A 57,444-nucleotide genomic window follows, 5' to 3' on the forward strand; every position below is an offset into this window, starting at 1 on the left:
TATTGGCTGGTTTGGGGTAATCATGATTCCGACCCTTTCAACGGCTGCGATCGCATTTATCATTGCTTTCATCGTCGCTCCTCCAGTCGATTGGGACGCAACGGGCGCGCCTGTGACTGGCGCTTTACTCGGCGGCAACAATCTGATTACGGCTGCGGTTATTCCTACCTCCTCAGCCATTGGTCTGCATTTTTATCCTATTTGGGCAGCAGCTTCAATCGATGAGTGGCTGTACAATGGCGGTCCTTACCAGCTCATCGTGCTGCATTTTTTGATCGGCATTATTTGCTATCAAGATCGGGAGTGGGAATTGAGCTATCGCCTCGGCATGCGTCCTTGGATTTCCCTCGCTTTCACCGCTCCCGTTGCTGCTTGCATATCGGTGTTTTTAGTCTACCCTGTCGGACAAGGAAGCTTTTCTGAGGGAATGCCGTTAGGAATCTCCGGCACGTTTAACTTTATGTTGCGATTTCAAGCCGATCACAATATCCTGATGAATCCTTTTCATCAGATAGGAGTCATTGGGGTATTGGGCGGTGCTTTTTTAGCTGCCATGCACGGTTCGTTGGTCACGTCAACGCTCATTCGTAAGACGGGCGAGTCTGAATCGATTAATACCGGATACAGGCTAGGTCAGAAGAACCCAACTTACAGCTTTGGCGCGGCACGAGGATACATGCAGCGATTCTGGCATTTTAGTTTTCCCAATTCTCGCGCTTTGCATTTTTTCCTTGCCGCTTGGCCCGTGGCAGGAATTTGGTCGGCTGCTTTGGGGATCGACATCGCTGCCTTTGGCTTTGACGGATTCAACGTCGATCGCTGGGTTCCGATCTATCAATCGCAAGGACAATTTCTTCCTAGCTGGGTAGACATTATCGATCGCGCCAATCTGGGTATAGAAGCCATGCAAGAGCGTCCTTTTGAAGACTTTCCCTTGAATTTAGATTCAAGCGAGGTGCTTCCACTCACGCTCGATATGGACGATCGCACTTAGGCGAACCTCACTCATCAGTCAGTCAATTTAGTTTTTCTGTGTAGTTGTCGCTGGTTTTGGCATCGATTGACAACTCAGCAGCGAGCGAGCGCGCCAACCAAGCAGCAATAAGGCCAAGCTGGTCGGAAAAATGGCTCCGACTGAGTGGGGGATGGGGATATCTTTAAAAATTCTTGGATTTTAGGACTTCAACCGTTCGTTTCTCACAAGGACTCAAGCATGGAAACACCGTTTAATTCTTCTACTGTCAAAATTGGGACAACCGTCCAAGACGCTCCCACCAGAGATGTTACCTTCGATCTTGCCCGCGAAGGTCGCGATGAAGCTTCCACCGGATATGCTTGGTGGGCGGGAAATGCCCGTTTTATTAACCTGTCCGGTAAATTCTTAGGGGCACACGTTGCCCATGCAGGGCTGATTGCTTTTTGGGCGGGAGCGATGCTGCTGTTTGAGGTCGCTCACTACGTTCCAGAAAAGCCCATGTACGAACAGGGTTGCATTCTCATGCCCCACCTTGCCACGCTGGGCTTCGGCGTCGGTTCCGGCGGTCAAGTAGTCGATACATTTCCCTATTTTGCGATCGCGGTAATCCATTTAATTGGTTCTGCCGTTCTCGGTATTGGCGGACTCTATCACTCGCTGCGCGGACCAGAGAAACTAGCAGGTTTCTTCGATTTCGATTGGTCGGACAAGGATAAGATGACTAGCATCATCGGCTATCATCTCATTGCCCTGGGAATTGGCGCGTTCCTGTTGGTAGGCAAAGCCATGTTCTGGGGGGGCTTGTACGACACTTGGCTGCCGGGAGGGGGTGGCGTGCGCCTGGTTACCAACCCTACCCTCGATCCGAGAGTTATCTTCGGTTACTTTTTCAAGTCGCCTCTAGGCGGTTCGGGTTGGATCGTGAGCGTGGATAACTTAGAAGATATCGTCGGCGGACATATTTGGATGGGGGGCATCCTGATTGCGGGAGGCATTTGGCACATTTTTACCAAACCCTGGAAGTGGACAGATAAGGTCTTCATCTGGTCTGGAGAAGCTTACCTTTCCCAAAGCTTGGGCAATATCGCCGGACAAGCGTTTATTGCCGCCATGTTTATCTGGTTTAACAACACCGCCTATCCGAGCGAATTCTACGGTCCGACCGTCCCTGAAGCCTCTCAGGCTCAAGCATTGGTGTTTTTGGCAAGAGACCAACGTCTGGGAGCGGATATAGGAACCGCTCAAAGTGTTACGGGATTGGGCAAGTATTTAATGCGATCGCCGACTGGAGAAATTATCTTTGGCGGGGAAACCATGCGTTTCTGGGATTTTCGCGGTCCTTGGCTAGAACCGTTACGCGGCACGAATGGTTTAGATCTCAAAAAACTCCAGAATGATATTCAACCCTGGCAAATTCGCCGCGCTTCCGAATACATGGTTCATGCGCCCCTGGGTTCGATTAACTCAGTAGCAGGTCTTGCTACTGATGTCAACTCCTTTAACTATGTGTCTCCGCGTACCTGGATGACTGCCTCTCACTTGATTTTCGCCCTCTTTTTCCTAGTCGGTCACTGGTGGCATGCCGGTCGGGCACGGGCGGCGGCTGCTGGTTTTGTCAGAGGGATTAACCGCGAAGACGAACCAGTTCGCTCGATGGGCGACATAGATTAGTTAATTCAATTCACAACTCACAATTAGCAATTGCCAATTGAAAAAATTGAGTTTTTAGATGATTAAAAACCATGACTATAGCAATTACTCGCAGACAACCAACCCAAGGATGGTTTAGAACGTTAGACGACTGGCTCAAGCGCGAACGCTTTGTCTTCATTGGCTGGTCGGGACTGCTGCTCTTTCCCTGTGCCTATCTAGCAATCGGAGGATGGTTTACTGGCACTACCTTCGTTACCGCTTGGTATACTCACGGGTTAGTCAGCTCTTACCTAGAAGGATGTAACGTCCTGACTGCCGCTGTCTCTACCCCTGCCGACAGCATGGGACATTCCCTGCTGCTGCTGTGGGGACCAGAAGCCAACTGGAACTTTACCCGTTGGTGTCAGATAGGAGGGTTATGGACGTTTACTGCCTTACATGGCGCTTTAGGATTGATGGGCTTCATGCTGCGACAGTTAGAAATTGCCCGTTTGGTAGGAGTGCGACCCTACAACGCGATCGCTTTTAGCGCTCCCATTGCCGTATATGTCAGCGTCTTTTTGGTCTATCCTTTATTCCAATCGAGCTGGTTTTTTGCCCCCAGCTTTGGCATCGCTGGCATTTTTCGTTTCGTTCTTTTCTTCCAAGGCTTCCACAACTATACCAATAACCCCTTCCACATGATGGGAGTAGCTGGCGTTCTCGGAGGCGCTTTATTATGTGCCATTCACGGTGCAACAGTACAAAACACGATCTTTGAAGACACGAAGAGTTTCAATACCTTTGGCGGATTCAGTCCCACTCAAGAAGAAGAAACCTATTCGATGGTGACTGCAAACCGCTTCTGGTCTCAGATCTTTGGCATTGCTTTCTCTAACAAGCGCTGGCTGCACTTCTTTATGTTATTCGTTCCGGTAACTGGCTTATGGATGAGTGCGATCGGCATGGTCGGTTTAGCGTTCAACCTGAGAGCTTATGACTTTGTTTCTCAAGAGTTGCGAGCAGCTGAAGACCCAGAGTTTGAAACTTTCTATACCAAGAACATTCTCTTGAATGAAGGTTTGCGAGCTTGGATGGCAACGATGGATCAACCTCACGAACGCTTCCAGTTCCCCGATGAAGTGCTGCCTCGCGGTAATGCGGCTAAGTAGGAGATCGACCAATGAAGAAGTTTCTGAACTATGTTATTGCCGCTCCAGTAGTTTCTACTATTTTGTTTGCTGGTTTTTCAGCCCTGGTCGCTGCGTTAGATCGCTGTTTCCCCGGTTCGCTGGACGGCACTTATCTTCGACTCTTTTTTCCACCGACAGATATGAATGTTTGATGCAATTTTAAATCTTCTTTCAGACAAGGAGAATCTTTCATGGGACTACCTTGGTATCGCGTCCATACAGTGGTTTTAAACGACCCAGGACGACTCATTGCCGTCCATCTGATGCACAATGCCCTCTGTGCGGGTTTTGCTGGTTCGATGCTTTTGTTTGAGCTAGCTTTGTACGATCCCAGCGATCCAGTTCTCAACCCCATGTGGCGGCAGGGATGTTTCTTAATGCCTTTTGTGGCACGACTGGGGGTAACGAACTCCTGGCAGGGCTGGAGCATTACGGGCGAAACCTTTGACGATCCGGGTTTCTGGACATTTGAAACCGTCGCGATCGCTCATATCGTCTTTTCCGGTCTCGAATTCCTGGCTGCTATCTGGCATTGGGTTAACTGGGATCTCGTCACCTTTTTTGACGAAAAAACTGGCGAGCCAACTTTGGATTTGCCCAGAATCTTTGGCATTCATCTATTTTTAGCAGGTTTACTCTGTTTTGGTTTCGGAGCTTTTCATTTGACCGGTATTTTTGGTCCGGGGATGTGGGTTTCAGACCCTTATGGTCTCACAGGTCACGTACAAGGCGTTGCCCCCGTCTGGGGACCGGAAGGCTTTAATCCTTACAACCCTGGCGGCGTGGTCGCTCACCACATTGCGGCGGGGATTGTCGGCATTATCGGCGGACTATTTCATATTGTCGTTCGACCCTCAGAAGGACTCTATCGACTCCTGCGGATGGGAAATATAGAAGGCGTACTTGCCAGTTCTCTTGCTGTCTTCTTTTTCGCGGGTTTTATCGCCAGTGCCAGCATGTGGTACGGGACTGCCACCACTCCTATCGAATTGTGGGGGCCGACACGCTATCAGTGGGATCGAGGTTACTTCCAGCAAGAGATTGACAGGCGGGTGCAAGCTGGCTTAGCTGAAGGAAAAAGCCTTAACCAAGCCTGGTCGGCGATTCCTCCCAAGCTGGCTTTCTACGACTATATCGGCAACAGTCCTGCTAAGGGGGGTCTGTTCCGAGTCGGTCGCATGGTCGATGGCGATGGACTTGCTACGGGTTGGTTAGGGCATCCCGTCTTTAAAGACGGCGAAGGTCGGGAATTGACCGTGAGGCGCATGCCTAATTTCTTCGAAACTTTCCCCGTAGTGATGACCGATAAAGATGGGGTCGTTCGGGCAGATATTCCTTTCCGGCGCACCGACGCTAAGTATAGCATCGACCAAACCGGAGTCACGGTGAGTTTTTACGGCGGTCTTCTCGACGGTCAAACCATTAGCGATCCCGCATTGGTGAAGCAATATGCTCGTAAGGCTCAACTCGGCGAACCGTTTGACTTCGACCGCCAAGCCTACAATTCCGATGGCGTATTCCGAACCAGTAACCGAGGCTGGTTTGCCTTTTTCCACGCATGTTTTGCGCTGGTCTGGTTTTTTGGGCACGTCTGGCACGGAGCGCGCACCCTCTTCCGAGATGTTTTTGCTGGCATCAATCCAGACCTTGATGAAGAGCAAGTAGAATTTGGCGTCTGGCAAAAAGTGGGAGATGTTACCTCGCGCAAACGGCAAGTTGCTTAGGAGTGCAAGTAGGAGTGCGGGCAGGATGCCCGCACTCCTACCAAAACCTTCAAAAATTTCATCGAGACTCACTAGAGGAATTCATGCAAGTACGAAAATTTGCTCCCAAAAAAGTTGCTCCCTTGCAATATTTTTTCAAGCGCTTTAATTCCCAAGCAGGCAAGGTAATTCCTGGCTGGGGAACTACGCCTCTGATGTTGGCTTTGATGCTGTTGTTTTTCTTCTTTTTGTTGATGCTGCTCGAGATTGTCAATGCCTCGATTCAATTGGAAGGGATTGACGTGGATTGGAAAAGCTTGAGCTATTAATGCGATCGCGAGGAGGTTCGATGTCATCGATCTTTTTTGCCTACGGAGAGGGACAGTTTTCCTCAACTGCAACTGGAATAACTTTAGGGTTGCTAGCGGCTGTATTATTTTGCGTCCTCCTGGGAGTCTATGCAGCCTATACCTACCCAGCCAACCGAGAATAAAACACTTTTAAATGTTTGATTGTCAAAAACAAGGAGAAAACCATGAGCATCGTCACCGAATTAATTCTCAATGCCGATAGCGAAGCTCGCTATCCTGGTCCCAAAGAGCTACACATCTTCCAAGACTTCTTAAAAACAGGAGAGCAACGGCTTCGGATTGCAAAGTTTCTGGCAGACAACGAACAACAGCTCGTCCAAAATGGCAGTGCCCGGTTCTGGGAACGGTGTCCGGTTACGCCGAGCAACAGCGGCAATCCAAGAAAAACAGCCTCCTGTCAGCGCGATCAAGGCTGGTATATCCGTCTGATTGCCTACTCAGTTTTGGCAGGTAGCGAGAAACCCCTCGAAGAAATAGGCACGATTGGGATTAAAGAGATGTATAACTCCCTGGAGATTCCAATCCCCAATATCGTCGTAGCAATGCAATGCCTCAAAGAAGAAGCCGTATCTATGATGAGTGAGGAGGATGCCGCCGAAGTCGCCCCCTATTTTGACTACGTTATTCAGGCATTGTCCTAACGATAAGTCCTCGGTCATTGGTCATTGACCATTTGTCCCAATGACTAATGACCAATAACAAATAACAAACCACAAGGAGACAAGATTTATGCAAGACGCAATTACTTCTGCAATCAATGCCTTTGACGTTCAAGGTCGCTATCTAGACGACGACGCGATCGCAAAGCTGCGGGGCTATTTCCAAAGCGGCACCATGCGAGCCAAGGCAGCTACGGTTATTGGGGCCAATGCCAAGTCTATCATCACTAAGACCGTAGCAAAGTCTCTGATGTACACAGATATCACTGCTCCTGGCGGCAATATGTATACCTGCCGTCGCTATGCTGCTTGCATCCGCGACTTGGATTACTTTCTTCGCTATGCAACCTATGCCATGCTTGCAGGCGACCCCTCGATTCTCGACGAGCGCATCCTCAATGGACTGAGGGAAACTTATAACTCTCTAGGCGTTCCTATTAGTGCAACGGTAAGAGCATTACAGGCGATGAAGGAAGTGACTGCCGATATCGTAGGGCCGGATGCTGGCAAGGAGATGGGCGTCTACTTCGACCACATTTGCTCTGGCTTGAGTTAAAGACTTTTTGATTAATCGATAGTTGTTAGTCGTTGGTAGGGAGTTTCTTGTATCCACTAACGACTAACTTTACTGAAATACTCGATCGCTATCACAAACAAGGAAAACGACATGAGTATTATTACTCGCTCTATTGCGAACGCCGATCGCGAAGCTCGCTATCTCAACCTCGGAGAATTAAATGCCATTCGCAATTTTTATGAAGGAGGAAAAAATCGACTCCGGATCGCTCAGATTCTGACAGCAAACGAAGAAAGCATTATCGCAAGAGGGAGTCAAAAATTCTGGAAGCGATGTCCCGATACACCCAGCAATACTGGCAACGCAACCTTTCGCGCCTCCTGCATGCGAGATCAAGGTTGGTATATCCGCCTAATTACTTATGCGATCGTAGTGGGGGATATAGAACCCTTAGAAAAAACTGGCATCAAAGGCGTAAGGGAAATGTATGAATCCCTAGAAATTCCTCTCAGAAATGTCGTTGAATGCATGCGTTGCCTCAAAGAAGTGACTCTAGAGATGCTGTCGTTAGAAGATGCTGCTGAGGTAGCGCCTTATTTTGATTATTTGATACAAGGAATGATGCCTTAATTTCAATTTTGGATTGAAAAAATGAGTATAAATGCTAGTGGTGGCAGTCCGGTTGTCCGCCCACAACAATATCAAACTTTACCGACTTCTCTACTTTCCCAGGCAGAACAGCAAGATCGTAGCTTAAGACGCAGCGAACTCGATGAATTATTGAGTTTTTTTAGATCTGGTGCCAAGCTGCTGCAAATTGTCGAAACCCTAACCGAGAATGCAGACCAAATTGTCTCGGCTGGTGCCAAGCGCATTTTTTGGGGTGGGAATCCGATGGATTACCTGGAGAAGCCCATAGAAAAGATAGATTTACCGGGGTTTGGGAGGCCGGTAACCCTTGCCGAAGCAGCGCTTGCCAAGGAGGCTGCACTCGATCGCGAATTCAAGAAGCTGCAAATCCCTAGTTCGATAAATCCTCCTCGCAACTTCAATCCCCTCAGCGACTTGTGGGAGAATCTTCGGGGGGCTATTCAAGGCATGTTGGCAGGCGATCGAGAAGCCCTGCCTGGGGGATTCAAAGCTATTAATATCTCTCGCTATGGCACCGTCAGAATGAAAAGGTCGATGCGGGATCTGGCTTGGTTTTTGCGCTACATCACCTATGCGATCGTTGCCGGCGATGGGAGTATTCTAACAGTCAATGCTAGGGGATTGCGGGGAGTCATTCCCGAAGATGTCACGGTGGCTACGGTGGTGGCACTCAAGGAAATGCGCTGGAAGTCTTTGACCTACTTCAAAGGGGATGAGGAAGCCAGCGAAATTATCAAACACTATTTTGATGTATTAATCGACGCCTATCAAGTCGAAAAACCTCCCGTCAGACTCCGGCAAGGGGTATCGAACGACCAGCAGGGATTGCAACTACCCGAAAGTTATTCCCTCAGTGCCGAAGCGCGATCGAAATTTGTCATCAAGCCCGGTTTCTCGGCAGCAGAAAAGCAAGCAGCCATTAAAGCTGCCTACCGACAAGTCTTTGAGTGCGACATTAACCGCGCCTACGGACTATCTTTATCCGACCTCGAATCGAAGGTCAACAGCGGTAACATTTCGATGAAGGAATTTATCCGCGCTTTGGGGAAATCTCGTCTCTACCGCAGACAGTTCTACGAACCTTACGCCATTAGCCGAGTTATAGAACTTGCCTTTCGTCACTTTCTCGGTCGTGGGTTAAGTTCTTTGGAGGAGTTCCAAGAACACTTTGAGATTATGTCAAAAGGCGGTCTGCCTGCATTGGTGGATGCTTTAGTGGATTCTGAAGAATATGCCGATTACTTTGGCGAAGAGACAGTGCCTTACCTGCGGGGTTTGGGTCAAGAAGCTCAAGAATGCCGCAACTGGGGACCCCAGTTCGATCTATTTAAACACAGCGCCCCTGTCCGCAAAGTTCCTCAGTTCGTTACGCTGTTCGCCAATTACCAAAAACCCTTATCCAATCAACACGTCTATGGTACTGGAAACGATCCGCTAGAAATCCAGTTTGGGGCGATCTTTCCCCAAGAAACTCGCAATCTGGCTGCCCAACCCTCACCTTATGGTAAGGATAATCGCCGCATTTTGATTGGTTGCGGTTTGGGAAATGGCAACGGACACAAGAATGGGAGTCATCTAGGAAAAGCACCTTCTTTGAGTTCGAGAGTATTGAAGCTCAATGGTGCTGCGAATGGAAATGGGAATCGAGGCGCAAACGTCAACCTTGCGATCCACTCTGCCGAAGCGGCAATTAGAGGGGCTTACCGACAGGTATTCGGACGGGATGTCTATTCGGGTCAGTGTCTCGTGAGTGCCGAAACCAAGCTTAAAAGCGGCGAAATTACCATGCGAGAGTTTGTGAGACAGTTAGCCAAGTCCCGTGTATTCCGCAGTTTATATTGGGATTCGCTCTATATTACCAAAGCGATCGAATACATCCATCGGCGTTTGTTGGGTCGTCCTACTCACGGGCGAGCAGAAATAAGTCGCTACTACGATCTCTGTGCCAAAAAGGGCTTTTATGCCTTAATCGACGAAATAATTGATAGCCTCGAATACTCAGAAGCTTTTGGAGAAGATACAGTTCCTTACGAGCGGTATGTAACGCCGAGGGGATTTGCCATGCGATCGCTGCGGGAACCCGCCCATTGGTCATCCTCTCAACTGAACCGAACCGTTAGTGCGGGTACGTTTCTAGCTCAAAAAATGCAAGAAAAAAATAAGACTCGCATAACTGCTGCCGATCGTAATGCCAGTCAAACCCAAGCTCAAGAGACAACTCTGCTAGTTACCGTTCAGGAGGAAACCCATGAGTATAGTCAAACAAGTGATTCTTAACGCCGATGAAGAACTTCGCTATCCTACTCCTGGCGAACTCCGCCTATTTCAAAATTTCTGCCAGTCGGGAGAGAAGCGAATCCGCATCGCTAACAAGCTAGCGGCAAACGAAAAGAGGTTAGTAGAAAGAGGCTCGGCGAGGTTTTGGCGACGTTGTCCGGTTACGCCCAGCAATAGCGGCAATATGAGAAAAACAGCTTCCTGCCAGCGCGATCAAGGCTGGTATATTCGCTTAATTGCTTACTGCGTTTTAGCTGGAAACGAGCAGCCCCTCGCAGAGATCGGCACGATTGGCATGAAGGAAATGTACCAATCTTTGGGCATTCCTATATTTAATTGGGTTGAGGCTTTAAAATGTCTCAAAGAAGAGGCGATCGCGTTGCTAGGCGAAGAGGATGCCGCTGAGGTCACGCCTTATTTCGACCATATTATCCAAACGCTTGCTTTACCGGGACCGCCTTATTATATGAATGATAAATAAGCCAACAATCGCGTCGGGAATTTAGCTTACCCAGACTAGATAGGGCAATTTTGAGGCTGTGGCTCGAATTTGGTCGGTATCTTGGATCAGTTGTCCGCAGCTATCCCAGGTTCCCGACATCAGCATTTGCCGCGAACCTTCATCCATAAAAACGGGAGCGCTAAAATCTCCGCAGCGAACTTGCATGGTTTCTAGATCGACGGACATAGAAGCTTGGGGATTTTCTCGTAGCAACGCTTGTAGTCGTTCGATCGCCTTCGGTTCTGCGATAAGGCAAGGAACGCCATTCGCCACGCAATTGCCAAAAAAGATTTCAGCAAAACTTTCGCCGACGATCGCTTGAATTCCCCATTTGATAATCGCTTGGGGAGCGTGTTCTCGCGAAGACCCGCAGCCAAAGTTAGCGTTGACGACTAAGATATTGGCACCTTGGTATTGAGGTAGATCGAAGGGATGCTGTCCGCTAGCTTGGGCGCGATCGTCGGCAAAAACCTGCGCTCCTAGCCCGTCAAAGGTCACGCAGCGCAAAAAACGCGCGGGAATAATGCGATCGGTATCAATATCATCTCCAACTAAAGGAATTCCTCGTCCTGAAATCCGTTCACTCTTGCTCATGGAATAATACGCTGAATTTAATTGTTACTATCATCGCAAATAATCGCTACGCTGAGGCCTTGGGATTTAATCGCTGCTCAAGGCAGACACGATCGCTTGTTGGCTTGCGGTTCGATAAACTTGCTCTAAGTATTGCTCTACCGCCTGCGCGTCAGCATAGGCTAACGGAATCCTGCCCAAAAGATTGAGGACAGTTTTACCGTCAGCGGGAGGAACGATTGCCACCAGCGAAGAGTCTAGCGGCTCGTCATATTGCCAGAATTGTTCGATATTACTTGTTTTTTGGGGTTTTTTACCAATTTCTGGCTTCTGGACGGGCGGGTTTTCCACATTAACTGTCGGTAAGTCGGTTGAGTTTCTAGATAAACCCGCCTCTACGGCTGACTCCTGACTCCTTAGCTGCCGGAGGGCTTCGAGAATCTGTTCTTTTGTGCGTCCTCGGAGTTGAAAGAGAACGAACGGATCTTCGCTAAAGCGATCGCCCAATTGATAGTAAACCGCACCGATATGCTTGCAGGGATTGGCTTTATCGGGACAGTTACAGCGGGAATGAATATCCGATAGGGTAAAGGGAAACAAACTCAATCCATTGGCGGTAAAAACTTCTTCAATCTTGTCGGGCATTTCTCCCGCCAACAATTGAGCAGAAAAAATTGCTTTTTGAGACAGAGTATATATGACGTAATTCCAGTCTTCATCGGTAAACGGATCGAGGGAGAGGGAGACTTGATAGGGTTCTGGTTCGCTTCCCTGTACCTTTGCCAAAACCTTAGCCCCTTCAAATTCGATATTGAGGACGTTTCCTTCCCTGGCATAAATTCTGGCTCTTTCCAGGCGTTTTTTAAAACGGTAGGAATCGAGCAATTCTAACCAACGCTGTACCCACCAGGGAGAATTGCCAATCGTAAATTCTGAATTTTGAATCATATTTATTGACTGTTGTCGATCGGTTGTTTGAGTTCTCTGGCTTTATAAAAAGTTTCTAGGCTCTTGCGATCGCCGACATATCGCCAGTGCCAGGGTTCATAACTCACTCCTTGAGGATTATTGGGTGGAAAGGACAATTCAAAACTGTAGCGATTGGCGTTGTTTTTTAGCCAGCGAAAGGCAGGGGTTTTCTCAAAACTAACGCTGAGATTAGTTGCGGGCGATCGCCCATCGCCAAGATCGATCGCGTAACCCGTGTGATGTTCGCTATAACCGGGAGGAGCGCTAACTTCTGCTCGCTTACTTGCTTCTTGATTGCGCTGTTGCTTGACTTCAAAAAAAAGACGATTTTGTTCTCTAACCGAACGAAATCCGGAAATAGGAGTCAAAATAATGCCATCCGCTCTTGCTGCTGCCTGTAATTGCAAGAATGCCTCTGCTGCCGCCAAGCGCATGCGAATGCGACCGTCGGGCGTTATCGCTTTCAACTCCGATTCGGGGGCTTCTTCATAAGGAAGATGACCCAAAACGTTTTCCACTGGTTTGCTAGTTGGCGTTGGCGCAGGGGTGGTTGGGGTAGGGGTAACGGTGGCAGCAGACTTTTGGGGCACTTTAGCGGGAGAACGAAACAACAATACTCCTACGACAATCGCTAGCATCCCCAGTCCCAATGAGAAGCCAATGAGAAATAGCGGCAACGGTCGCGACGATTGTTTGCTTTTTGGGCTGTCTCGCAACGCCTCTGGAATCTCGTCCATACTCCCCCACCAAATCATCTCATTCCTAATTTAGCGGAATTTCTGTAGCGATATCATTGACGGGCGACTCCATCCTGACGCGCTGCCTGTTGAACCGCGGCAGAGACAGCAGTTGCGACTCGCGGATCGAACACCGAGGGAATAATATGTTCTCGGTCGAGATTGCCACAATGAACCAGAGACGCGATCGCCTTGGCAGCTTCTAGGTACATATGGTCGGTAAAGGTTTTAGCGCGACAATCTAACGCGCCGCGAAAAACACCGGGAAAAGCGAGGACGTTGTTGATCTGATTGGGATAGTCGCTGCGTCCGGTTGCCATGACTGCCACATCATTTTTTACCAGTTCGGGTTGAATTTCGGGAATGGGATTAGCCATGGCGAAGACAATGGGATCTTTTGCCATAGAACGAACCATTTGGGGCGTTACCACTCCAGGAACGCTCACGCCCAAGAAGACATCGGCATCTTTGAGGGCATCGGCAAGGTTTCCGCTAGCTTCAACGGCAAATTCTTGTTTCTGAGGAGTGAGATCGGTACGTGTTTTGGAAAGAATGCCTTTAGAGTCGCACAGCCAGATATCAGTCGCTCCAGCTTGGCGCAGAAGGCGGGCGATCGCGATGCCTGCGGCTCCCGCTCCATTGATGACGATTCGCACGTCTTCGATGGGCTTGCCGACGAGTTTGAGGGCATTAATTAAGGCTGCTAGCGTGACGATCGCCGTTCCGTGTTGGTCGTCGTGAAAGACGGGAATATTGAGTTCCTGGCGCAACCGTCGTTCGATTTCAAAGCAACGGGGAGCGGCAATATCTTCTAGATTGATGCCGCCAAAGACGGGAGCGATGTTTTTAACCGTTTCCACGATTTCATCGGTGTCTTGGGTTGCCAAACAGATGGGAAAAGCATCCACGCCAGCAAATTCTTTAAAGAGCATGGCTTTTCCTTCCATGACTGGCAGGGCAGCTTCGGGCCCCAAGTTTCCCAGTCCGAGAACGGCGCTGCCATCGGTGACAATGGCGACGGTATTGCTTTTGATCGTTAGGGAAAAAACTTGAGCGCTATCGTGGGCGATCGCTTCACAGATCCGTCCCACCCCAGGCGTGTATGCCATCGCCAACTCGCACTGAGAGGCGAGGGGAAATCGACTGACAATCTCTATTTTGCCACCGCGATGCAGGTCGAAAGTGCGATCGGAAACTTCCAGGACTTTGATATCCGGTAGTGCTTTAATGGCAGTGACGATTTGTTCGGCATGTTCCTCGCTGGCAGCATCGACTGTCAGTTCTCGCCGAGAGATTTTTAAGTTGCGATCGATCAGAGAAATCTGTCCGAGACTGCCACCCACTTTTGCGATCGCTTGGGTGACAGAGGCTAAGCTTCCGGCTTGATTGGGTAGTTCGATCTGAAGCGTTAGGCTATAACTAGGATTAGGGGTTAAATTGACCATTTTGCTGATGGATGATGCCTGCTTGCTGAAGGCGGATAAATAGTAGCTTATAGATAAATCTTAGTATTAGCGATCGCGAAAGCGTATACTTGCAAGCCTTGTTCGATCGATAGATCTCTAGTCAAAATCTTCTTCCCGCCCAGAAATTCATTTCTTGGCTAATAGGAAAAGTTCTCTTAAGAGGACTTTCGCTATTAGCTTGGGAATGAATTCCCAAGCTGATGCCAGTCTAATCAACCGCCACTAATTTTTGCCTTGTATCCCAATCCTATTAGAATTTGCAAAATTTTTTGTTGATGTTCTCCCTGAATTTCTAAGGTATTTTCTTTAACTGTGCCACCACTGCCGCATTGAATTTTTAATTGTTTTAGTAACTGTGCCAAAGTTTCTGGCTTACACTGAAAGCCACTAATAATCGTCACAGTTTTTCCTTTGCGTCCGGATTTGGAAGCCTGCACTCGCAAATTTTGTTGGTTAGGTGGTAACTCTGGAACCGCTCTTTCTAGAGCTTGAGAATTATCTGGATTGCCAAATTCTTGGTAGACAATTCGATTTTTAGAAGACTGATTTTTAGAAGACATGATAGCCAGTTAAAAATTTAGTAGCAAAAATTGTTGGTTTGCGATCGCGACAAGGAAAAGCCTCGATAACTTCGGTTTTTTCCACTCATTATAAAAAATGCCATAAAAAATCCTCCGTACCATAACAGCCGGAGGGTTTTTGAAACGATGTAGATCTCTTATGCTTTGTCGCCGAAAACTTGGGTTTTAATTGCTTCAAACTCGGCAAGCAATTCTCTACGAGTTTCTGATTTTAAGAGATAGCGCCAAACAAACCAAGCCGTGTATCCTATGCCAACCAGTTCCAGCAAAGGTGCTAGCAGGGGTATATCATTAACTGCATCGAGGACAGCTAGCGTGATTTTGACGGTAATGATACCCAGAACAAAGAGTCCAATGACAATCAGGAATTGCTTGTTTTCGGCATAAAACTGACCGATATAATCCGGAACTTTAGCAACCACCTCCATAACGGGTTCTACCCATTCTCGCCAAGGGCTATCGGTAGAAGGTGCTTTTTTTTCTATCTGTCCTCCAGAGCCAAGCTTAATACCTAGATCCTGTTTTGTGCTTTCTTGGGATTCCATATTGACCTATCCTCAATGTAAGATTAGATATTTTATAACAAGAGTCAGACAGACGCACTGACGAGCGAACTGACTGACTTTGCCCATATTATCAGACACTTTCGATCGCGCGATCGTTACAAGTCGCTAAGTATTTACAATTAGTTAGTTAAAAGACACGAAAACCCAGAAGTCTCTGGATTTTCGCCCGCTTGCTCCCATCGAGTGTTTTAACTAGCGAACGCTAGCAGGCAGATAGCTGTCAATGGCTTGACGAAATTCACTCTTTTGCTTAACCCCTCTAAATTCTTTGAGCAATTCTTTGTCCTTGAATAATTGTACGGTTGGCGTTCCTACTACATGAGCGGCTTTGGCAATTTCTGGGTCGGCTTCAATGTCAATTTCGACAAAGTGAATCTTGCCGTCGTACTCGTCTACCACTTTATCTAAAATTGGCTTGAGGGTGCGACAAGGACCGCAGGTAGGGGAAACATACTTGACCACAATCAAGCGGTCGCTTTCATGGAATAGCTTGCGCAGTGCAAATCCCCCAACGTGGCGCGTGGCATTGATGTCGAAGGTTTCTTCCGTATCTGCCACCGCTTCTTTCTCTTGTGTCTTGACAGGCTGTTCCGATTCGGGTTTTTGATGGTATTCCTGAATCAGATGATTGGCAGAGAGCCAGCGTTCTGCGGTTAGCGCCGCCATACATCCAGTCCCCGCTGCCGTGATAGCTTGACGATATTCGTGGTCTTGCACGTCTCCAGCCGCATAGACTCCCTCGACGCTAGTTTCTACCGTACCGGGCTTGACGACAATGTACCCGACGGGATCTAGCTCCAATTGTCCTTTGAATAGGGATGTATTGGGCGTATGACCGATGGCGTAGAATAATCCGCTTACGCGCAGTTCGCTTTCTTCACCCGTCTTATTATTGCGGATTTTTATCCCTTCCATGCGACCCTGGGTTCCAAAGACTTCGGTTGCTTCGGTATTCCAGTGAACCGTTATTTTGGGATTATTCATCACCCGATCTTGCATGGCTTTACTAGCTCGCATTTCCTCTCTACGTACCAACAGATGAATGTGAGAGCCGTATTTGGTCAAATACACGGCTTCTTCAGCCGCAGAGTCGCCGCCGCCGATAACGGCTAATTCTTCATTTCTAAAAATCGGGGTTGCGCCATCGCAAATCGCACACGCCGAAATCCCCTGACTCCAAAACTGTGTTTCACCGGGTAATCCCAACCGCTTCGCCGTCGCTCCCGTAGCAATGATGATACTATGGGTTTTAACTTCCCTCTCGCTCGATCGCACGGTGAAGGGACGCTGGCTGAGATCGACTGCAATTACATCTTCTGTATAGCACTCCGTTCCCCAGCGTTCGGCTTGCGCCTTCATTCTTTCCATCAGTTGCGGTCCCGTAATTCCTTCGGGAAAGCCAGGAAAATTCTCTACTTCTGTCGTCGTCATCAGTTGTCCGCCCGGAATGCCTCCCACCTGAAAACCTTCAAACATGACGGGTTTTAGATTTGCTCGCGCCGCATAGATGGCAGCAGTATAGCCAGCAGGACCGGAACCAATAATAACTAGATTCTCTACAGTTGGGTTTGCCATTACCTGTAACTGAAACTCATAACGACTACGCTTAATAGTATAGCGAATCCCACCACTTTCAGCACAAAATTTTTAAAAGCTGGGTTTACTCTCTAGCTATTGCTGATTCTAACCGAGTTACTTACCCTATTTGTGCTTTTACCCAAGCGCGAAAAGCACTCATTGTTTTATTTCTGCCCTCATTCTTACAGCGATCGAGGTATTGAGGAATGATTTCTCTTAAGGGTAAATTAGGAAAGTTGGGACTAAATTCAGACTCGACATACTTGCCGTTTCGCAACACGTTAATTTGTAAGTTTCCTCGATCGAATCGCCATAATTCGGGAACGCCCAAAGCTTCATAAATACCAGGATGAGTGCGGGAAGTTACATCAATTTCTAGGGCTAAATCAGGAGGCGGATCGATGGTTAAGTCCAGTCGTTTTTTTCCTCTAACTGCTGCTTCATGTTGGATATAAAAGCAGTTATCTGGTTCGATTCCTTTACTGACTAAAGCATTTTTAAAAGTTGTCGATCCCAAAGAAGAAAATTCAAGATCGAGTTCTTCTAAAAGGGCTTTAATCAAATCCCCAATCAATTCTTTATTATTTTCATGTTCTGAGAGTGGGGTCATAATTTCTAATATGCCATTGTCGTAAGCGACTCTAGCGGCACGATGTTCTCCTAAATCCTCTAAAATCGCTTCAAATTCTTGCCAGCTTACATCGTTTAACAACACTCGCTGTCCTGGCGGTACGGTCAGGCGTTTCAATTCCAATAACATGTTTTTATCTCAATTGTTAGAGAGGGCGGTCGCGACTCGCCCTCTGTCGCTAAATTTCTACTTCGTCGGCAAAACTATGTTTGCGGGTAAATTCAAAAGCTCCCGCGATCGACCCCCAAACCAGTTCGTCGGTTTCGGGATCTAAGCCGCGATCGATACTAAACAATTTGTGTTCGTCAACCTCGAAACTATTATCGAGATAGGTTGTCTTGTCGTTGCGAACAACAATGCAGTTTTTTCCTGGCTTGATATATCCCTTGAAACTGCTACCTGTCCAGTCAACAAACATATCGCAACCTTCCATTTTTTCTAAGCGATCGCTTGTCAGTTTTTGCAAGCGTTCCAAGTTGCGAGAAGCCCCAAAAAAATCTTCTTCGTCTTTGACTTTATAGTTTTCTAATTCGATGCGATCGCCCACTACTGCCAATTTAAACACCCGCAAACGATAAGGGGTATCGAGCATAAAATCATAAGCTTGTTCCAGAAATAAGCTTGTTTCCCCCAACAAAGCCAGAGGCAATGGGCGCATGCAGACGCGAATGTGAGCAAACAGAGGAGGATTAGCCCAAGCTTGTTCTTGATTGCTGAAATCTGCTGCCATCCAGCGAGCAAGAGTTTTGATATCGGTTGCGTGAGACATAGTAATTTTGGATTTTAGATTGAGAATTTATGCTCCGGTGAGACGAAATAGGAGAAATTGAGTGACTTGTTCGTTTTTAAAATTATCGTCGCTAACGAGCACTAATGTTTGACTGCCGTCGGGTAACTTTGGTCCGAGGGTCATTCCCTCTAAATTATCGAGGTCGATCCCCAATTCGCCTAAATCTAACAACAATTTTTTCTGTAAGGGGACAACTTTCGCGAGATTTCCTTGAAAACTGAGAAGGCGCGAGGTATCAGTCCCGTTGCTGTTGACGACTTGATAAATTTTTGCCCCAAAGCCAGATAAGCCTAAAGTTCGCTCTAGCGCGAGAAGATAGCCTTCCCTCTCTAGGGCTGTCAGTTCGCACAATCCATTGGCAAGCGTATCGTTTGAAGCCGCATCGAGCAAATACAAATTCTCTGATACTAAAACTGGTTCGCCGATGGGATTGATAACATAATGTAACAGACGAATCCTGGCGTTTTCTTCGGGAGTTTTTGGCGGACTGTCTTGTAAGAGTGCCGATTCGGTGGCGGTAAACAAGCGGAAGGGATCGTCTTTCATGACGCTGCTTTGCCCTAAAGTTAGGGCTTCAAAGCCCAAATTATCCTGAATGCCGCGAGGTTCTGTCTCAGAAGCTTTCGAGTCTGCGAATAAAAAACGCTGAGGAATTCTTAAATTTTGCAGCAATTTTCCAGTTTTTAAGTCAAATTCGCCAATAAAAGGCTGTATATTTTGCCCGATCGCGCCTTCGCTAGAGATAAATAAGGTTTCTCGTGGAGAAAGGGCGATCCCTTCGAAGTCAATAGTTCCTGGGGGGTAGGTTTCTCCTCGTTCGTTTTTGAGAAAAGTAACTCCTTCGATCTCGATTTTGTCAATATTGACTTTCCCGGTTTCCGAGGGATTGAGGTGGAGATTTAGGGTGTAAAACCGAGCGGGAGCTAGTTGAGAGCGATCGTCAGAAATGGCATAGAAACGATTGGTTTGACGATCGTAAGTTATGGCAGATAAACCGCCTATCGGCGTATCTTGAAACGTTTGTTTGGGGAGCTGATATTCTCCTAAAAATTCTAGGGAAAGATCGAGAAACATTCGTTGTTGGGCACTAACTCGTGGAAGAATTCCACAAGCTGACAATACGAAGATTAAAACGATACCGAGCAATGATTTGAATAATAATTTCTTCATAGGGTGAGTGGTTAGTGGTTGATGGTTACTCCTGAGACTTCCGATTTCTGTCCTACATTAAAATTCCCATCCTAGATTTCTCGTCTTGTTTTCTGGAGATAGATCGGTAATGCCACTGGTATAAGCTTCTTTAATTTTTTCAAAAATAAATTCATAAACCTCTTCAAATTTATTGAATTCATCCCAGAAAAGTTTAAATTCTTTTCCCCAAGGTAAAATCACCACGACATAATTATCCAATATTTTGTCTAAAGTCAAAGAAACATTAACTATTTCTGATGCAAACTTTTCTGGTTGGCTAGGATTTTCATATAAAGTAATCAAAATACTAAAATACATTATGCCGCGCTCGTCGAAGCTAACGTCTGTCTTTTCTACTGGACACTGAAAATAGTCGCTCATTTTCCGGACGAAAGAGTCGACAAAATCCTGACGCATTTGCATCGACTCTAAATAGTCTTTTCGAGCAGCAGCATAAGCTTGACATAGTTCTTCAAATTTAGACATGTTTGACTTTTCTAAGCTATGGTTAGGAAGATAGAATTAACTGATAATCGAATGAGCGATCGCACTTATTTTTCAAGGATACTAAATTCGATCGTGGCTGTTGCTATCATTTTCTTGGAAACGGCGGTTATTCAAGAATATAAAGCCATAGCTCAGTCCGAGCAAACCAATCGCCCCGATCCCTTAGAGCAACCAATTGAAGACTCTTTGCTTCCTTCGAGGAGGCGATCGCTGACTCCTTTTGAAGTACGCCGACTCCGAGAAGCGTTAGATGCTTTGAATGCCGAAGCGCAAGTGCAACTACAAGCAGGAGATGCCAACAAAGCTTTTGAAATTTGGTATCGCGAACTAAGATTGAGAAGAACTCTCGGTCGTCTAGAAGAAATCGACGCGCTAGGAAGAGTCGGACAGATTGCATGGGAGCAAGAGCGAAGTCAGGACGTACAAATTATCACAAAACATTTGAATGTCGTGCAACAGGAAGCCGAATCAGAAGCATCTCTGAGTCCGGAATTATTAAAGGCATTCGCTACAGCTTATCAACAAGTCCATAATATTAATAACTCTATTGAGATTTATCAAAAAATTCTCGACAATGCGCGTCAAGAAAAAGATACTAGCGCTGAAGAGGAAGCTTTAAAAAAACTTGGAGAGCTATATTTAGCAAAGTTTGACTACCCTAATGCTGCCAAAATTTACGAAGAATTATTGAAGCGATCGCAATCTCGATCGAATAGCTACAATGAAGGGATTTATTTACAAAAACTAGCCAAAATTTATAGTCAAGCACTGCGACCTAAAAATGCAGTGCGAATTAAAGAACAACTAGCTGAAAATTATCAGAACAATCAAATTACTCTAGCGTTAGCCGAGTTAAAGCTGGAGATAGGAGCAGATTATGAAACTCTAAAACAACCCGAAAAAGCTTCTCAAAACTATCAAGAAGCTTTTTCATTAGCTTGGTCGCAGCAAGAATATGGAACCGCAGGAGATGCTTTAATAAAACTGGGCAATCTTTATCAAGCTTATAATCAAGATGACTATGCTCTGCAAATTTACCAAGAGTTAATTAAAGTCGAGCAACAATCTTATAATTACTACGGATTGATGCAAACCTACGATCGCATCGGACAAATTTATTTAAAGCAAAAAAACTATCCTCAAGCTTTAACAGCTTTTCAACAAGGTTTAGAAATTGCTAGATCCTTAAAATATAGAGAAGATTATTTTCTCTCACAAATCAAGCAAATAAATAGTCAAAAAATCCCTTAATTTTTATAACCTGTTTGGAAAGTAAATATTATAAAGAAAAAACCTCGGTTACTAGCCGAGGCAAGAGGAGAACTCATTGTCTTTCAGGAGATAGCAAAGTCTAACGGTTAAGCGATCGCTTTAGTTAGGTAGGTTGTTGCTAGTGTAAGCATCCATGCTGTACGCAGGTACGCGCTCTGCATAATTAATGTCGCGTCCGGTAACGGCTTTAGCGAGCTTTTCAAAAGATTCAGATTTCCAGTTGCGGTTATGAATTGGCTTAGTTTGTTCGCCGAGAAAATAAGCTTGGGTGCCAATGATAGATGCAGCAATCCAACCAACTAGAAAGAGGCAAATTAAGATAGTCATTGTTTTTTCTCCTTGATTAATTGTGTTAAGAGTTGAACGTCAAAAATTTAATAAGTTTTTACTAATAATGTTTAAGCTAGCAAACCTAATTTCTTACCGTTGTTTTTTGCCAAACGAATTAGGTTTTGTCTTTCTTTAGATTCGAGTCCGAAACGATTGCAGAAAGCGGTGATAACTTGAGCGTGGAGCGCGATCGCTTTGCCGCGTAGTTGATTGAATTGAGTTTGTCCCATCCGATCGCGGAGCAACATGACCACAGGTGCAAACATTTTTAACTCCTCTGTTCTTTTGTTTGTTTCTCTATGTAAATAAATGTAACAAGTTTATTAAATATTGTAAAGATATATTGACAAAACATTTCGGATACTATTTATAAGCTTTACTTATAATAAATAGGAGAGAGGAAGAGAGAGAGTAACCAATCGCTATATAAACTGGAGCTATGTATCGCTTGTAAGCAAACAGCAATGAATTTAGTCGATCTCGCTTTCACTCCAGCCTTAGAACAAGCGCGACTCATCCGCGATCGCCAGATTTCTCCCCTAGAATTGGTTGAGCTATATTTAGATCGCATCGAGCAATACGACTCTCGATTGGGCAGTTACTTCAGCGTTGCAGCCGAAACCGCTTTAGCCGAAGCGCAAGCCAAAACCGAACAGCTAGCCAACCTCAAAGATCCTGACGCACTGCCCCCTTTTTTCGGCGTTCCTACTGCAATAAAAGACCTCAATTCCGTTACGGGCATGCCTTTGACCTTGGGCGTGGCTGCCCTGAAAGATAAAATTGGTACCTATGATGATGGGGTAGTAGTGCGAATGAGGACGGCTGGGTTTATTATCTTGGGAAAAACGGCTACCTCAGAACTAGGTTCCTTTCCCTATATCGAAGCGCCGGGATTTCCGCCGACTCGCAATCCTTGGAACCCAGATTACACGGCAGGGGGATCGAGTGGGGGAGCCGCAGCAGCCGTTGCTGCCGGATTGTGTCCTATCGCTCAAGGTTCTGATGGAGGCGGTTCGATAAGAGGTCCCGCTACTTGTTGCGGCATCGTTGGCATTAAACCTTCGCGAGGTCGAGTGTCTTGCGCCCCTGTAGGCGATTATCTCAACGGTATTGCTACTAACGGTTCTTTGGCGCGTACCGTCGCCGATGCCGCAGCGTTGTTAGATGTTATGTCTGGATATACTACCGGAGATCCTTATTGGTTGCCCGAACCGGAAATGTCTTTTCTAGAAGCAACTCGTCAAAAACCGAAACAGCTACGCATTGCTTTTTCTGCTGCATTAGCGTCGTTTGGGGAAGCCGCAGACATCTTTCAGCAAGGCATTGAGCAGACAGTCGGGCATTTAGAAGCGATGGGACACATTTTAGAACCCGCCTGCCCCGACATGAGAGATTTAGAGGAACCCTTCACAAAAATTTGGCAAGCCGGAGCTGCGTCAGTCGGAATTCCCTTAGAATTCTTAAGTCCGATTAATCGCTGGAATATCGAAAGATCTGGGTCTGCGGGAGAATATTTACAAGCAGTCAGTCAGATGCAAATTATTTCTCGTCGAATTGTCGCTTTCTTCGAGCAATTCGATGCTCTCATACTGCCTGTCTATTTACATCAACCCATTCGGATTGGCGAGTGGGCAGAGTTATCGCCCCAAGAAACCCTGGACAAAATTATTAACTGGATAGCTCCCTGTCCGCCGTTTAATGCGAGTGGCTTGCCTGCGATCGCCATTCCGACGGGTTTTGATGCCAATGGATTGCCAGCCGGCATTCAAATCGTCAGCAAACCCGCAGCCGAAACGACGATAATTGCTCTAGCCGCTCGATTGGAGGAAGCGAATCCTTGGCTAACTCAGCGCCCGACCTTGTTTAGTGTTTAGTGCTTTTTTGGGAATACTAAGGTTGTCAGTAGTTTCCCATCTAGGAGACGGTAATGCGTCCTAAAACCTTGTTAACGGGGCTGTTAGTTCTAGGATTGCTCTTTGTTGCTGTCGGCGATCGCATCCTTCCCCAACCGCTTAACGATGCGAGTCGAAACGTGCGGACAAGCATCAACCAAATGATGCTGGGATTGTTTCCTAAATCTCGCACAGTCGAAAAACTTGAGAAACGAGAAAAAGAAGTAGAAAATCTCCTCGAGCAAAAAGCACGCCCTAAGTCCAATTAATTCTCATGCAGGAGAAGGGGGAAAGGGCAAAGGGCCAAGAATATTTTCATTTTTCACCCTTTCCCTTGTTTCTAAACAAAAATTACATAAAATTGGGTCGATGGCGAATTAAATTCAAGAATTCTTCGCGAGTTTTCTGATCGTCTTGAAAAACTCCCACCATAGCACTCGTGACCGTCCAAGAACCGGGCTTTTGCACGCCTCTCATCACCATACACATGTGGGTAGCTTCCATGACGACGGCAACGCCTTGAGGATCTAAGATGGTCTGAATTGCTTCGGCAATTTGACGAGTCAGGCGTTCTTGTACCTGAAGGCGGCGGGAGTACATTTCTACAATGCGAGCGAGTTTGCTCAAGCCCACCACTTTTTGATTGGGAATGTAGGCAACGTGCGCTCTGCCCATAAAAGGTAACATGTGGTGTTCGCAGAGGCTGAAGAAATCGATATCCCGTACCAACACCATCTCATTATGTCCTTCGTCAAAGATGGCACCGTTGACCAGTTCTTCGAGGGATTGGGTGTAGCCCTGAGTCAGAAATTGCATCGCTTCTGCGACTCGCTTAGGCGTTTTCAGCAGTCCCTCACGCTCTGGATCTTCGCCAACTGATTCGAGCATCGTTCGCACTGCTTCTATCATTCTGTCTTGGTTTTCTACGGAAGCAGCGTGGAATTGAGCTTCCTGACCGTCGTGAGTATTGCGATCGGGTCTGCTCTTGACGCGTTCTATGAGATTGGGATTTAGAGCATTGGGACGATTCATGCTAGATGAATTGGGACGATTAAAACCGTTAGAAGATGTTATTGTCATGATCGAGCTTTGATAAAAGGCTTACCTGGTTTTGAGATTGCGATCGCTATAAGGTTCCAGCGCTTGGCATGACGGTCATTTCTTCAATGACTGCTTCGGCTGGAAGTTGGGCTACATATAGAATGGCGCGAGCGACGATATCTGGGTTTAGCATGGCTGCGCGATCGAAGTCTGCCCGCACTGTTTCGCTATCCCAAAGCGGCGTATTTACCGCACCCGGATAGATGTTCGCAACTCGAATACCGTTGGCTCTTTCTTCGGCTGCTAGCACTTTAGAAAAAGCGACTAAGCCAGCTTTGCTCGCACAGTAGGCTCCCCAACCAGGAAAGGGAGACTGAGCGGCAATAGAAGCCACGTTGATAATCAAGCCATTAGCGCGATCGCGCATTCCCGGCAATACGCCAAGGATGCACTGAAAGACGCTAGAAAGATTGAGGTTAATGACCTGCTGCCAGTCAGCAAGTGTCGTTTCGCTCAGGGGGTTGGTGTAACCGATTCCCGCACTGTTAACTAGAATATCGACCCCGCCAAAATCAGCAGCGATCGCTGCTATCTTTGGTTGTACCTCCTCAAGTTTCGCTAAATCTAGGGAGTATGCTTTAGCTTTAACTCCCACTTCCTTTGCTGCGATCGCGACTGCTTCTAACTTGTCTTGGGAGCGGCCGACTAAGGCTACGTCAATTCCGGCTTTGGCAAAGGCTAAAGCGGTTGCTCTGCCAATCCCGCTACTGGCTCCCACGATCGTGGCTCGTTTTCGATTAGGAGGAGAATTCATATGATACTCCGAGCTACTAAAAACCTAATTTACCTGCGATTGTCATTCAGTCTAAAGTGACCTTCAGATAAGTTTGAAGGCAGGATAAGACCAACCCAATCGCACCATTTTTGTGAGATTAGGGGATTAAGCGGTCAATCATTGAGCATAATGTAAATTCTTTGTTATCTCTCGATTAGGGTAAGGTTAACATCAGAACAAGAGAAAATCCTCCAAGTACACTAACCCTCTATAAAATTTGTCTTTAAATAGCGAGTTACTTGTCTTGCAGATAACGTCTGTTAACATTAATCATTGTTACAAAATGTTACCTCGGTCATTATAACACCCACAGATTGTCTCTCGATAAACTTTTTTCGCTCCGAGAACAAGACTCATCGCTCAGAATTAGCTGTTTTAGCATCATTGGACAGATCCTTAAAAAATGTATATGAAAATAGAGCTTTTTGATCTAATTACGCTACTCACTTTAAAATTGTAATGCTTCCTTCTGATTTATTGATCTATCGATATAAAGGCGAAACAGTCGTTCCCAAGAGATTGCCAATTAACGAGGTTTCGCTAAACTTAGCTAGCGATTGGATTGCTTGCTTTCAAGATGCTTTGGGGAATTCGCAAGGAGAACTCGATCGCCAACTGCAAGAATTAGAAGGCGATAGCCCAGACTATCGCGTCAAGCGGGGATTCGCCCACCTTCTTAAGAATAACTTTTCGACCTTTGAAGTCATCAGTCCTCTCGAACCTCAACTCCTGCGACAGCGAGTGTTTGAGTGCGCTGCTACTACAGCGACTATACCCGAAAATCGCGATCGCACCCTAGAATCTTTAGCCAGTCATCTGAGCCAAGAACTCAATCGCGAAGTTCTACCCAACGAAATCGAAAAAGGACTGTACGCCGACTTACAAGAAAATCGCATCTTTACCCAGTTCGATCCGCCAGCACCAGAAGCCCTGATCCACCTCTACAATCTTTCCCAAGTTCAAGGAATTTTCTATCGCGCCAGTCACATCGTTATCAACGCCCATCGCAACGATCCCGGAGAATATAAATTACTCTTTCGCTATCTCAAACTCTTTCAGTTGATGGCATATATTGAGGGCGATGCCGATACTGGATTTACTATTACTATCGACGGACCGACTAGCTTATTTAAAGCCAGCACGCGCTATGGCTTGGCATTGGCTAAGATGATTCCTGCCTTACTCCACGTCAGCAAATGGAGTTTGAAGGCAAAATTGCAAAGTCGCGATTTTTATACCAATGACATCAAAACTGGCTATTTTGACTTAGATGATAAGTGCGGTCTAGTCACTCACTATCCGCCAGGAAAAACCTATGACTCTATGTTAGAGGCTTCCTTTGCCAAGAGTTGGTCGAAACTAAAAACTGACTGGCGTTTGGAAAGGGAAGTCGATTTAGTTCCGCTGCCAGGCAGCGTCATGATCCCAGATTTTCGCCTCGTTCATCCCGACGGACGCGATTTTTTATTAGAAATTGTTGGTTATTGGCGACCGGAATATTTGCAAAAAAAGTTTTCTCAAGTTCGTCGCGCTGATGCCGATAATCTAATTTTAGCAGTTTCAGAACGGTTAAATCTAGAAAAAGCAGGAATTAAATTTACCGATTTGCCAGCAAGGATTATTTGGTTTAAAGACAAGTTATCTCCTCAAGCTGTGTTAAAAATTTTAGATAAAAATATATAAGTTTTGTTTTCTATAATTACTCAGAAAATAATAGGCTAAAAATGTCGCGATCGCAGCTAGTCGATCGGATTAAATTATTAACTAAATTAGGATTTTGGGAAAGCAGAAAGCTTTGCGCGATCGACCTTTTGCTTTTTTGTTTCGATCCAAGCCTGTTAAGTCTTATATTAATTATCCAAATCCTTGCTACAAATCTCTCCTCCTCTCCCCCCACACTCCCCACACTCTCTCCATCTGTAGCAAGATTAAAAAGAAACGATATTAGCCATCATCTTTAACAACCTGATTACAAGAAGCTTTGATAAGCTGTTTCACCGTGTAAGTGAATTCCGCCTTGGTTACTGGTTTGGTGAGGTAGGCATCGGCTCCCTGCTTCAGTCCCCAATAAAAATCGACATTTTCTCCTTTAGAAGAACACATCACTATGGGCACCTGTCGGGTGGCAGGATCGTTCTTCAAACGACGGCAAAGTTCATAGCCGTTTGGACCTGGCAGAATAATATCTAAAACAATTAAATCTGGTAGTTGGCGCTCGATTTTTTCTAGGGCTTCTTTTCCATTTTTAGCGGTTATAATCTCAAAATTCTCTTTTGATAAATAGCCCCAGAGAATTTCTAAATCGGTTAGGGAGTCTTCAACGATCAGAACTGTCTGCATACTCTTCATATTGAGAAGATTAAATTGAATTTTGAGTGGGATTTTTTGAAACTTTAACGAGAGAAATTAGACTTTCCAATTTTAAGTCAAAATCGCTGCGGCGATCGCCTCTCGATCGAAAAAATTTTTAGAAATTCTTCTCAAGAAGATAAAATAAATTTAATTTGCATTGCATCAAAAATACGATTTCAATATTTATCAAGTTTCTGGTTTTTTCCTAATGAATTTTTAAGTCTTAATGAGGAATTGTTTAGCTAGCCAGCCACCTCAAGAAAAAATAGGGCGCGATCGATGGAGCTTGGAGGGTGGGAACTGCTTTATTATTTCGATTATTGCAAAATAAAGGGAGGGTGTCGTGAAGGTCGCGCTGGCTCGGTTAAATCTAACTCGTTCTGGAAAACAGAGATGTTAATTCGCATTGGTTATGACTTGTTATTTGAGGTGCCGTCGCCTGTTCCCACAATTTTAAAGCTTTATTTGCATCCATCGCAGTTGCCTAACGTAAAAAAATCCGAGCAACTGAAAATTGAGCCAGATACTTGTGTGGAAGAGTTTATCGATGATTTTGGAAATCGGGCGGGTCGCCTCGTCTTGCCAGCTGGGCACGTGCGCTTGTGGAATGAAGCAGAGATCTCAAACGGCGGTCAGCCAGATGCTGTCAATCCGAATGCCCAGCAGCTTCCCGTACAAGAACTGCCGATAGAAGTGCTTCCCTATCTATTCGGTAGCCGCTATTGCGAAGTGGATCGCCTTTCAGAGATTGCCTGGAACCTCTTTAGTCAGACTCCGACTGGATGGGCGAGGGTTCAAGCTATCTGTGATTGGGTTCATGTCAATATTCGTTTTGGCTATGAGTATGCCCGCCCGACCAAAACCGCCTATGACGTTTACACAGAGCGCACCGGGGTTTGCCGCGATTTTATGCATTTAGCGATCGCCTTCTGTCGCTGCTTACATATCCCAGCCCGCTATGCAACTGGCTATCTCGGCGATATTGGCATCCCGCCTCAACCCTTGCCTATGGACTTCAGTGCCTGGTTCGAGGTCTATCTGGACAATCGGTGGTATGTGTTTGATGCCCGCCACAACGTTCCTCGCATTGGGCGTATTTTGATGGCACGAGGTCGCGATGCAGTAGATGTCGCCTTAACCACTTCCTTTGGTCGGGTCAATTTGGAAAAATTTAAGGTTTGGAGCGATGAAATTACCGAAATTCCATCTCTTCAGCCGTCGGTTACTCTGCTGAAGTTAGAAGATTAATTTAGAGGAGGGCTTATGCGTTTTAGCTTTCCTGTTACCCTATCAGCTTGTTGCTTGTTGCACCTCTCCACCGAAGGATAAGTACGGAAATCCGAATTCTTGTTGAAGTGTGGATCGGGTCGCGATCGGTCAAAATCGGTAATTAGGATCCGTTAATCTTAAGAGAAAGCGCTATGACCGTACTCGAAAAAGGCAATATTACTATTCATACCGAGAATATCTTTCCGATTATCAAGAAATCGCTCTACACCGACCATGAAATTTTCTTGCGAGAGCTGATTTCTAATGCGGTGGATGCTATCTCCAAACTAAAAATGGCATCCCTGGCAGGAGAGGTCAAGGGCGAACTCAGCGAACCCGAAATTGTCATTACCGTTGATAAAGAGAACAAAACCCTCTCGGTTTCCGATAATGGCATTGGCATGACTGCCGAGGAAGTTAAGAAATATATTAATCAGGTTGCTTTTTCTAGCGCAGAAGACTTTATTCAAAAGTATCAAAAATCAGCAAACGATCTCATCGGTCACTTCGGGCTGGGTTTCTATTCTGCTTTCATGGTTGCCAAGAAAGTCGAAATCGATACCCTTTCCTATAAAGAAGGCGCTAAACCCGTACATTGGTCGTGCGATGGTTCGCCTGAATTTGAATTGAGCGAATCTTCCCGCACCCAAATCGGAACTACCATCACTCTCACCTTGATGGACGAGGAACTAGAATATCTCGAACCTGCCCGGATCAAACAATTGGTGAAAACCTATTCCGATTTCATGTCCGTGCCCATCAAGTTTGAGAATGAAGCGATTAACAAACAACGGGCATTGTGGAAGGAATCGCCTCAAAATCTCACGAAAGAAGATTATTTAGAGTTTTATCGCTACCTCTATCCCTTCCAAGAAGATCCCCTGCTCTGGGTACACTTGAATACAGATTATCCTTTCCTGCTCAACGGCATTCTCTACTTTCCCAAACTTCGACCCGATGTTGATGTGAGTAAAGGACATATTAAACTCTTCTGCAATCAGGTATTTGTTAACGACCACTGTGAAGAGATTATCCCCGAATTTCTCAGACCGCTACGGGGAGTTATTGACAGTCCCGACATTCCCCTCAACGTCTCTCGCAGCGCCCTAACCAACGATCGCACCGTCCGCCGCATTGCCGATTTCATTGCCAAAAAAATTGCCGATCGCCTCAAATCTCTTTACAACGAAAATGTTGAAGAGTACATTCACTGTTGGCAAGATGTCGGCAATTTCATTAAATTCGGTTCTCTCAAAGACGACAAATTCAGAAAGCAAGTCGAAGACATCCTAATCTATCGCACCACCTACAAAAGTGCCGAAACCGAACAAAAAGCAGACAGTGCGACTCCTACCATTGAAGTGCAAACAGAGGAAGATATCTGGCAAGACGTAACTCCCCAACAGGAAGAGTCGAGCAGTTCTCCATCGACTTACGAAAAAGCCGGATATACTACCCTGAAAGCCTATCTAGAACGCAATAAAGACCGCCACGAAAATCGCGTCTTTTATTGTACCGATGAAGCTACTCAGGCAACTTATGTCGAATTGTATAAAAAACAAGGTCTAGAAGTCCTATTTATGGACTCCTTCATCGACACCAATTACTATATCCCCTTCCTCGAATACGACTACTCCAACGTTAAATTCTCCCGCGTCGATGCGGAACTCGATAAAACTTTACTCGAACAAGATAAAAGCAGCGAAATCGTCGATCCTACTACCAATAAAACCCGCAACCAACAGATTAAGGAACTGTTCGAGAAAGCTATCAATAAGCCCAAAGTCAATATTCGTACCGAATCCCTTAAATCTGACAATCCTCAAGAAACGCCTTCCGCGATGGTACTTTTGCCCGAATCCATGCGGCGATTGCGGGAATTGACGGCTTTGACGCAGCAACAAGAGATGGGATTCCCAGAAGAACACATTCTGTTGATTAATACTTCTCATCCTCTAATTCAAAAGATTGCCCAACTCGCTCAGGGAAGTATCGTGCAAGGGACTGGAGAATCCCCCTCTGGCGAATTGGCGAAGATGCTGTGTCGCCATGTTTATGATTTGGCATTGATAGCACAGAAAGGCTTCGATGCCGAAGGCATGAAAGCTTTTGTGGAACGATCTAATCAGGTGTTAACGAAACTGATGGAGAAAATTTAGTATCCCTTTTTTGGTAGGGCAAGGTATTCCTTGTCCCTACTTTTGGGCTTTTTTATTCAAAACTCAGGTTAAACTAGAAAGGTTGGAAATTGGGTAGAAAACAGATACAGGAGAAATTTTATGTCTCGCAGATGTCAGTTAACTGGCAAAAAGGCGAATAATGCCTATGCCATTTCTCACTCCCACCGCCGCACCAAGAAGCTACAGCAGGCGAACTTGCAGTGGAAGCGGATTTGGTGGCCCGAAGGCAATCGCTGGGTGAGGCTGCGCCTTTCGACAAAAGCTATCAAAACGTTAGAGAAGAAAGGAATAGACGCGATGGCAAAAGAAGCTGGTGTTAATCTCAATAAATTTTAACCAGGTAGGGGCAGGTTTTGAGACCCGCCCTTACAAATTATCGATCGCGATTGGCGCGATCGCGTCGGCAGGCTCGAATCCAAACACGCGAGAATAAAAGTAAAATTCCCCGTCTAAGGCGCATTTGATATTTTCGGCACGACGAAAACCATGTTGTTCGCCCTCAAAAGGAACGTAAGCGACGGGCAATCCTTTCTTTTTCAAAACGTCCACCATCATTTCCGCTTGATTGGGAGGGACGACTCGATCTTCTAGTCCTTGGAAAAAGATAACGGGACAGGAAAGGCGATTGATATGATAAATGGGCGATCGCGTTTCGTAAATAGCTTTCTGTTCGGGATATTTACCAACTAAGCGATCGAGGTAGTGCGATTCAAACTTATGGGTATCCCTTACCAATACCTCTAAATCGCTGACTCCATAATAACTGGCTCCTGCTTTAAAGGTATCTTTAAAAGTAAGGGCAGCTAGGGTTGTATATCCCCCCGCACTACCGCCAGAAATCGCCATGCGATTGCCGTCCGCTTTTCCTTGTCGGACGAGATATTTTGCCGCATTAACGCAGTCGTCTACGTCCACAATTCCCCAGTTTCTATCCAACCGTTGGCGATATTCTCGCCCGTAACCCGTACTTCCTCCATAGTTAACGTCCAAATAGGCAAACCCGCGACTCGTCCAATACTGAACCCTTAAGTTTAAGCTAGCTGAGGCAGCAGCAGTCGGACCGCCATGACTTTTGACCAGTAGGGGAGGTAATTCTCCTTCTGGTGCGACGCAATCTTTATTTTTGGGCGGATAATACCAAGCGTAGGCAGTTAGACCGTTTTCTGTCGGAAATGCGAGCGCTTCTGGGATAGATAAATATCCAGGATCGATTTCTAGATCGCTGGATCGTTTGAGAATCTCTGTTTTCCCCGTCTCCAAGTCTAGTATAACTACTGCCGTTTGTTGTGTTGGCGAACCGCCGATGAAGAGAATTTTATTTTCCCGTACCCGAAGCGAGGAAATGTTATTGTAAGGCGTATCGATAGGTTGGAGTTGTTTGGTATTGGCATCCAAACTAGCTAAATACCAACTTCCATTTTGGGTATAGGTGCAAATAATTCGAGATTCAGAGGCAAATCCGTAGTTAGAAAGTCCAAACACCCAATGAGGGTAGGCAAACTCTGCCTCCATTTCGCACAGAGATTCAATTGTTCCATCTCGATTGTAGCGATAGAGATTCCACCAACCCGTGCGATCGCTAGAAAAATATAACCTCCCGTCGGGCGACCATCGCGGTTCGCCAATAGATTCTTCGGTTCCTCCGGCAATACATGTTGCTTCGCCAAGCGAACCATCGGCATTGATGGTTGCAATCCATAGTTGCGACTCGTCCCAAGGCATATTGGGATGATTCCAACTCATCCATGCTAAATGTGTACCATTGGTACACAAACGGGGAGAAGAATAGAAATCGCTACCCGAAACTAATACCCGAACTTCACCAGTATCTAAATCGACGCTGACTATTGTATTTTCTGGTTCTCTATCTGCTTGCGTATGGTCTTCGCAAATACAAATCAAGCGATTTCGTTGTGAGTCAATGATTGCATCTGCGTAGCGTCGCTTTGATTCTGGTGTTAGGGGTTGCGGTTGGGAACCTCGCGTTTGTTTATAAATCCGTTGGTCGGCAAAATTGGAAAAGTAAATCGTGCCATCGACTATTAGGTATGAACCGCCGCCGTATTCGTGGACGCGAGTACGCACGTTAAAAGGTCGCGGCGTAATATCTGTTACAGTTCCATCAGGAGTGCGCCTGACGAGTACGTTTCTTCCTCCTTCCGTCGGTCGTCCTTCTAACCAATAAATATCCTCGCCATCAAAGGCAACGCCTCCCAGTCCAATCGTTCCTGCGACGATGAGATCTGAGGTAATCGGCGATTTCCAAGAACCATAGGGAGCGGTTTGAGGGGAGGTCATAGTGTAGATTTCTCGATGATGGTTTCGTCTTTTCTACTATTGTTCCAGATTCTGAAGACAGATAGTTCGGGTTCTTGGTATTCTTGTAAAACATTGTTTATTAGCCTTAGACGATTAGGTTAAGCAAATGAAATAACTTACAATTAAATTAGTTGATACTAACAATAACGATGTTAAGCCTAAGCAAAAAAACTTATACTGACGCTTGTAGCAATTTTGACGAAATTTATAATGAGGTCATTGCGACTCGTCAACCGATAGAGATTACTCGTGAAGATTCTGAAAGCGTATCTGTTATTCCGACTGCTGAATTAGAAAGCCTGATGGAGACAGTTTATCTGTTCGAGTCTCATGAGAATGCAGTGCGCCTGTTAAACGCTTTACAAAGAGCAAAAGCTAGAACGAATCAACCAAAAACTCTAGAAGAGTTGCGTCAGGAGTTAGGACTTGACCAAGAAAAAGAAACCCTCTCAGCCTGATGAGTTAGAATCAGAATCTGACTCGATTTTAAAAGAAAATTTAGAACGGGATCTGGTATTTGACGTTAGCTTTCTCGAAGACCTTACTTATTGGGTAAAAACTAATAGAAAAATTTCACTGCGTCTTTTATCTCTGGTGGAAGAGATTAGGCGCAATCCTTTTATAGGAACTGGAAAACCAGAACGGTTGAAGTATCAGGATGGAAATGTTTGGTCGCGCCGTCTGACGGAAAAGGATCGTCTTGTATATTGAGTTAACCTAATATCTAATGCTGTGCTAATTGTGGCTTTCGTCCCTTCAAACCCGTCATCAATTGAAGAGCAAAAATTTTCAACAGTGGCAGATGGTGCAGCATCAATAACCCCAGACGACGCACCGCTACAATGGGCAACCAGTTATTAGAAAATAGCCGATCTAAGAAATCTGTAAATCCTAAAATGGTCAAATTCTCTGGCTTGCGCCAGCGTTCGTAGCGTTTTAAGACGCGAATATCGCCAATATCTTCTTCTTTCTCGCGTGCCTCTTTTAAAACTTGTGCTAGTGCCGCTGCATCTCGAATGCCGAGATTTAAGCCTTGTCCGCCGACGGGATGGCAGCAGTGCGCTGCATCGCCAATTAAAGCCAGTCTGGATTTCGTATAGCGATCGCACTGCATTAACTGTACCGGAAACAAATAGCGATCGCTCGCCATTTCCAATCGCCCCAGCAATCCACCCGTATGATATTCCAGTTTTGCCAAAAATTCCTTCTCGTCCAATTCTTGTAAAGTTTTTGCTCGATCGTGGGGTGCCGTCCAAACAATTTGACAGCGATTTCCGGGTAGGGGTAGAATGCCCATCGGTCCCGCGGGCCAAAAACGTTCAAAAGCCGTCTCGTTAGCAGTAGCTTGGTGTTTAATCGTAAAAGCGACGCACGATTGCCAATATTTCCAGCCTTTTGTTTTAATTCCTGCCAAAGAACGAATTCGCGATCGCGCTCCGTCTGCCCCCACTACTAATTTGGTCCTAATTTGTTGCTGTTCGCCTTCGACTTTTACTGATATTGTCGCGCCAGAGTGTTGATAATCGACTGCTATCACTTCTGCCGGACACAACCAGCTAACGTTAGAACAGTTGGCGATAAACTCTTGCAAAGCTTTTAAGACAACGTGATGTTCGGCAACGTATCCTAGATATTCCGTCCCTAAATCGCTGGTGTGAAATTTGACTATGCCGGGATAATCGGCATCAGATAAGCGAATGTGGCAAAATTTACCAATATAAGGAAATATCTCTTTCCAAATGCCGATTCCCTCAAAAACTCGACCAGAAAGCACGGAAAGCGCGTAAGCTTGTCTCCTTGCGGCTGCGACTTCAAAAGGTTGCGCTTCTATTAAGAGGATTTTGAGCTTAGAATCTTTTAAAGCGGCAGCTAGCGTTGTTCCAACAATCCCTCCGCCAACGATCGCCAAATCGCAATCAAAATTTAAATCGAGGCTCTCCCTTAAATGACTTTGCCGTTCTAACGTCATTTTTTAACGATTTTTTTAGAAAATAAACAAAAATTCATTTTTCTTTGATTGTAAGTTTTTTTGCCTACTTTTTTCAACAGGCAGCACCAAATGCTCAATTCAGACAGATATGTATTTGAAGAGCACTCTGGCAGCTACCAAGAACGATTATAGACACCGAATTTAAGCATTGCGATCGCGTAGCGTGCCGGAGGCAATTTTGCAGATAATAAAGTTAATCTCCTGGGAGTAACCAGGGGATATATAAAAACTTTTGCACCTAACAGGAATTTACAAAATGTCTAATACACCGATACAAATCACGACCGACCTCAGTAAAGCGCTCGAACAAATTAATCAGAAACTAGATAAGATAGATGAAAAGTTCGAGGCAAAGTTTGACAAGATAGACGAACGTCTTAACAAGCTGGAAATAGGACAAACTCGTACAGAAGAAAAATTGTCTGGGCAAATTAATGCTTTAGATGAAAGATTGAGCGGTCAAATTAATGCTGTAGACGAAAAATTGAGCGGTCAAATTAATGCTGTAGACGAAAAATTGAGCGGTCAAATTAATACGCTTGATGAAAAAGTTATTGGTCTGAGCAAGCGGATTGATAGCGTGGATTTTATTAATCGTGGGGTATTCGTGGCTTTAATCATTACTATCCTTGGCGGATTTGCAAAAATATTTGGATTTATTGGGAAACCTTAGACAGAGAAATCAATAACCAACTAGAACTCAAAAGTTGTTCTAACTGTTAAGACGACAAGATCGCTATTATTGTTATTGTGGTTAGAGGCTGTAATCCAGATTAAACCAGGAGTAATCGAAAGATTGTCTCTTATCTGATGTCGGTAAAAAGTTTCTACGTGCAGCGACGCGTCTAGATCGTTTCTTCTACCATTAATAAGAAAACCACTCGTACCAGTTAATTTAGGTTCTTGACCGACGATAACGCCGAGGAGATTTCCTTCTTGGCCGAGATCGGGGAAAGCGAGAGTGAGAGCATAGTTCCAAACATCAGCTTCACCGAGGTCGATCGCGGTTGCATCGGTAAATCCTACCCAACCTCCAATGGCAAATTTGGGAGCAAGTTGCCAAGACACTTCTAAACTATAGGAGTTACCGACTACTGGGCGATCGAGATCGAGTTGAGACCTCAGACTACCCGTTCCTGTTTTCAGGTTTGAATCATTATAAGAGTAAGTTTCTACGCTGGCTGAAGCCAGGTAGCTTTTAGTAGCCCTGAATCATCTCTGTTGAGAGAACAACAAAGATAACCCGAACCTCCGAGCCTACTTACGGATGCTCCAATAGCAGCAATGTTTAAACTGCCGTTCCAATCAGCATCACTATGCCACAGACAAGCACTATTAATACATTTAAAAGATTTTCCAGAACGCAAGCCAATATGGAGGCAGCGATGGCAAGTTCTGCTCGTGTATTGAGGTGGAACTGCCAAAACCTCAACGCCATATCTAATCCCTTTGTACTCAAGAAACGAGCGAAGTTGGTAAAAACTCCAACTATTACTAAGTCTTCTTTCTCGCTTAGTTCTCGGATTTTTGTTGGTTTGCTCTCGAATACCCGTCAAATCTTCTATGGCAACAAGAGCATTATCTTTAAGTGCTTGCCTGATGATGGTTTTGCTGATGTTGTGGTTAACCCACGCCTGAAATCTTCTCTCTCTCATCGACAACAGTTTCACAAGCCGTCTGCATCTACGCCGACTGCTTCTTGTGCCTTTCGATGCTTTTTTTGGAGAGAAGCACGGATTTGAGAATATTTATCTCTAACGGTCGTTATTTGTTTTCCAGACCATTTTTGATTATCAGATGTTACAGCAATATCAGTTCGTCCGAAGTCCACCCCAATAACTCTATCAGAGTTAATCAGTTTGGGCGGCTCATCCTTAATTTGTATATGGATGTAATATTTACCGTCGCGATGCTTACACAGTTGAGCAGAAGTAGGTTTTCTCCCTTTAAGTTTTCCTCGTTGGTAATTGCCAATATCTAATAGAATATGGAATCTACCACTCTTCAAGCTAAGACTGACCGATTCGTCCTTTTCTCTGTAAGTAAAAATCCGAGCATCGTAATCAGCACTTGTTGGGGCAAACTTTTTAACTGGTTTGTTTTTCAACTTAGCTGTTTTACGATTAGCTCCCACCCTAGCACAAGCTCTGACAGCTAGATTTGCACTCAAACCAAACTTTTCTCTGATGGTTTGATAGACCATGTTTTGAATAGTTGTTTTGCTGGTTATGCTCGACTTCACTTGCTCATTGGCATAGTTACAAGCATCAGCAAAAGCAAAAAGTGTTGCCTCAATTTCTTGGGCAATTTCTATAGATGGCTTGAGTTTGCCAACAATTGTCAGTACTTGTTCCATAAGAAACATTATGTCACATATGAAACAAACAGGAGAACGGCTAAAGCCTCAAACTCTTCCTCCACTGCCGTTGAAACGGCGTGGCTTCCAAGGGCTAAAGCCTATTTATTGTGAGAGATGAGAAAGGTTGTTCGTCCTTGGGTGAGTCGATTGAGTGCTTTATTGACTGCCTGTTCGCTGGCATTATCTAACCCCGTAGTGGGTTCGTCGAGGATGACGATGGGTGCTTTGCGAATGGCAGCGCGCGCGATCGCAATTCGCTGTCTTTGTCCACCCGACAGCGTACATCCTCTCTCCCCTAAAACTGTCTCGTAACCATCGGGCAGGTTCATAATAAAGTCGTGAGCATTTGCTATTTTTGCTGCTTGCTCTATTTCTGCATCCGTTGCACCCAATTTCCCGTAGGCAATGTTTTCGCGGATGCTGGCGGCAAATAAGATACTCTCTTGCAGGACGACACCAATCTGCTGTCGCAGGGAGTCGAGAGTATATTCGCCCAAATCCTGTCCGTCGATGAGGATGCGACCAGAATTGGGATCGTAGAGGCGGAGAATGAGACTGATTAGGGTTGATTTGCCGCCTCCAGAAGCACCAACGACGGCAACTTTTTGACCGGGTTGTGCTTCAAAAGAGATGTTCTGTAAAATTGCCTTGCCAGATTCGTAAGCGAAGGTCACATTCTCGAAACGTACCGCACCGAAGAAGGGATGCGCGGGTTTGGCACGAGGCAAGTTGCGAACGTGGGGTTCGTAGTCGAGAACGTCGATAATTCTTTCTCCAGAAGCGGTTGCTTTGGCAATCTCACTAAATTGATTGGACAGTTTGCGTATTGGTTCAAAAGCGTTTTTCAGGTAGGTGATAAAGACTAGCAAATCGCCAGGAGTTAGGGTTTTTTGGATGACTAGGTGCGATCCTCGCCACAAAACTAGGGCAATAGTCAGCGCAATCAAAATCTGTACGGTGCGTTGGAGAACTGCTAAGAGTTTGAGAGATTTTGCCCCATGATTGAGGGTTATATTGTTTTGTTGCTCAAAGATGTCTTCGAGTTGGTTATGCAAAGAAAGTGCTTGTACGACTTCGATCGCACCAATGGTTTCGCTGGTGGTTGCTGCTAAGATCCCTTGAAACTTGCGATGTTCTCGGCTAACATGGCGAATGCGACCGATTAAGCGCGTCATGGAAAAGTAAAATAGGGGAAATATTGTCAGCGCGATCGCAGATAATTCCCAATTCATCCAACTCATAACGACTAACATGCCGACTAAAGCGACAATATTAGTTACTAAAGGAAGAATGACTTTGACGATAGTGAGTTTGATGCGATCGATATCGGCAGTCACGCGGGTAATTAAATCCCCACTTTTGTGCTGCATGTGAAAGGTAAGCGATAAGCGCTGTAGATGACTGTAAAGATCGCTGCGAATGTCGGTTAATATCTGCACCGATGCTAGCGCCATGCCAAAAGTACTCAGATATGCAGCAAAACTACCCAGCACAGAAATGACTACGATTGATAGCGCTAGAAGCGCCAGCAGCAGCATCGGATCGATTCCGTGACTTACTATAACTTTTAAAGAATCGTTATTCGTTTCTGTTACTAGAACGTGGTCAAAAACGAATTTCAGGGACCAAGGTTCTAGTAATCGGAACCCAGTTTCGACGAGAAGGGCTAAAAATGAACCCGCAATTAATAATTGTCGCTTGCGAATGTAGGGCAAAAATCTGCGACCAATACGCATCATTCCTGGCATAATTTTTTTCAAATCTTTTTCTTTGGCGCGATCGCTCATATTAGTTATCAGTGACCAGTGACCAGCTTTAGAGTTCAAGATTAGATAATTATAGACCGCCAATTAAGCAGCAGTAAGAACAGATTTTTCAAGTAATTCTTTCAAAAAGAAAGTCGTTTTTTTCTGCACCTTGAAGATCGAAGAGATAATTTGCTTTTGAATCTGAATTTTTAGCAAACAGTTCATGATTTTTTTAGCTAGATAAGCTGGCTCTAAATCTTCAGGTTCGATAACCTCAACAATTCCTAACTTTTCTAATTTCTTGGTTCTAATTACTCGCTCTTTATCGTAACTGTAGTGACCGATAGGAACGACTAGCGAACGAACGCCAGTTCTGAGAATATTCATAGTTGTGTTATATCCGGTCAAACTGATGGAAAGGTCGGCTTTTCTCATATAAGCCATCAGATTTGAGGTATATCTTTGTAAGGTAACATTACTTTTACTCAAAGCAGCTTGCTTGAGTTGTAAGAATTGCTCTTCTGGCATAAAAGAACCAGTAAATATTTGGATATGATGGGGCAATTTTTTTCGCAAAATGGAACTGGATTGAATAACATATTTTAGTAGATCATATCCAATTATTCCGCCGCCAATACTAACTAATATTATTGGTTCTTTTCGGTTTAGATTAGCCAAATCAAACTCACTCAAATCGTTATTTTCCGGGCTCGATTGAGCTACAAACCCCGTGTATTTTACTTTGCAATTGAGATCCTTAACTCTAGAAAAGCTTTCTTCTAGTTTCTGAAACTTAGGATCGGCATGGAATAAAATACAATTAAAATATTTGCTGGTTAATTGACAAATAGTCTCTTCTTCTTTATCGAGATCGGTTCTGCCAACAATATCTCTGACACTACAGATAATTTTGGTTGAAGGGGCAACAGCTTTGATATAGTCTAGAAGAGGAATTAATTCAAAGAAAAGTTTATGCCTACCGAATGGAAAGAATTCCGTAATTAAACAATCGGGTTTAAATCGATCGAACAAGTTAATTAATGCATTTCGCCTAGCTTCTTTCACCTCTTCAATATTGGCAAAACCATCAGTGACTTGAAGTTGTCCGTTTTCTATCCAAAGAGGCGGTAACGTAGCTATTTCTACTTGAGAAGGAATTTCAAACCCAGGTACGGTTGGACCTCCATTGATACAATAAACTTGAAAGTCTTTAACTAATTGGCGCACAATTTCTGTACTCCGAACCAAATGACCCATTCCGGTTAGATATTGGCAGTAAAACAAAATCTTTTTCATCATTAATCTCTTCTTAATTAACTGAAATTAAAGATTTTTTTGTCGAATTGATGATAAAAAAATGAGTGCAATCGCCTACAACTTTACCAAACACTAATTCCAAGATATATTCTTGAATTCTTGGCAAAGCATTTAGATCGATTCGAGCAACAGCGGGGAGATAATTACTATTACGCTCTAATTGTTCTAAAACTGAATTTATGAGATACTGAGATGTTAGCTTGCTAGGATGAATGGTTTTAAATAGACCAAATTCTGTCATTTTTTGGGCGCGAATCCATTGTTCTTGTACGGGTTTAATTCGAGGAACCACAACCGCTCTTTTACTCAGAGAAATAACCTCGCAGATGGTGTTGTACCCTCCCATACAAACCACAGCATCGGCAGTCTCCATGTAGCTAGCAATATCATCAGTAAACTCGGACATTTGTACGTGGGAAAACTGTTGGGCGATCTGAGATAATTCCTGGGTTCGATCTTGTGGCATTTCGGTACCAGAAATAATCAGGCTTTTGATTTTATGCTTGGCGGAAAGCTGCGTTAATCCCTGTAGATAAGTCTCGACTAAGTAATAGCCATCGCCCCCACCGCCCGGAGTAACTAAAACCAATTTTTCCTTGGATTTTACTTTCAGTTCTTGACGAACTAATTGAGTAGATTTATGTCCATATTCTCTACGAATATAGCCACAAAACTTTGTTTTCTTGGATAGAGAAATAGGAAATCGATATTCTTTGGTGATATCAAAAATTTCTGGCATTCCGACGACTAAAATTTGGTCGTAATAACTTTGAAGTGCATGATAGTAATCATTTTGATGCCAGTCCTTAATCGTTACTTCTGGTGCATCGAGGATATCGCGCAGAAGTAATACCAGTTTGGTTACGGGAAAATGTTGTTTTAAATAAGTTAGAGTAGATTTTAATTCTCCTTGCAACCCGTAAGGTTTTTTATCGACAAGAATTAGATCGGGTTCAAAGTTGACAACTGCCGTTCTAATAATCTCAGAACGCAATTTTGTTACTTCTTGAGGATCTTTTCTCAGATATTTGGCAGATAGTTCGCCAGTGTCACTGCGTCCCAGACAAGGTAGTTTCATGTAATCTAGTCCCTGTGGCATCCGAAAACTATGTAATACCGGAGAACCAGAGATTAGTAAGATCGAAAGTTCTGGTACGCTATCTAACAGGTACTTGCAAATAGCAAGCATTCTGCGAATATTACCAAGACCATAGGCATCGTGTGACTAAACTATCAGCCTCATTGTTTCAAGTCCTTAGTTGCTTTCGGTATCTCTACCGTTAATACTTATCTTCGGATTTCCTTATGAAGTGCTCGTGAAGTGTTTATGAAGCAATTTAAGAAAATCATGAGAGTTTTCTCATCGAATTTATGAGAAATCAAGTATGATTTTTTAAGATTTAAAATTAGGTAAAAAATTAAGATTGAGTTAATCATAAAAAGTTTTTCTATATTTGAGAGCAAGACCAATGGATTTCTAGAAAAAAACTTGGCTATTAGCTAACCTCGACTTTATCCAATGTTGGGCAACGCGATCGCATAAGTTAAAACCCTTATGGAACCCGGACTTTGACTTTTTGAACTTGGATAGAATTCGTGATGTCAGAAAAAGTATTTGCCACAAAGCTATAACTTGTGCCCAATCATAAGGTTTACGCTGCCTAAGTTGATAACTGTTAGCTAATCGCCAAACAATTTTTTGAGAATTATACTTATTTCATCAAACCCGAACCGAGATGGTTGTGAACTCGCGCTAGCAAATCTTGAAAGCGAAAAGGCTTGGTTAGATAGTCATTCGCCTCATATTGTAACCCTACCTTTTTTTCTGCAACGTCATCGCGAGCGGTTACGATAATGATGGGAAGTTGCTTTCCTTGCTGGCGAAGTTCTGCTAGTACCGTCCACCCATCTTTGACGAGAAGCCCTAAATCCAACAAAAGCAGGTCAAATTTATCGCTTTGAGCCATCAGCACTGCCTGTTCTCCATCTGTAGCGATCGCAGTACTGAATCCATATTTTCGCAGACCTTTGTCAATAAAAGCAGTGATGCGGCGTTCGTCTTCTGCAATGAGAATACAGCTCATCGTTTGTCACCTTCCGAATCATCTTCTAAAAGAGTATAGTAAGCACTTCTACTCAGCTATTCTCAGAATAATGACTCTCCGTGAGTTAGATCTAAAATTTTGATGAGACGTTTCTCACATCAAATAGACTTGATGTTGATGAAATTTAAGACATTTAATTTGAATGCAATCTTATCCTCGCAATCGATAGCCCATACCTCTAACCGTCTCGATTAAGTCGCTGCCTAACTTTTTGCGCAAATAACCCACGTATACATCAACAATATTCGAGCCGGGATCGTAATCGTAACCCCAAACGCGATCGAGCAGTTGCTCTCGACTCATCACTTGTCCTTGATGACGAAGCAAAGTTTCTAAGAGGGTAAACTCTCGCGCCGATAGTTCGACATCTTTTCCCGTAACCCGAACTTGGCGGGTACGCAAATTGAGCATGACTTCGCCAACCCTCAGTTCCATTTCTTCTTTGATGGCGACTCGCTGCTGACTTCGCAGGCGCAGGCGAATGCGTGCCAGCAGTTCTTCAAAGCGAAATGGCTTTGTCATGTAATCATCTGCTCCGCCTTCGAGTCCGGCTAATTTATCATTGATATCGTCGCGGGCGGTGAGGATAATAATCGGTATGGTTGCCCCTTGACCGCACAATTCTTCGAGTACCGACAAACCATCTTTGCCAGGAAGTCCCAAGTCCAACAGCAGCAAATCGAAATTATTGCCCAATGCCATCGAGATAACTTCATCGGCATTAGTGGCAACTAGGGTAGTAAATCCGTTGGCACGCAATCCTTTTTCTATAAAAGCAACGATGCGCGGTTCGTCTTCTGCAATAAGAATACGATTCATATTCATTTTCTCCCGAATTTCTCTTGAGGAGGTTCTAGGGGCAACACGAGGGTAAAGGTCGAACCAATTCCTACTCGGCTAACCAGTTCCACTCGACCGCCATGTGCTTGTGCGATCGCTCTTACGATGGATAATCCCAACCCCGAACCATCCGAACGTCGGCGGCTGTTGCTAGCGCGGGCAAAGTGTTCAAAAATTCGTTCTCGATCGCGCTCAGCAATCCCGACTCCGGTATCGCGCACCCACAAGCGAACGCAATTGGGTGCAATCGCGGTTCCGATGGCAATAGTATCCGTTTCAGTCGTATACTGGACGGCATTTTCAGTCAAATTCATCATTGCTTGCGTCAGGCGCTGGCGATCGCCGACAATGAAACCTGTCGCTTGTGCGTCTAGTTGCCAGTTGCGATCGGCTAGGGCAGCGGCTTTGGTGCAGAGTTCCTGCGTCAGCAAGCTAATGTCAATTGTCTCCAATTGGAGACAATTGGGGCGTTCTGACTTTGCCAACAAAATCAAGTCATCGACCATGCGGTTCATGCGATCCAACTCATCGATTACTAATTCGATGGTTTCCTGTTGTTCTTGGGGATCGTCGCCCATCAGTTCTAGATGACCTCGAACGATCGCGATCGGGGTTCGCAGTTCGTGACTCGCATCGTTGATAAAGGTTTTCTGAGTTGTCAAAGCAGCTTGGAGGCGATCGAGCATTTTATTAAAGGTTGTCGCTAGTTCCCCCATTTCTCCACTGCTTTGTACGGGAATTCTTTTATTGAGATTTGACTCGCTAATCGAACGGGCTGTGGAGGCGAGCGATCGCAAGGGTGCTAATATCTTTCCAGAAGCCGCCCACACCAGAATTAAAGCCAAGAGTAAACCCACTAGCAAGACATAAGCGACAATGATAATGACTCCCATCGCTTCTTGCCTCTCTCCCGCCGTCGTATGGGCAATTACCAACGCGCCTCTTGCCCGTCCATCAATTATGACAGGTGTAGCCAAATAGAGAATGTTGCCGAGTTCTGGATCTGGGGTTTTCTCTTCGCCTTGCTCTTTTTTGGTCAATTTTGCCCAACGCCGCATCAGTTCAGACTCTTCGTGCAATAGTTCGGGTCGTCCTCTAGGGCTGGATCGGTAGAATCGACCGTTGAGAAAGGTAATCAAAAAGGTATCGTCTTCTGGAATCTGGCGGTAGAGAAATTCTTGGAAAATTTTCTTAAGATCTCCTTCGGTAAATGTGTCCGAGTCTGAAGATCGTTGTGCTACGAAACTCTTAAAGGTTTCCAGTTCTTCGACTAACTCTCCCTTGACTCGCCTATCTACTCCATTGAAGACTAGCTCGGCAATAATAGGGACTGAGATTCCGATAAAACCTGTCATGAGGATGCCATACCAGGCAAAAATGCGATTTCGCGTCTCCCAAAGAAATCCTCGCTCTCGGAGCGTTCGCTTTTCTTTTGTTTTCTTTGCTAAAAAATCGCCCTTGTTAACAGACTCTTGTGCCCCTACCGTCATGACTTTCCCTGTTTTTCGATGTCGTCGGGTTTTAGTCTATATGGTAAAAGCATGAATGGCGGATGTCAGTCCCATCGAACCATGCCAACAAGACTCGTATTGAGAATTTCTACTTCGGCAATAAGGAAAATAGTAGAAATAAGTGGAATAAAATCACCGTATTGGCTTCGGAGTGCGAGAAGAACTCAACAATACTAGACCGCTATACAGTTGAAAGGTGTTATCCCAGTCGGTTTCTTCTCGACGAAATAGATCGATCTGCGGATCGATGAGTTTGAGCGTATCTGAAAAATCTCTTGCCATGCCTGCAAAAGCGTTAAAGTCTGACCAGACAGGAATGGTTGCAAGTTGCTGCTGCAAAAATTGCATTAGATGATTCCACTTTTCGCTCAGTGTCGTTTGTCCGTCGGCAGACCGTTGTCGATCGAAAAAGATTATCCCTTCGTGAAACTGATATCCTCGATCCCATAGCCGCACAATGGCATTTCTCCCTGGTAAATGCAGGTCGCAGACTTTGACGTAATCCTGAATTTGCGTTTTGCGAATCAGTCTACCCCTAACATCGCGATCGACGCATTTTTCAAATAAGGGAAGTAATACTTCTACTCGTTGACTCACTTGCGACCAATCGAAATCGATCGCTACCGAGCGACCGTTTTTCTCTTGACAAATAACTGTAGCTGTGGCGAGTGCCGATTGAAAGTATCGCACTTTGTAGACCTCGATCGCGTTAATTCGGCTAATTGGCAGGCAGAAACAGGGAATTTCTGCGGCGGCGATCGCAGCGCTATAGAATCGCAGTTCTCCCAAAGAACCCGTGCGATATAATCGCCAAGAGCGAGTCGGCAGTTGTAAGCGAGCGATATAGAGGTCGAGATTCATAATTTTGGCAAATTTTTTGGCAGCGCTTTGCCTCAATTCGGGGTCGATCGCTTCTAGCACTAACACGGCTGGTTTTTGACTCCCCGGTTCTGCCATGGCGCGATCGCGTTCCTGCTGTCGTTGTTGCCGTTCGATTTGGACTAACCGCTCGATCCCCTGACGAGCTTGCGAGATAATTTTAGGGTTGGTAGCATTGCACAACACTTCCCGATATCCTTGCTCTGCGACTGCTAGATTGCCGCTAGCTTCCGCTAGGCGAGCGCTATAAAATGCAATCCAAGGATGATCCGGTTCTTGCTGTTTTAGGTCTTGTAGTAATCGGTTGGCACGTTCGCAATCTCGACGCTCGATCGCCTCGACAACTCGTTCAAGCATGGGTTAGTCGTTAGTGGTTACTGGTTAGTTATTGGTTGCTCGACACTAGCGGCAACGACAGAGACAGCCACAATCGGAGCGGTTATCGCTCTTAGGATCCGACGACCGAGAGAAACTGGCGCAAAACCAGCCGCGATCGCTCCTTTTACTTCTGCTTCCGTCCATCCGCCTTCGGGCCCGGTGGCAATGACGAGATTGTTTTTTGGCGGTTTCTCCCGAAGGTAGGTGAGTAAGTGGTTGGCTTCTATGCGAGTAACACAAATATAGCGATCGGTTTCTAAATCGTCCACTTCTATTAAAGCTTTGGCAAAGTCAATCGGCTCTAAAACCACTGGAACGATTTGCCTCTCGGACTGTTCGGCGGCTTCGGTGGCGATTTTGCGCCAGCGTTCCAATTTATTCGTGCTGGGGTTGAGTAACGTGCGATCGCTAATAGTTGGCATAAAAGCCATTGTCCCTAATTCGGTGCAGCAGCGCACGATCTCCTCAAATCCATTGCCTTTGGGCAAGGCTGTCATTAGGGTTACGGCAATGGGTAATTCTGTAGACTCGCTCAGGGGTTCGATAATCTGTGCCGACGTTCCTACCAATCGAGCGACCCAAGATTTTCCCCGTCCGTCCATTGCCACAAAGCGATCGTCTTTCCGCAATCGCAAAACTCGACTGAGGTAATGTTGCTGTTGGGAAGTAAGATGAATTTTCTCGTTTTGTTGTTGTGCGGAGTCGATAACTAAGCGATAAACCATTGCAAATTCTGCTGCGCGAGTTCAAAAAATGTGGCTCGATCGCAAACTTGCGATCGAGCCACAGACACCATCTTACTATGTCTTGTTTTATCCCAAGACTTCCATCGCTATCTTAATGTTCTGGCGAACCGAGTCAGCCGAGGCGTGCAATGCCTTTTGTTCTTCATCAGTCAGCTTCACTTCTAAAATACTTTCAACCCCGCGACATCCCAAGCGACAGGGAACGCCGAGGAAAATATCGTCTAAACCATATTGTCCTTGGAGATAGGCAGCCGCCGGGAGAAGGCGGGACCGATCGCGCAAAATTGCCTCTACCATCAAGCAACCAGAAGAGGCAGGGGCATAGTAAGCCCCTCCAGTTTGCAATAACTTGACAACTTCTGCGCCGCCATGACGAGTTCGCTCTACTAACCGTTCGATCGTTTTCTCATCCATCAGTTCGGCAATGGGAACGCCTCTGACGGTACAGTAACGAATCAAGGGCAGCATTAAATCCCCGTGTCCTCCCAGCACCATCGTACTGACATCGGCGGTACAAACTCCCAGTTCCATGGCAATAAAGGTTTGCAAGCGAGAAGAGTCGAGCACTCCTGCCATTCCCATGACTTGAAAAGCGGGAAGCCCAGTCGCTTTCCACGTCAGATAGGTCATCGCGTCTAAAGGATTTGTGATGACGATAAACTGAGCGTTGGGGGAATATTTAATGGCTTTTTGGGCTACGTCGGCTACGATCTTAGCATTGGTGTAGATGAGATCGTCCCGACTCATTCCCGGTTTGCGAGCAAGACCTGCGGTGATGACCACAATATCGGAACCGACAGTATCCTCATAGTTATTAGTGCCGATAATCTTACTGTCGTGTAATTCTATCCCTTGAGCTGCCATTAAATCTAGGGCTATTCCCTGGGGCAATCCTTCGACGATATCGATAAGGACGACATCTGCTAGATTTTTTTCAGCAATTCGCTGAGTTAAAGTTCTCCCCACGTTGCCAGCACCGATAACGGTCACGAGGGGAGATTTGCAATGAGGTGGGGTGTATGAGGAAGAGGGAGCGTTCATGAGTCCGATTGATGAGTTAATACTCATTCAGTTAGTTCTAATTGATCGATGCGAAACCAAATGTTCGGTGTCGGTACGTAGAACTTAACCAGGGCATATTCTTCATTAAGATCGACAACTTCACCCTTACTTTCAAAAATGTATGAGGGAAAGCGCGTATCGCTTGCTTTTGCCTCTAGGCTATTCTCTAGTGTTTCCCGAACAACACGAACTAAAGCACCTTTCTTGATCTTACTTGCCATAGTTGTCATCGATTGGATGTTGCTAATTGTCCAATCTAAATTTTTGCATAAAAAAGTTAAGATATTCTACAAATAAATAATGAGAATTCCGATTTAACTGGAATTCGGCGATTGTAAATCTTAACGACAACAAGTTTTTCTGGGAAAAAATTAATAATTAATTGCAAAATTTAATCTTTATTTGAATTGATAGGATAGCGAACAATTTTCTGATGTAATACGAAGTCTAACCGATCGCATTTCCTTATAATCAAACAGAAGCGATCGGGAAAAACAGTGTAATACTTTTTCCCCTGACAATTGCAAATTGCGAATTGCGAATTGTTTGAGTCACCGATTAGCCGCCAGGTTTACAGACGTTATAATCTTCGTGAGAAACCACTGCTTCTGGTGCTAGAAAGTTGCCGCAATCTCGGCAGAGCAATCGGTAATTGCGAGTAACGGGGATACTGATAACAAAGCGATCGTGCCTCAATCGCTTGCCGCGAAAGTCCCGGTAATTTCTTTGATTTGCCAGCCCTTGCATAATTTCGCGGGCTTTAACGACCACATTTTTAGGTAACGCCCTCAAATCGATGGGATCGCCGTCAAAAGTTGCATCCCAAGCATTTTTTTGCTGTCTTTTTTGTTCCCGTTCGACTTGCTCTCTGGCACATCTATGGCAAACTTGACCGTAGCCTCGATGACCGCAGGGGAAGATCTTTTTTCGTCTTGACATAGAACTGCGTGCGAGTAGAATCCGGTATTTTTTCTAGCTCATTAGCTGTTTTAACGGCTGCATCAGTTTTGACTGACAGACGCAAGCAATTAGTTCGATTTTCGGCACAATGAATGCGATTTCGACATTGAGCGATCGCTCAATGTCCAATTCATCCTAGTTGAAAAAAGCTATATCTCTAGGATACAAGTTGCGATAGTCGATCGCTTGCGCAAAAATGCAAGATCGTAGATCGTAAAGCAATTCTCATTGTGAAATTACTTGATGGAAAGCTCGACAAACAGCTTTGAGCCTTCTAATGTTATGTTTAATTGGGTAGACAAACTCGAACGCTAAATTGACGCTATGTTACGCTCCTACTTCGATACGGAAGATAACGAACGCAGACCCTTCGAGTTACCGGGGGCAAAACCGCACTACAATCCCGACCGCCCCGGACAAGTCAACCATATTTTTCTAGATTTAGTTCTCGATATCCCTAACAAAAGCGTTCGGGGAACTTGTACCATCACCTTAATTCCCGTTAGAGAGGGAATTAACCAGCTAACCCTCGATGCAGTCGATTTACAAATTGACTCGGTATTGGTCGATAACGTCAGTCAACCTTTCGACTACGATAGACAACAGCTAACCGTTCGCCTCCTCAATCCCACAGAGAATAAACCAATTCAAATTGCGATCGCCTACCGCGTCGAAAATCCCCGACGCGGACTCTATTTTATCTCCCCAGACGAACATTATCCCAACAAACCCGTCCAAGTTTGGACGCAAGGGGAAGATGAAGACTCCCGTTTCTGGTTCCCCTGTTTCGATTATCCCGGTCAATTAGCTACGTCAGAAATTCGCGTTCGCGTCCCCAAACAATTCCTTGCCATTTCTAACGGAGGACTCGTTTCTGTAGAAGAAGTCGGGGAAGACAAAATTTATCACTGGTCGCAAAAACAAGTCCATCCTACTTATTTGATGACCCTGGTAGTAGGCGATTTTGCTGAAATAGAAGACAAATGGCACGGGATTCCCGTCACCTACTACGTAGAAAAAGGACGGGAAGCAGACGGTCTTCGCAGCATGGGCAAAACCCCTCGCGCGATCGAGTTTTTCTCTCAAAAATTTGGCTACCCCTATCCCTATCCCAAGTACGCCCAAGTCTGCGTGGATGACTTTATTTTTGGCGGGATGGAAAATACTTCTACGACTCTACTGACCGACCGTTGTTTGCTGGACGAACGCGCCGCCCTCGACAACCGCAATACAGAAAGTTTAGTCGTTCACGAACTCGCCCATCAATGGTTTGGGGATCTGGTCGTCATCAAGCATTGGTCGCACGCTTGGATTAAAGAAGGAATGGCGACTTACTCGGAGGTTTTGTGGACAGAATCCGAATACGGGAAAGACGATGCCGCTTACTATCTATTAGGAGAGGCGAGGAACTATATCGATGAGGATTCCTCTCGCTATCGCCGCCCTATCGTCACTCACGTCTATCGAGACGCGATCGAACTGTACGACCGCCATTTGTATGAAAAAGGGGCTTGCGTCTATCATATGATTCGCACGATTTTGGGCGATGAATTATTTGAGAAAGCCATTCATACGTTTGTGCGAGATAACGCCCACAAAACAGTAGAAACGGTCGATTTGTTGCGGGCGATCGAAAAGGCAACCGGATATAATTTAATGTTCCTTTTCGATCAATATGTCTTCCGAGGCGGTCATCCCGACTATAAAGTTGCCTATGCTTGGGATGGAGACAGTAATTTAGCCAAACTAACAGTAACTCAAACCCAAGCCAAAGAAAATAAAAATGCCAGCAAAAGCGAATTATTCGACCTAAAAATTCCCATTGGTTTTGGCTATATTAACAATCCAGTACAACTAAAAACTTTTACCCTACGCATCCATGAGAAAGAACAAAGCTTTTATTTTCCGCTAGAGAAAAAACCCGATTTCGTCAGCTTTGATGCCGGCAATAACTTCCTCAAAACCGTCACTTTAGAGTATCCAATTCCCGAATTAAAAGCCCAACTCAAATGCGATCCCGATCCGATTTCGCGGATTCATGCAGCGGCAGCTTTGGCAAAAAAAGGCGGATTAGAAGTGATTGAAGCCCTCTGTGATACCTTAACTCAAGATCCTGTTTGGGGCGTTCGCGTAGAAGCGGCCAAACAGTTAGCTAAAATCAAATTAGACCAAGCAGGAACGGCTTTAATGAAAGGATTGCAAGACGAAAATGCTAGGGTGCGTCGCGCGGTAGTCGAAGCATTAGGAGAAATTAAAACGCCCGAATGCTATGAAGCCTTAAAAAATGTATTAGAGAAAGGCGATGCCAGTTATTATGTTGAAGCGTCAGCCGCCCGCAGTTTAGGAGGAATAATATCGGGAACTTTGAAAGAAAAAGAAGGAGAAGTTATTGACTTACTCAAGAAAGTCTTAGAAGAACGTTCCGGTTGGAATCAAGTCGTAACTTCCGGTGCAATTGGTGGATTAAGTAATCTCAAAACTTCTTCTGCCGCTGTCGATATTATTCTCGACTATACCAAACTTGGAATTCCTCAACCTTTGCGATTGGCTTCTATTCGTGCGTTAGGAACAATTTCTGTCGGTCAAACTCCCGATAAAGTCGAGGCAATTTTAGAACGATTAGAAGCAATTTCTAAGGAAAGTTTCTTCTTGACTCAAGTTGCGGTTACTTCTGCTTTGGGACAAATGGAAACCCCTAAAGCCATTGGTATCCTTCAATCTTTGGCAGAACAAACGTCCGATGGGAGAGTCCGTCGCCTGGCAGAAGAAGCTGTTGAAAAAGTGCAGAAAAACTTGGGTTCCGATAAAGCCATTAAAGAATTGCGGGAGGAATTAGAGAAAATTAAACAAGAAAATCAAGAACTCAAAAGTCGCGTCGCCGAATTAGAAGCAAAAGCAAAATAAGTTTCAAGTTTCACTTACCTCAAGCGGCTACTTTCTCGACCGCAATTCTTAATAATTTAATTAAAAACTAGCGTTTCAATCTTCTGAATGTCTATCTTTCCCAAGATAGATTAGTGCAGTTTGCCATAAATCTAATATCAATGTATCGTGTTAATTTGAGAATGGCTTAAGATTTATAGCAGCACATCTAGCTCATGCGTCAAATTTCTTCAACTACTACCAAAAATCTCTTACAAAATCCTATTTCGTGGCTACACAGTCTTTGGAAATTTTCTCGTCCTCATACCATCATTGGTACTAGCCTTAGCGTTCTTGCTTTATATATCATCGCGATCGCAAACCTTGAGAATTCTGTTAAATTAGAAAATTTATGGCAGCTTTTAGGAACTTGGATTGCTTGTTTGTGCGGCAACATTTATATTGTGGGATTAAATCAACTAGAAGATGTTGCTATTGACGAAATTAATAAACCCCACCTCCCGATTGCCGCAGGAGAATTTTCTCGAAAACAAGGACAGTCGATTATAGGGATTACGGGGATATTGGCGCTAGTTTTAGCTGGATTTTTGGGAAGTTGGTTATTAGTAACGGTTAGTATTAGTTTAGTTATTGGTACGGCTTATTCTTTAACGCCAATTCGCTTAAAAAGATTTCCTTTTTGGGCAGCATTATGTATTTTTACCGTGCGAGGGGTAATCGTAAATTTAGGACTTTTTTTGCATTTTAGAAAAACTTTACAAGGTCAAGAATCGATTCTTCCTTCTGTGTGGGTATTGACGTTATTTATTTTGGTATTTACCGTAGCGATCGCAATCTTTAAAGATGTCCCAGACATGGAAGGAGATAAGCAATATAATATCACGACTTTTACATTACTTTTGGGCAAGCAAGCCGTATTTAACCTCGCTCGTTGGGTAATTACCCTATGTTATTTGGGAACGATCCTAGCTGGAATTGGACGAATTCCGGGCGTAAATTCAGGGTTTCTCGTTCTTAGTCATGGAGGCTTGTTAATATTGCTGTGGTGGCGGAGTTGGGAGGTAGACTTGGAAAATAAAAACGCGATCGCGCAATTTTATCAATTTATTTGGAAGCTATTTTTCCTGGAATACTTATTCTTTCCTGCTGCTTGTATTCTGCAATGAAAATTCAATACTATTGCCTAGCAATCTTAGCATCGATCGTTGGCGGTTCTAAAGCTCCTGCATCCAATGCGATCGATACAACGAAACTATCGGGAAATATTAGCTTAACCCTGGAAAAGGGAGTATGGAAACTTTGGCAGGAAAAACCCACTTATCAGAATATAACTATAGATCTGGCTTGCGACAGAGGTCAGTGCGAATCGGAAGCTTGGGCATATGCCCCTCAATTCAATCAAGACGTGGATCATCAGGGAACGGTTGAAGTTACCCGTTTAGATAATGTTTGGCAACTGAAAGTCAAGCTGAAAATTCAATCTCATCCCTGGCAAAAAACCCCCTTTCAAGAAGCCGACTATATTATCGAACTAATCCCCCATCAAGGCAAACTCATCGGCAGTTACGCGGGCAGGTTCAACAATCGTTCTCTAAGCGGCAAAGTCAGTGGCACGACCGCTCTCCATTGGCCCAAACCCATTGCCAACTTTCAGCCAGTTCGTCCTCAAGAACATCCCCGATTGGTTTTCCGCAGCGACGAACTGCCAGCCCTGCGAGAGAAAGCAAAAACTCCTACAGGGCAAGCAATTCTGGCTCAACTAAAACAAACCCTTGCTCGACAAACAATTTATTATGAAGGTTACGTCCCCAATGGGGGGTATCACGCGGCAGGATACTGTTTCCTGTCTCTGATAAACGAGAACAAACAAGCAGCAGAAAGCGCTTGGCAAATCGTGGAAAATTCCATGAAAACGCCGGGGAAGAGATTATTTGAACAGGGTCCCATCGTCGCGGGAGTCGCGATCGCCTACGACCTCTGTTACAATACCTGGAGTAAAGAACGCCTCAAAAAAGTTACCCGTTGGCTAGCGGGTCAGTCAGTCTGGCTACTAGAGGGAGATACGCCCAAAAGGGGTTGGAACAGCAATGATTGGAGCAATTGGAATGCTAGAGCGCGCAGTGCAGGGGGATTAGCCGCCTTAGCAATTCTCTACGAACCCGATGAATTTTTCTCCAGATTCATCGACGTTCGACGACTGTCAAAGCTAGCAGAACGCCGGATCGCACGTTATCTAATCACTGCCGTTGGCGATCGCGCCTTTGGGACGGAAGGCGATCACTATACAACGGAACCTTGGGTTCTAAGCCTTCTCCCCTATCTACAAGCTTACCGCAATGTCGTCGGCAAAGACCTAGTGAAAGGGTCGAGTGCCGAATGGTTTTTACCGCAATACATGATGCGGATAGTTGAAAGAGGGAACGAGTTAGCCGTCCCTACCTATGGGCGGAGTCGTCGCTATGCAGGCGAATCGATATTTACTGTGGGAATGGGAACTGTCCCAGAACGATTTCTGCCGGGAGTAAAATGGGTGTTCCGTCGCAACTTTGGCATGGAGGGGAATAAAACCTTCGGCATCAGCAATCCCTACGAAGCTGCTTTCGTTCTCAAAGGATATCGAGAAGATATTCCTGCTAAGAATCCTGGAGAAATTTTGGATCGCGTCTTGACAGACGAAAGGAAAGGCTTCTATGTCTTCCGCAACCAGTGGCAAGGCAGCAAGGATTTTGTCGCCAGTATCTACCTCAAGCGACAACCATTGAGGGGTTCTTGGTCGTTTCCCGATGTAGGCAGTTTTCGCATTTGGGGGTTAGGAGGACGTTGGGCAAATCCCGGCGTTTCCGATAAGGACGGTCAATGGACAGATGAAAATGCGGTGGTCATACCCGACGCGAGACCGTGGAATTCTGCTCAACCGACTTTCTTTGTTTCTAACAAGAATGGTTCGGGAATCGTCAGTTTGAGAAGTGACGATAACGTGCCTGAAAATAGCAACTCTCCCGTAGGGATTGGCTTAGTGCGATCGTTTGCCGTCGATTATAGCGGGTCTTCGGGAGCGCCCGGACTATTTGCAGTAGTAGATAAATTTGTCGGGTCGCCAGAAGCCAAAGAATTTCAGAATAAAATTTGGGTGATGAATACGGAAGGGAAGGTAACGATTGAAGATCGCACCTTTACTATTGAGGCTGCCAATGGCGCGACCATGAAAGGAACTTTTGTTACGCCTTCCCAAGTAAAAATCTCCTATGAAAAAACCAAATCTGGCGGGAAAATTTTGGCGACGGGCGGCAATGAGTTCTTTGTCGTGATGACGGTGCAGAAGGGTCAAGCCCCTCCGGTAAAGATTTCTGGAGAAGGGTTAGATGCGATGGTTCGCATTGGCAAGCAAACCGTTCACTTCGGGCGCGATCGCATTTTTTTGGGAGTCTTTTAAGTTTCTCTGGAAAACTCCAATCCTGGTTGAGTTTTCCAGAGCGATCGAGTTTTATATGCAAGCGATCGCATTACTACAAGCCCAAATTAGTAGTTATGGTGCAATGGAGCTGGAACTATTTCACTTGCGGACGCGGCGCTCGTCTGATTGCGGGAGAAAGTACTTTAGTCCAGAATGAAGGAACTTTTTTACTTAACAATACAGTTTATCCTCAAAAAAATCTTCACAGGCAACCGGAATGATTTCCTTGAGTCCAAGACTTTCGAGATAGGCAATCCATCCTTCAGGCGTATCTTCTATTGGTAGTATTCCTAAGACTCTGGCAACATCTGCAATCCAAGGAACTGTTGAAATTCTGTACCCTTGCCAGTTTTCGCCGAGAGATATCCAATCGGGAACTTCGCTATGGTTAAAATCGAGTGACAACTCGTAACTAGCTCTAAAGCAGTGCATCCTACTCATCGAGTATCTTTATTGACTTAATCGATTAACTACAGGAAAAGTCGATCGCTATTTACGAATATAAACAAATAATAATCATGACAAAGTTAAGAAAAGCCAATATTTTTTGGTTTGATTTCTTTTTTACTCATGAAAATTAACAAATTTGTCTACAATTTAGAAAATCTAGAGGAAATGCTCAAGGAAGATTTTGAGGTGTTATAATATTAAAAATTATAAATAACTTATAGCATGACTTGACAAAAACATCATGCTATGTGTCGACAATGTAAGAATGAGGTTCTATCTATCATGACATCCGTGCCGCTCGATCGATTATCCTTAGAATTATCAGTCGTTGAGTTTTTTGGGCAATCTGCTGGGAGATGGAAATCCCAACGACGGTACTACACTCTTAAGCAGGATGTCGAACCTCAAGAAGTCGTCAGTCTTCTAACCATTCGGTTTTTAGATCGAGGAGCGCCCGAACTGATCGAATTGGCGCAATTGCACGAACTAAAAGATGAAACCTCTCTGATTTGCGGAACCGAGGTAACTTGGGAAAGCAATTACACCAGAACCGTTCGCAAGCCATCGGTTGGGTCTACTATCTTCGGCGTAAAAGGAAATATTTTGTATCGCGATCGCGGTTTTGCCACTACCGAACCCGTCATCGCTACCTATTCTTTTGTCAATCCCAAAACGCTGTGCTTGAGAACTGAATATAGCGGATCTGTCTTCGAGGAAGAGATAAAGCTGATTGGCAATAATTACAGAACTCGACAGACAATTATTTCGCGCTCCGGACAAGAACTCACCATCGGTCAATATCTGGAGAAACGAATCGCTTAAACGTTTGAAAGTCTGAAAGCCAGTCTGAGCCTTCAAGATCCTAAAGATTACAGATTGTTACTTTGTTTTTAATAAATGAGACGAGGGGAACGCTCGTTGAGTATTTTCTAGATCGATTGGTCAACGACTGTTGCCCAAACCCAATAACAAAGTAACTTTTTCTAAGATTAAGGAGAGCTCAATGCTTGACGCTTTTTCCAGAGCAGTAATTAATGCTGATAGCAAAACCGCTTGTATTGGTGGCGAAGAATTAGCTTCTCTCAGAAGTTTTATTGCACAGGGGAACAAACGCCTAGATGCAGTCAACGCGATCGCCAGCAATGCAAGCTGTTGCGTTTCTGATGCTATTGCTGGGATGATTTGCGAAAACACCGGACTAA

At 45.1% G+C, this 57,444-nt stretch carries 58 protein-coding genes and 1 pseudogene (2 of these 59 running past the window's edge); 27 read left to right on the forward strand and 32 right to left on the reverse strand.

Annotated elements, in window-relative coordinates:
• From PLE7327_RS09005 to apcD (PLE7327_RS09050), 12 genes are all read left to right on the forward strand, one after another.
• Positions 1-994 carry the 3' portion of a Photosynthetic reaction centre protein gene (locus tag PLE7327_RS09005; RefSeq protein ID WP_015143534.1) on the forward strand. The gene continues 158 nt to the left of window position 1, outside the view, so the window shows 994 of its 1,152 coding nt (coding positions 159-1,152); its start codon lies beyond the left edge, outside the window; the stop codon is at positions 992-994.
• Between the two features lie 219 nt (positions 995-1,213).
• Positions 1,214-2,647: a photosystem II reaction center protein CP43 gene (gene psbC / locus PLE7327_RS09010; protein ID WP_015143535.1), complete on the forward strand. Its 1,434-nt coding sequence runs from the start codon at positions 1,214-1,216 to the stop codon at positions 2,645-2,647.
• 71 nt (positions 2,648-2,718) lie between these two features.
• Positions 2,719-3,780 carry a photosystem II D2 protein (photosystem q(a) protein) gene (psbD, locus tag PLE7327_RS09015; RefSeq protein WP_015143536.1) on the forward strand — a complete coding sequence of 354 codons (1,062 nt, stop codon included), beginning with the start codon at positions 2,719-2,721 and terminating at the stop codon, positions 3,778-3,780.
• 11 nt (positions 3,781-3,791) lie between these two features.
• Positions 3,792-3,953, forward strand: coding sequence for a Photosystem I reaction centre subunit IX / PsaJ (locus tag PLE7327_RS23290; protein ID WP_015143537.1), 162 nt, complete (start codon positions 3,792-3,794; stop codon positions 3,951-3,953).
• 39 nt (positions 3,954-3,992) lie between these two features.
• Positions 3,993-5,525, forward strand: a complete 1,533-nt coding sequence (gene psbB, locus PLE7327_RS09020) for a photosystem II chlorophyll-binding protein CP47 (RefSeq protein ID WP_015143538.1) — start codon at positions 3,993-3,995, stop codon at positions 5,523-5,525.
• Positions 5,526-5,608: 83 nt separating this feature from the next.
• Entirely contained in the window at positions 5,609-5,833 is a 225-nt protein-coding gene (psbH, locus tag PLE7327_RS09025; protein WP_015143539.1) for a photosystem II reaction center phosphoprotein PsbH, read from the forward strand.
• Positions 5,834-5,853: 20 nt separating this feature from the next.
• Positions 5,854-5,997 (forward strand): hypothetical protein, encoded by a 144-nt coding sequence (locus PLE7327_RS24805; RefSeq protein ID WP_015143540.1) that lies wholly within the window; start codon positions 5,854-5,856, stop codon positions 5,995-5,997.
• A gap of 42 nt (positions 5,998-6,039) precedes the next feature.
• Positions 6,040-6,516, forward strand: a complete 477-nt coding sequence (gene apcD / locus PLE7327_RS09030) for an allophycocyanin subunit alpha-B (protein WP_015143541.1) — start codon at positions 6,040-6,042, stop codon at positions 6,514-6,516.
• Positions 6,517-6,604: 88 nt separating this feature from the next.
• Complete coding sequence (locus tag PLE7327_RS09035; protein ID WP_015143542.1) at positions 6,605-7,090, forward strand: allophycocyanin subunit beta apoprotein; 486 nt, start codon at positions 6,605-6,607, stop codon at positions 7,088-7,090.
• Positions 7,091-7,201: 111 nt separating this feature from the next.
• Positions 7,202-7,681 carry an allophycocyanin subunit alpha-B gene (gene apcD / locus PLE7327_RS09040; RefSeq protein ID WP_015143543.1) on the forward strand — a complete coding sequence of 160 codons (480 nt, stop codon included), beginning with the start codon at positions 7,202-7,204 and terminating at the stop codon, positions 7,679-7,681.
• A gap of 21 nt (positions 7,682-7,702) precedes the next feature.
• A complete protein-coding gene (locus PLE7327_RS09045) occupies positions 7,703-9,979 on the forward strand; it encodes a phycobilisome rod-core linker polypeptide (protein ID WP_015143544.1) in 2,277 nt (758 codons plus the stop codon).
• Complete coding sequence (gene apcD / locus PLE7327_RS09050) at positions 9,951-10,460, forward strand: allophycocyanin subunit alpha-B (protein WP_015143545.1); 510 nt, start codon at positions 9,951-9,953, stop codon at positions 10,458-10,460. The genes PLE7327_RS09045 and apcD (PLE7327_RS09050) overlap by 29 nt, the downstream gene beginning before the upstream one ends.
• A gap of 21 nt (positions 10,461-10,481) precedes the next feature.
• Here the strand turns inward: apcD (PLE7327_RS09050) and leuD are convergent, their stop codons facing one another.
• From leuD to PLE7327_RS09105, 11 genes are all read right to left on the reverse strand, one after another.
• Positions 10,482-11,075, reverse strand: a complete 594-nt coding sequence (gene leuD / locus PLE7327_RS09055; protein ID WP_015143546.1) for a 3-isopropylmalate dehydratase small subunit — start codon at positions 11,073-11,075, stop codon at positions 10,482-10,484.
• 66 nt (positions 11,076-11,141) lie between these two features.
• Positions 11,142-12,002 carry an SWIM zinc finger family protein gene (locus tag PLE7327_RS09060; RefSeq protein WP_015143547.1) on the reverse strand — a complete coding sequence of 287 codons (861 nt, stop codon included), beginning with the start codon at positions 12,000-12,002 and terminating at the stop codon, positions 11,142-11,144.
• A 2-nt stretch (positions 12,003-12,004) separates the two neighbouring features.
• The gene (locus PLE7327_RS09065; protein ID WP_041393057.1) at positions 12,005-12,760 is read right to left on the reverse strand and encodes a D-alanyl-D-alanine carboxypeptidase family protein; all 756 of its coding nucleotides are present in this window, start codon (positions 12,758-12,760) and stop codon (positions 12,005-12,007) included.
• Between the two features lie 53 nt (positions 12,761-12,813).
• Complete coding sequence (locus tag PLE7327_RS09070; protein ID WP_015143549.1) at positions 12,814-14,205, reverse strand: malic enzyme-like NAD(P)-binding protein; 1,392 nt, start codon at positions 14,203-14,205, stop codon at positions 12,814-12,816.
• A gap of 233 nt (positions 14,206-14,438) precedes the next feature.
• The gene (locus tag PLE7327_RS09075; protein ID WP_015143550.1) at positions 14,439-14,786 is read right to left on the reverse strand and encodes a translation initiation factor; all 348 of its coding nucleotides are present in this window, start codon (positions 14,784-14,786) and stop codon (positions 14,439-14,441) included.
• A gap of 158 nt (positions 14,787-14,944) precedes the next feature.
• The gene (locus tag PLE7327_RS09080; protein ID WP_015143551.1) at positions 14,945-15,352 is read right to left on the reverse strand and encodes a CAAD domain-containing protein; all 408 of its coding nucleotides are present in this window, start codon (positions 15,350-15,352) and stop codon (positions 14,945-14,947) included.
• Positions 15,353-15,565: 213 nt separating this feature from the next.
• On the reverse strand, positions 15,566-16,948 hold the full coding sequence (gene trxB, locus PLE7327_RS09085) for a thioredoxin-disulfide reductase (protein ID WP_015143552.1): 1,383 nt from the start codon (positions 16,946-16,948) through the stop codon (positions 15,566-15,568).
• A gap of 121 nt (positions 16,949-17,069) precedes the next feature.
• A complete protein-coding gene (locus PLE7327_RS09090) occupies positions 17,070-17,711 on the reverse strand; it encodes a Uma2 family endonuclease (protein ID WP_015143553.1) in 642 nt (213 codons plus the stop codon).
• A gap of 49 nt (positions 17,712-17,760) precedes the next feature.
• Complete coding sequence (locus PLE7327_RS09095) at positions 17,761-18,351, reverse strand: chromophore lyase CpcT/CpeT (protein WP_015143554.1); 591 nt, start codon at positions 18,349-18,351, stop codon at positions 17,761-17,763.
• 27 nt (positions 18,352-18,378) lie between these two features.
• The gene (locus PLE7327_RS09100) at positions 18,379-19,542 is read right to left on the reverse strand and encodes an esterase-like activity of phytase family protein (RefSeq protein ID WP_015143555.1); all 1,164 of its coding nucleotides are present in this window, start codon (positions 19,540-19,542) and stop codon (positions 18,379-18,381) included.
• Positions 19,543-19,599: 57 nt separating this feature from the next.
• Positions 19,600-20,049: a hypothetical protein gene (locus PLE7327_RS09105; protein WP_015143556.1), complete on the reverse strand. Its 450-nt coding sequence runs from the start codon at positions 20,047-20,049 to the stop codon at positions 19,600-19,602.
• Positions 20,050-20,142: 93 nt separating this feature from the next.
• Between PLE7327_RS09105 and PLE7327_RS09110 the strand changes: the two genes are divergently transcribed.
• Entirely contained in the window at positions 20,143-21,321 is a 1,179-nt protein-coding gene (locus tag PLE7327_RS09110) for a lipopolysaccharide assembly protein LapB (protein WP_217523358.1), read from the forward strand.
• 120 nt (positions 21,322-21,441) lie between these two features.
• Here PLE7327_RS09110 and PLE7327_RS09115 read toward each other — a convergent pair whose 3' ends face one another.
• Together PLE7327_RS09115 and PLE7327_RS09120 are read right to left on the reverse strand one after the other, a co-directional pair.
• Positions 21,442-21,669, reverse strand: a complete 228-nt coding sequence (locus PLE7327_RS09115) for a photosystem II protein, Psb35-related (protein ID WP_015143558.1) — start codon at positions 21,667-21,669, stop codon at positions 21,442-21,444.
• Positions 21,670-21,740: 71 nt separating this feature from the next.
• Complete coding sequence (locus PLE7327_RS09120) at positions 21,741-21,938, reverse strand: hypothetical protein (RefSeq protein WP_015143559.1); 198 nt, start codon at positions 21,936-21,938, stop codon at positions 21,741-21,743.
• Between the two features lie 198 nt (positions 21,939-22,136).
• Here PLE7327_RS09120 and PLE7327_RS09125 point away from each other — a divergent pair, with 198 nt between their 5' ends.
• Together PLE7327_RS09125 and PLE7327_RS09130 are read left to right on the forward strand one after the other, a co-directional pair.
• Positions 22,137-23,546: an amidase gene (locus PLE7327_RS09125; RefSeq protein ID WP_015143560.1), complete on the forward strand. Its 1,410-nt coding sequence runs from the start codon at positions 22,137-22,139 to the stop codon at positions 23,544-23,546.
• 53 nt (positions 23,547-23,599) lie between these two features.
• Positions 23,600-23,833, forward strand: a complete 234-nt coding sequence (locus tag PLE7327_RS09130) for a hypothetical protein (RefSeq protein ID WP_015143561.1) — start codon at positions 23,600-23,602, stop codon at positions 23,831-23,833.
• Positions 23,834-23,915: 82 nt separating this feature from the next.
• On the opposite strand, the gene folE is transcribed toward PLE7327_RS09130, so the two are convergent.
• Both folE and PLE7327_RS09140 read right to left on the reverse strand, forming a co-directional pair.
• Positions 23,916-24,644 (reverse strand): GTP cyclohydrolase I FolE, encoded by a 729-nt coding sequence (folE, locus tag PLE7327_RS09135; protein WP_015143562.1) that lies wholly within the window; start codon positions 24,642-24,644, stop codon positions 23,916-23,918.
• 46 nt (positions 24,645-24,690) lie between these two features.
• Positions 24,691-25,419, reverse strand: coding sequence for an SDR family oxidoreductase (locus PLE7327_RS09140; protein WP_015143563.1), 729 nt, complete (start codon positions 25,417-25,419; stop codon positions 24,691-24,693).
• A 480-nt stretch (positions 25,420-25,899) separates the two neighbouring features.
• Between PLE7327_RS09140 and PLE7327_RS09145 the strand changes: the two genes are divergently transcribed.
• Positions 25,900-27,123 (forward strand): DUF790 family protein, encoded by a 1,224-nt coding sequence (locus PLE7327_RS09145; protein WP_015143564.1) that lies wholly within the window; start codon positions 25,900-25,902, stop codon positions 27,121-27,123.
• Positions 27,124-27,384: 261 nt separating this feature from the next.
• Here PLE7327_RS09145 and PLE7327_RS09150 read toward each other — a convergent pair whose 3' ends face one another.
• Positions 27,385-27,780, reverse strand: coding sequence for a PleD family two-component system response regulator (locus PLE7327_RS09150; protein WP_041391997.1), 396 nt, complete (start codon positions 27,778-27,780; stop codon positions 27,385-27,387).
• A 405-nt stretch (positions 27,781-28,185) separates the two neighbouring features.
• Here PLE7327_RS09150 and PLE7327_RS09155 point away from each other — a divergent pair, with 405 nt between their 5' ends.
• From PLE7327_RS09155 to rpmB, 3 genes are all read left to right on the forward strand, one after another.
• Complete coding sequence (locus PLE7327_RS09155; RefSeq protein WP_041393061.1) at positions 28,186-29,040, forward strand: transglutaminase family protein; 855 nt, start codon at positions 28,186-28,188, stop codon at positions 29,038-29,040.
• Between the two features lie 173 nt (positions 29,041-29,213).
• On the forward strand, positions 29,214-31,220 hold the full coding sequence (htpG, locus tag PLE7327_RS09160) for a molecular chaperone HtpG (RefSeq protein ID WP_015143567.1): 2,007 nt from the start codon (positions 29,214-29,216) through the stop codon (positions 31,218-31,220).
• A 120-nt stretch (positions 31,221-31,340) separates the two neighbouring features.
• Positions 31,341-31,577: a 50S ribosomal protein L28 gene (gene rpmB, locus PLE7327_RS09165; protein ID WP_015143568.1), complete on the forward strand. Its 237-nt coding sequence runs from the start codon at positions 31,341-31,343 to the stop codon at positions 31,575-31,577.
• Between the two features lie 30 nt (positions 31,578-31,607).
• Here rpmB and PLE7327_RS09170 read toward each other — a convergent pair whose 3' ends face one another.
• The gene (locus PLE7327_RS09170; RefSeq protein ID WP_015143569.1) at positions 31,608-33,539 is read right to left on the reverse strand and encodes a S9 family peptidase; all 1,932 of its coding nucleotides are present in this window, start codon (positions 33,537-33,539) and stop codon (positions 31,608-31,610) included.
• Between the two features lie 170 nt (positions 33,540-33,709).
• On the opposite strand from PLE7327_RS09170, the gene PLE7327_RS09175 reads away from it, so the two are divergent.
• Positions 33,710-34,018: a type II toxin-antitoxin system Phd/YefM family antitoxin gene (locus PLE7327_RS09175; protein WP_015143570.1), complete on the forward strand. Its 309-nt coding sequence runs from the start codon at positions 33,710-33,712 to the stop codon at positions 34,016-34,018.
• Positions 33,987-34,271, forward strand: a complete 285-nt coding sequence (locus PLE7327_RS09180; RefSeq protein ID WP_015143571.1) for a Txe/YoeB family addiction module toxin — start codon at positions 33,987-33,989, stop codon at positions 34,269-34,271. Before PLE7327_RS09175 ends, PLE7327_RS09180 begins: the two co-directional genes overlap by 32 nt.
• 13 nt (positions 34,272-34,284) lie before the next feature.
• Here PLE7327_RS09180 and PLE7327_RS09185 read toward each other — a convergent pair whose 3' ends face one another.
• Positions 34,285-35,529 (reverse strand): FAD-dependent hydroxylase, encoded by a 1,245-nt coding sequence (locus PLE7327_RS09185; protein ID WP_015143572.1) that lies wholly within the window; start codon positions 35,527-35,529, stop codon positions 34,285-34,287.
• Between the two features lie 277 nt (positions 35,530-35,806).
• Between PLE7327_RS09185 and PLE7327_RS09190 the strand changes: the two genes are divergently transcribed.
• Positions 35,807-36,223, forward strand: coding sequence for a hypothetical protein (locus PLE7327_RS09190; protein WP_015143573.1), 417 nt, complete (start codon positions 35,807-35,809; stop codon positions 36,221-36,223).
• A gap of 20 nt (positions 36,224-36,243) precedes the next feature.
• Here the strand turns inward: PLE7327_RS09190 and PLE7327_RS09195 are convergent, their stop codons facing one another.
• From PLE7327_RS09195 to PLE7327_RS09255, 13 genes and pseudogenes are all read right to left on the reverse strand, one after another.
• Positions 36,244-36,741, reverse strand: a complete 498-nt coding sequence (locus PLE7327_RS09195; protein ID WP_083888292.1) for an iron uptake porin — start codon at positions 36,739-36,741, stop codon at positions 36,244-36,246.
• Positions 36,723-37,906: pseudogene (locus PLE7327_RS26480) on the reverse strand (RNA-guided endonuclease InsQ/TnpB family protein). Before PLE7327_RS26480 ends, PLE7327_RS09195 begins: the two are co-directional and overlap by 19 nt.
• Before the next feature lie 101 nt (positions 37,907-38,007).
• A complete protein-coding gene (locus tag PLE7327_RS09205) occupies positions 38,008-39,696 on the reverse strand; it encodes an ABC transporter ATP-binding protein (protein WP_015143574.1) in 1,689 nt (562 codons plus the stop codon).
• Positions 39,697-39,759: 63 nt separating this feature from the next.
• On the reverse strand, positions 39,760-40,956 hold the full coding sequence (locus PLE7327_RS09210; RefSeq protein WP_015143575.1) for a glycosyltransferase family protein: 1,197 nt from the start codon (positions 40,954-40,956) through the stop codon (positions 39,760-39,762).
• A 10-nt stretch (positions 40,957-40,966) separates the two neighbouring features.
• Positions 40,967-42,052, reverse strand: coding sequence for a glycosyltransferase family protein (locus PLE7327_RS09215; protein WP_217523359.1), 1,086 nt, complete (start codon positions 42,050-42,052; stop codon positions 40,967-40,969).
• Positions 42,053-42,686: 634 nt separating this feature from the next.
• Entirely contained in the window at positions 42,687-43,058 is a 372-nt protein-coding gene (locus PLE7327_RS09220) for a response regulator transcription factor (RefSeq protein WP_015143577.1), read from the reverse strand.
• 171 nt (positions 43,059-43,229) lie between these two features.
• Positions 43,230-43,898 carry a response regulator transcription factor gene (locus tag PLE7327_RS09225; protein WP_015143578.1) on the reverse strand — a complete coding sequence of 223 codons (669 nt, stop codon included), beginning with the start codon at positions 43,896-43,898 and terminating at the stop codon, positions 43,230-43,232.
• A gap of 2 nt (positions 43,899-43,900) precedes the next feature.
• Entirely contained in the window at positions 43,901-45,409 is a 1,509-nt protein-coding gene (locus tag PLE7327_RS09230; protein ID WP_015143579.1) for a cell wall metabolism sensor histidine kinase WalK, read from the reverse strand.
• A gap of 153 nt (positions 45,410-45,562) precedes the next feature.
• On the reverse strand, positions 45,563-46,666 hold the full coding sequence (locus PLE7327_RS09235; RefSeq protein ID WP_015143580.1) for a tetratricopeptide repeat protein: 1,104 nt from the start codon (positions 46,664-46,666) through the stop codon (positions 45,563-45,565).
• Positions 46,667-46,683: 17 nt separating this feature from the next.
• A complete protein-coding gene (locus PLE7327_RS09240) occupies positions 46,684-47,412 on the reverse strand; it encodes a 16S rRNA (uracil(1498)-N(3))-methyltransferase (RefSeq protein ID WP_015143581.1) in 729 nt (242 codons plus the stop codon).
• An 87-nt stretch (positions 47,413-47,499) separates the two neighbouring features.
• On the reverse strand, positions 47,500-48,474 hold the full coding sequence (gene mdh / locus PLE7327_RS09245; protein WP_041392003.1) for a malate dehydrogenase: 975 nt from the start codon (positions 48,472-48,474) through the stop codon (positions 47,500-47,502).
• A gap of 23 nt (positions 48,475-48,497) precedes the next feature.
• On the reverse strand, positions 48,498-48,716 hold the full coding sequence (locus tag PLE7327_RS09250) for an NAD(P)H-quinone oxidoreductase subunit O (protein WP_041393063.1): 219 nt from the start codon (positions 48,714-48,716) through the stop codon (positions 48,498-48,500).
• A 337-nt stretch (positions 48,717-49,053) separates the two neighbouring features.
• Positions 49,054-49,434 (reverse strand): hypothetical protein, encoded by a 381-nt coding sequence (locus PLE7327_RS09255; RefSeq protein ID WP_015143584.1) that lies wholly within the window; start codon positions 49,432-49,434, stop codon positions 49,054-49,056.
• Between the two features lie 345 nt (positions 49,435-49,779).
• On the opposite strand from PLE7327_RS09255, the gene PLE7327_RS09260 reads away from it, so the two are divergent.
• The 3 genes from PLE7327_RS09260 (at position 49,780) to PLE7327_RS09270 (ending at position 55,771) form a co-directional block, all read left to right on the forward strand.
• A complete protein-coding gene (locus PLE7327_RS09260; protein WP_015143585.1) occupies positions 49,780-52,359 on the forward strand; it encodes a M1 family metallopeptidase in 2,580 nt (859 codons plus the stop codon).
• A gap of 194 nt (positions 52,360-52,553) precedes the next feature.
• Positions 52,554-53,504 carry a homogentisate phytyltransferase gene (locus PLE7327_RS09265; RefSeq protein WP_015143586.1) on the forward strand — a complete coding sequence of 317 codons (951 nt, stop codon included), beginning with the start codon at positions 52,554-52,556 and terminating at the stop codon, positions 53,502-53,504.
• Positions 53,501-55,771: a hypothetical protein gene (locus tag PLE7327_RS09270; RefSeq protein WP_015143587.1), complete on the forward strand. Its 2,271-nt coding sequence runs from the start codon at positions 53,501-53,503 to the stop codon at positions 55,769-55,771. The genes PLE7327_RS09265 and PLE7327_RS09270 overlap by 4 nt, the downstream gene beginning before the upstream one ends.
• Positions 55,772-55,963: 192 nt before the next feature.
• Here PLE7327_RS09270 and PLE7327_RS09275 read toward each other — a convergent pair whose 3' ends face one another.
• Entirely contained in the window at positions 55,964-56,233 is a 270-nt protein-coding gene (locus PLE7327_RS09275; RefSeq protein ID WP_041392005.1) for a hypothetical protein, read from the reverse strand.
• Positions 56,234-56,524: 291 nt separating this feature from the next.
• On the opposite strand from PLE7327_RS09275, the gene PLE7327_RS09280 reads away from it, so the two are divergent.
• Together PLE7327_RS09280 and PLE7327_RS09285 are read left to right on the forward strand one after the other, a co-directional pair.
• Complete coding sequence (locus PLE7327_RS09280) at positions 56,525-57,064, forward strand: phycobiliprotein lyase (protein WP_041392007.1); 540 nt, start codon at positions 56,525-56,527, stop codon at positions 57,062-57,064.
• A 181-nt stretch (positions 57,065-57,245) separates the two neighbouring features.
• Positions 57,246-57,444 carry the 5' end (the start) of a phycobilisome protein gene (locus PLE7327_RS09285; protein ID WP_015143590.1) on the forward strand. It continues 356 nt past the right edge of the window, so only the first 199 of its 555 coding nucleotides appear in the window; its start codon is at positions 57,246-57,248; its stop codon lies off the right edge, out of view.

The organism is Pleurocapsa sp. PCC 7327 (assembly GCF_000317025.1).
Lineage (GTDB): Bacteria > Cyanobacteriota > Cyanobacteriia > Cyanobacteriales > Microcystaceae > Hydrococcus.

Coding starts and splice junctions, on each gene's coding strand:
- psbC (WP_015143535.1), top strand. CDS start 1,214: ATGGAAACACCGTTTAATTCTTCTACTGTCAAAATTGGGACAACCGTC.
- psbD (WP_015143536.1), top strand. CDS start 2,719: ATGACTATAGCAATTACTCGCAGACAACCAACCCAAGGATGGTTTAGA.
- PLE7327_RS23290 (WP_015143537.1), top strand. CDS start 3,792: ATGAAGAAGTTTCTGAACTATGTTATTGCCGCTCCAGTAGTTTCTACT.
- psbB (WP_015143538.1), top strand. CDS start 3,993: ATGGGACTACCTTGGTATCGCGTCCATACAGTGGTTTTAAACGACCCA.
- psbH (WP_015143539.1), top strand. CDS start 5,609: ATGCAAGTACGAAAATTTGCTCCCAAAAAAGTTGCTCCCTTGCAATAT.
- PLE7327_RS24805 (WP_015143540.1), top strand. CDS start 5,854: ATGTCATCGATCTTTTTTGCCTACGGAGAGGGACAGTTTTCCTCAACT.
- apcD (WP_015143541.1), top strand. CDS start 6,040: ATGAGCATCGTCACCGAATTAATTCTCAATGCCGATAGCGAAGCTCGC.
- PLE7327_RS09035 (WP_015143542.1), top strand. CDS start 6,605: ATGCAAGACGCAATTACTTCTGCAATCAATGCCTTTGACGTTCAAGGT.
- apcD (WP_015143543.1), top strand. CDS start 7,202: ATGAGTATTATTACTCGCTCTATTGCGAACGCCGATCGCGAAGCTCGC.
- PLE7327_RS09045 (WP_015143544.1), top strand. CDS start 7,703: ATGAGTATAAATGCTAGTGGTGGCAGTCCGGTTGTCCGCCCACAACAA.
- apcD (WP_015143545.1), top strand. CDS start 9,951: ATGAGTATAGTCAAACAAGTGATTCTTAACGCCGATGAAGAACTTCGC.
- leuD (WP_015143546.1), bottom strand. CDS start 11,075: ATGAGCAAGAGTGAACGGATTTCAGGACGAGGAATTCCTTTAGTTGGA.
- PLE7327_RS09060 (WP_015143547.1), bottom strand. CDS start 12,002: ATGATTCAAAATTCAGAATTTACGATTGGCAATTCTCCCTGGTGGGTA.
- PLE7327_RS09065 (WP_041393057.1), bottom strand. CDS start 12,760: ATGGACGAGATTCCAGAGGCGTTGCGAGACAGCCCAAAAAGCAAACAA.
- PLE7327_RS09070 (WP_015143549.1), bottom strand. CDS start 14,205: ATGGTCAATTTAACCCCTAATCCTAGTTATAGCCTAACGCTTCAGATC.
- PLE7327_RS09075 (WP_015143550.1), bottom strand. CDS start 14,786: ATGTCTTCTAAAAATCAGTCTTCTAAAAATCGAATTGTCTACCAAGAA.
- PLE7327_RS09080 (WP_015143551.1), bottom strand. CDS start 15,352: ATGGAATCCCAAGAAAGCACAAAACAGGATCTAGGTATTAAGCTTGGC.
- trxB (WP_015143552.1), bottom strand. CDS start 16,948: ATGGCAAACCCAACTGTAGAGAATCTAGTTATTATTGGTTCCGGTCCT.
- PLE7327_RS09090 (WP_015143553.1), bottom strand. CDS start 17,711: ATGTTATTGGAATTGAAACGCCTGACCGTACCGCCAGGACAGCGAGTG.
- PLE7327_RS09095 (WP_015143554.1), bottom strand. CDS start 18,351: ATGTCTCACGCAACCGATATCAAAACTCTTGCTCGCTGGATGGCAGCA.
- PLE7327_RS09100 (WP_015143555.1), bottom strand. CDS start 19,542: ATGAAGAAATTATTATTCAAATCATTGCTCGGTATCGTTTTAATCTTC.
- PLE7327_RS09105 (WP_015143556.1), bottom strand. CDS start 20,049: ATGTCTAAATTTGAAGAACTATGTCAAGCTTATGCTGCTGCTCGAAAA.
- PLE7327_RS09115 (WP_015143558.1), bottom strand. CDS start 21,669: ATGACTATCTTAATTTGCCTCTTTCTAGTTGGTTGGATTGCTGCATCT.
- PLE7327_RS09120 (WP_015143559.1), bottom strand. CDS start 21,938: ATGTTTGCACCTGTGGTCATGTTGCTCCGCGATCGGATGGGACAAACT.
- PLE7327_RS09125 (WP_015143560.1), top strand. CDS start 22,137: ATGAATTTAGTCGATCTCGCTTTCACTCCAGCCTTAGAACAAGCGCGA.
- PLE7327_RS09130 (WP_015143561.1), top strand. CDS start 23,600: ATGCGTCCTAAAACCTTGTTAACGGGGCTGTTAGTTCTAGGATTGCTC.
- folE (WP_015143562.1), bottom strand. CDS start 24,644: ATGACAATAACATCTTCTAACGGTTTTAATCGTCCCAATTCATCTAGC.
- PLE7327_RS09140 (WP_015143563.1), bottom strand. CDS start 25,419: ATGAATTCTCCTCCTAATCGAAAACGAGCCACGATCGTGGGAGCCAGT.
- PLE7327_RS09145 (WP_015143564.1), top strand. CDS start 25,900: ATGCTTCCTTCTGATTTATTGATCTATCGATATAAAGGCGAAACAGTC.
- PLE7327_RS09150 (WP_041391997.1), bottom strand. CDS start 27,780: ATGCAGACAGTTCTGATCGTTGAAGACTCCCTAACCGATTTAGAAATT.
- PLE7327_RS09155 (WP_041393061.1), top strand. CDS start 28,186: ATGTTAATTCGCATTGGTTATGACTTGTTATTTGAGGTGCCGTCGCCT.
- htpG (WP_015143567.1), top strand. CDS start 29,214: ATGACCGTACTCGAAAAAGGCAATATTACTATTCATACCGAGAATATC.
- rpmB (WP_015143568.1), top strand. CDS start 31,341: ATGTCTCGCAGATGTCAGTTAACTGGCAAAAAGGCGAATAATGCCTAT.
- PLE7327_RS09170 (WP_015143569.1), bottom strand. CDS start 33,539: ATGACCTCCCCTCAAACCGCTCCCTATGGTTCTTGGAAATCGCCGATT.
- PLE7327_RS09175 (WP_015143570.1), top strand. CDS start 33,710: ATGTTAAGCCTAAGCAAAAAAACTTATACTGACGCTTGTAGCAATTTT.
- PLE7327_RS09185 (WP_015143572.1), bottom strand. CDS start 35,529: ATGACGTTAGAACGGCAAAGTCATTTAAGGGAGAGCCTCGATTTAAAT.
- PLE7327_RS09190 (WP_015143573.1), top strand. CDS start 35,807: ATGTCTAATACACCGATACAAATCACGACCGACCTCAGTAAAGCGCTC.
- PLE7327_RS09205 (WP_015143574.1), bottom strand. CDS start 39,696: ATGAGCGATCGCGCCAAAGAAAAAGATTTGAAAAAAATTATGCCAGGA.
- PLE7327_RS09210 (WP_015143575.1), bottom strand. CDS start 40,956: ATGATGAAAAAGATTTTGTTTTACTGCCAATATCTAACCGGAATGGGT.
- PLE7327_RS09215 (WP_217523359.1), bottom strand. CDS start 42,052: ATGAAACTACCTTGTCTGGGACGCAGTGACACTGGCGAACTATCTGCC.
- PLE7327_RS09220 (WP_015143577.1), bottom strand. CDS start 43,058: ATGAGCTGTATTCTCATTGCAGAAGACGAACGCCGCATCACTGCTTTT.
- PLE7327_RS09225 (WP_015143578.1), bottom strand. CDS start 43,898: ATGAATCGTATTCTTATTGCAGAAGACGAACCGCGCATCGTTGCTTTT.
- PLE7327_RS09230 (WP_015143579.1), bottom strand. CDS start 45,409: ATGACGGTAGGGGCACAAGAGTCTGTTAACAAGGGCGATTTTTTAGCA.
- PLE7327_RS09235 (WP_015143580.1), bottom strand. CDS start 46,666: ATGCTTGAACGAGTTGTCGAGGCGATCGAGCGTCGAGATTGCGAACGT.
- PLE7327_RS09240 (WP_015143581.1), bottom strand. CDS start 47,412: ATGGTTTATCGCTTAGTTATCGACTCCGCACAACAACAAAACGAGAAA.
- mdh (WP_041392003.1), bottom strand. CDS start 48,474: ATGAACGCTCCCTCTTCCTCATACACCCCACCTCATTGCAAATCTCCC.
- PLE7327_RS09250 (WP_041393063.1), bottom strand. CDS start 48,716: ATGGCAAGTAAGATCAAGAAAGGTGCTTTAGTTCGTGTTGTTCGGGAA.
- PLE7327_RS09255 (WP_015143584.1), bottom strand. CDS start 49,434: ATGTCAAGACGAAAAAAGATCTTCCCCTGCGGTCATCGAGGCTACGGT.
- PLE7327_RS09260 (WP_015143585.1), top strand. CDS start 49,780: ATGTTACGCTCCTACTTCGATACGGAAGATAACGAACGCAGACCCTTC.
- PLE7327_RS09265 (WP_015143586.1), top strand. CDS start 52,554: ATGCGTCAAATTTCTTCAACTACTACCAAAAATCTCTTACAAAATCCT.
- PLE7327_RS09270 (WP_015143587.1), top strand. CDS start 53,501: ATGAAAATTCAATACTATTGCCTAGCAATCTTAGCATCGATCGTTGGC.
- PLE7327_RS09275 (WP_041392005.1), bottom strand. CDS start 56,233: ATGAGTAGGATGCACTGCTTTAGAGCTAGTTACGAGTTGTCACTCGAT.
- PLE7327_RS09280 (WP_041392007.1), top strand. CDS start 56,525: ATGACATCCGTGCCGCTCGATCGATTATCCTTAGAATTATCAGTCGTT.